The 53167-nt window shown below is 40.4% G+C and carries 49 protein-coding genes and 1 pseudogene; 31 read left to right on the forward strand and 19 right to left on the reverse strand.

Annotation, left to right across the window (positions count from 1 at the left end):
- Positions 1 to 297: 297 nt before the first annotated feature.
- The 3 genes from CWB60_RS02115 to trhP all read right to left on the reverse strand — a co-directional run bounded on the left by CWB60_RS02115 (position 298) and on the right by trhP (position 3409).
- Positions 298 to 1623: a methyl-accepting chemotaxis protein gene (locus tag CWB60_RS02115; RefSeq protein WP_055255596.1), complete on the reverse strand. Its 1326-nt coding sequence runs from the start codon at positions 1621 to 1623 to the stop codon at positions 298 to 300.
- Between the two features lie 131 nt (positions 1624 to 1754).
- A complete protein-coding gene (locus tag CWB60_RS02120; RefSeq protein WP_055255597.1) occupies positions 1755 to 2009 on the reverse strand; it encodes a YfhL family 4Fe-4S dicluster ferredoxin in 255 nt (84 codons plus the stop codon).
- Positions 2010 to 2017: 8 nt separating this feature from the next.
- Complete coding sequence (gene trhP / locus CWB60_RS02125; protein ID WP_138576642.1) at positions 2018 to 3409, reverse strand: prephenate-dependent tRNA uridine(34) hydroxylase TrhP; 1392 nt, start codon at positions 3407 to 3409, stop codon at positions 2018 to 2020.
- Between the two features lie 217 nt (positions 3410 to 3626).
- Here trhP and ndk point away from each other — a divergent pair, with 217 nt between their 5' ends.
- The 9 genes from ndk to der all read left to right on the forward strand — a co-directional run bounded on the left by ndk (position 3627) and on the right by der (position 14435).
- Complete coding sequence (gene ndk / locus CWB60_RS02130; RefSeq protein WP_004586996.1) at positions 3627 to 4058, forward strand: nucleoside-diphosphate kinase; 432 nt, start codon at positions 3627 to 3629, stop codon at positions 4056 to 4058.
- A gap of 184 nt (positions 4059 to 4242) precedes the next feature.
- Positions 4243 to 5373 carry a dual-specificity RNA methyltransferase RlmN gene (gene rlmN, locus CWB60_RS02135; RefSeq protein WP_004586995.1) on the forward strand — a complete coding sequence of 377 codons (1131 nt, stop codon included), beginning with the start codon at positions 4243 to 4245 and terminating at the stop codon, positions 5371 to 5373.
- A 126-nt stretch (positions 5374 to 5499) separates the two neighbouring features.
- Complete coding sequence (gene pilW / locus CWB60_RS02140) at positions 5500 to 7371, forward strand: type IV pilus biogenesis/stability protein PilW (RefSeq protein ID WP_138576644.1); 1872 nt, start codon at positions 5500 to 5502, stop codon at positions 7369 to 7371.
- Positions 7368 to 8264, forward strand: coding sequence for a RodZ domain-containing protein (locus tag CWB60_RS02145; RefSeq protein ID WP_138576646.1), 897 nt, complete (start codon positions 7368 to 7370; stop codon positions 8262 to 8264). The genes pilW and CWB60_RS02145 overlap by 4 nt, the downstream gene beginning before the upstream one ends.
- 5 nt (positions 8265 to 8269) lie before the next feature.
- Entirely contained in the window at positions 8270 to 9388 is a 1119-nt protein-coding gene (ispG, locus tag CWB60_RS02150; RefSeq protein WP_138576648.1) for a flavodoxin-dependent (E)-4-hydroxy-3-methylbut-2-enyl-diphosphate synthase, read from the forward strand.
- Between the two features lie 396 nt (positions 9389 to 9784).
- Positions 9785 to 11065: a histidine--tRNA ligase gene (gene hisS, locus CWB60_RS02155; RefSeq protein WP_004586991.1), complete on the forward strand. Its 1281-nt coding sequence runs from the start codon at positions 9785 to 9787 to the stop codon at positions 11063 to 11065.
- A 19-nt stretch (positions 11066 to 11084) separates the two neighbouring features.
- Positions 11085 to 11705, forward strand: coding sequence for a YfgM family protein (locus tag CWB60_RS02160; protein ID WP_004586990.1), 621 nt, complete (start codon positions 11085 to 11087; stop codon positions 11703 to 11705).
- Positions 11706 to 11715: 10 nt separating this feature from the next.
- Positions 11716 to 12894 carry an outer membrane protein assembly factor BamB gene (gene bamB, locus CWB60_RS02165; protein ID WP_004586989.1) on the forward strand — a complete coding sequence of 393 codons (1179 nt, stop codon included), beginning with the start codon at positions 11716 to 11718 and terminating at the stop codon, positions 12892 to 12894.
- 74 nt (positions 12895 to 12968) lie between these two features.
- Positions 12969 to 14435: a ribosome biogenesis GTPase Der gene (der, locus tag CWB60_RS02170; protein WP_004586988.1), complete on the forward strand. Its 1467-nt coding sequence runs from the start codon at positions 12969 to 12971 to the stop codon at positions 14433 to 14435.
- Positions 14436 to 14542: 107 nt separating this feature from the next.
- Here der and CWB60_RS02175 read toward each other — a convergent pair whose 3' ends face one another.
- Together CWB60_RS02175 and CWB60_RS02180 are read right to left on the reverse strand one after the other, a co-directional pair.
- On the reverse strand, positions 14543 to 15043 hold the full coding sequence (locus CWB60_RS02175) for a TFIIB-type zinc ribbon-containing protein (protein WP_138576650.1): 501 nt from the start codon (positions 15041 to 15043) through the stop codon (positions 14543 to 14545).
- Between the two features lie 33 nt (positions 15044 to 15076).
- A complete protein-coding gene (locus CWB60_RS02180; protein ID WP_138576652.1) occupies positions 15077 to 15664 on the reverse strand; it encodes a DUF4202 domain-containing protein in 588 nt (195 codons plus the stop codon).
- A gap of 217 nt (positions 15665 to 15881) precedes the next feature.
- Between CWB60_RS02180 and CWB60_RS02185 the strand changes: the two genes are divergently transcribed.
- The 4 genes from CWB60_RS02185 to CWB60_RS02200 all read left to right on the forward strand — a co-directional run bounded on the left by CWB60_RS02185 (position 15882) and on the right by CWB60_RS02200 (position 20284).
- Positions 15882 to 17609: a DUF885 domain-containing protein gene (locus tag CWB60_RS02185; protein WP_138576654.1), complete on the forward strand. Its 1728-nt coding sequence runs from the start codon at positions 15882 to 15884 to the stop codon at positions 17607 to 17609.
- A gap of 50 nt (positions 17610 to 17659) precedes the next feature.
- The gene (locus CWB60_RS02190; RefSeq protein ID WP_138576656.1) at positions 17660 to 18367 is read left to right on the forward strand and encodes a winged helix-turn-helix domain-containing protein; all 708 of its coding nucleotides are present in this window, start codon (positions 17660 to 17662) and stop codon (positions 18365 to 18367) included.
- Positions 18368 to 18522: 155 nt separating this feature from the next.
- Complete coding sequence (locus tag CWB60_RS02195; RefSeq protein WP_054981643.1) at positions 18523 to 18861, forward strand: hypothetical protein; 339 nt, start codon at positions 18523 to 18525, stop codon at positions 18859 to 18861.
- Between the two features lie 115 nt (positions 18862 to 18976).
- Positions 18977 to 20284, forward strand: coding sequence for a DASH family cryptochrome (locus tag CWB60_RS02200; protein WP_138576658.1), 1308 nt, complete (start codon positions 18977 to 18979; stop codon positions 20282 to 20284).
- Between the two features lie 26 nt (positions 20285 to 20310).
- Here the strand turns inward: CWB60_RS02200 and CWB60_RS02205 are convergent, their stop codons facing one another.
- A complete protein-coding gene (locus CWB60_RS02205) occupies positions 20311 to 21387 on the reverse strand; it encodes a YeiH family protein (protein ID WP_138576660.1) in 1077 nt (358 codons plus the stop codon).
- Between the two features lie 137 nt (positions 21388 to 21524).
- Between CWB60_RS02205 and CWB60_RS02210 the strand changes: the two genes are divergently transcribed.
- Positions 21525 to 22403: a LysR family transcriptional regulator gene (locus CWB60_RS02210; protein WP_138576662.1), complete on the forward strand. Its 879-nt coding sequence runs from the start codon at positions 21525 to 21527 to the stop codon at positions 22401 to 22403.
- Between the two features lie 64 nt (positions 22404 to 22467).
- On the opposite strand, the gene CWB60_RS02215 is transcribed toward CWB60_RS02210, so the two are convergent.
- The 7 genes from CWB60_RS02215 to CWB60_RS02245 all read right to left on the reverse strand — a co-directional run bounded on the left by CWB60_RS02215 (position 22468) and on the right by CWB60_RS02245 (position 29350).
- Complete coding sequence (locus CWB60_RS02215; RefSeq protein ID WP_104643810.1) at positions 22468 to 22854, reverse strand: hypothetical protein; 387 nt, start codon at positions 22852 to 22854, stop codon at positions 22468 to 22470.
- A gap of 213 nt (positions 22855 to 23067) precedes the next feature.
- A complete protein-coding gene (locus CWB60_RS02220) occupies positions 23068 to 23526 on the reverse strand; it encodes a thioredoxin family protein (RefSeq protein ID WP_058550506.1) in 459 nt (152 codons plus the stop codon).
- Between the two features lie 71 nt (positions 23527 to 23597).
- Positions 23598 to 25562, reverse strand: a complete 1965-nt coding sequence (locus CWB60_RS02225; protein WP_138576664.1) for a hypothetical protein — start codon at positions 25560 to 25562, stop codon at positions 23598 to 23600.
- 156 nt (positions 25563 to 25718) lie between these two features.
- The gene (locus CWB60_RS02230) at positions 25719 to 27353 is read right to left on the reverse strand and encodes a DUF6892 domain-containing protein (protein WP_138576666.1); all 1635 of its coding nucleotides are present in this window, start codon (positions 27351 to 27353) and stop codon (positions 25719 to 25721) included.
- A gap of 64 nt (positions 27354 to 27417) precedes the next feature.
- Positions 27418 to 27891: a hypothetical protein gene (locus CWB60_RS02235; protein WP_104643806.1), complete on the reverse strand. Its 474-nt coding sequence runs from the start codon at positions 27889 to 27891 to the stop codon at positions 27418 to 27420.
- Positions 27892 to 27960: 69 nt separating this feature from the next.
- Positions 27961 to 28347, reverse strand: a complete 387-nt coding sequence (locus tag CWB60_RS02240) for a hypothetical protein (RefSeq protein ID WP_138576668.1) — start codon at positions 28345 to 28347, stop codon at positions 27961 to 27963.
- Positions 28348 to 28450: 103 nt separating this feature from the next.
- Complete coding sequence (locus tag CWB60_RS02245) at positions 28451 to 29350, reverse strand: LysR family transcriptional regulator (RefSeq protein ID WP_104643804.1); 900 nt, start codon at positions 29348 to 29350, stop codon at positions 28451 to 28453.
- 166 nt (positions 29351 to 29516) lie between these two features.
- On the opposite strand from CWB60_RS02245, the gene CWB60_RS02250 reads away from it, so the two are divergent.
- The 8 genes and pseudogenes from CWB60_RS02250 to CWB60_RS02275 all read left to right on the forward strand — a co-directional run bounded on the left by CWB60_RS02250 (position 29517) and on the right by CWB60_RS02275 (position 36820).
- Entirely contained in the window at positions 29517 to 30194 is a 678-nt protein-coding gene (locus CWB60_RS02250; RefSeq protein WP_104643803.1) for a glutathione S-transferase family protein, read from the forward strand.
- 43 nt (positions 30195 to 30237) lie between these two features.
- A complete protein-coding gene (locus CWB60_RS02255; protein ID WP_138576670.1) occupies positions 30238 to 31365 on the forward strand; it encodes a zinc-binding dehydrogenase in 1128 nt (375 codons plus the stop codon).
- A 222-nt stretch (positions 31366 to 31587) separates the two neighbouring features.
- Positions 31588 to 32550: a lamin tail domain-containing protein gene (locus tag CWB60_RS20855; protein WP_249318302.1), complete on the forward strand. Its 963-nt coding sequence runs from the start codon at positions 31588 to 31590 to the stop codon at positions 32548 to 32550.
- An 18-nt stretch (positions 32551 to 32568) separates the two neighbouring features.
- Positions 32569 to 32850: pseudogene (locus CWB60_RS21055) on the forward strand (lamin tail domain-containing protein); the annotation flags it as partial.
- Between the two features lie 183 nt (positions 32851 to 33033).
- Positions 33034 to 34146, forward strand: coding sequence for a CotH kinase family protein (locus CWB60_RS20860; RefSeq protein ID WP_349304166.1), 1113 nt, complete (start codon positions 33034 to 33036; stop codon positions 34144 to 34146).
- Between the two features lie 77 nt (positions 34147 to 34223).
- Positions 34224 to 35138 (forward strand): polyphosphate polymerase domain-containing protein, encoded by a 915-nt coding sequence (locus CWB60_RS02265; protein ID WP_138576672.1) that lies wholly within the window; start codon positions 34224 to 34226, stop codon positions 35136 to 35138.
- A 1-nt stretch (position 35139) separates the two neighbouring features.
- Positions 35140 to 35727, forward strand: coding sequence for a DUF4956 domain-containing protein (locus tag CWB60_RS02270; RefSeq protein ID WP_039037236.1), 588 nt, complete (start codon positions 35140 to 35142; stop codon positions 35725 to 35727).
- 1 nt (position 35728) lies between these two features.
- Positions 35729 to 36820, forward strand: a complete 1092-nt coding sequence (locus CWB60_RS02275) for an OprO/OprP family phosphate-selective porin (protein ID WP_138576674.1) — start codon at positions 35729 to 35731, stop codon at positions 36818 to 36820.
- Positions 36821 to 36925: 105 nt separating this feature from the next.
- Here CWB60_RS02275 and CWB60_RS02280 read toward each other — a convergent pair whose 3' ends face one another.
- Positions 36926 to 37411, reverse strand: a complete 486-nt coding sequence (locus CWB60_RS02280) for a hypothetical protein (RefSeq protein ID WP_138576676.1) — start codon at positions 37409 to 37411, stop codon at positions 36926 to 36928.
- 200 nt (positions 37412 to 37611) lie between these two features.
- Between CWB60_RS02280 and CWB60_RS02285 the strand changes: the two genes are divergently transcribed.
- Together CWB60_RS02285 and CWB60_RS02290 are read left to right on the forward strand one after the other, a co-directional pair.
- Positions 37612 to 38283, forward strand: coding sequence for an alpha/beta fold hydrolase (locus CWB60_RS02285; RefSeq protein WP_138576678.1), 672 nt, complete (start codon positions 37612 to 37614; stop codon positions 38281 to 38283).
- Positions 38283 to 38573, forward strand: coding sequence for a hypothetical protein (locus CWB60_RS02290; RefSeq protein WP_138576680.1), 291 nt, complete (start codon positions 38283 to 38285; stop codon positions 38571 to 38573). The genes CWB60_RS02285 and CWB60_RS02290 overlap by 1 nt, the downstream gene beginning before the upstream one ends.
- A gap of 528 nt (positions 38574 to 39101) precedes the next feature.
- Here CWB60_RS02290 and CWB60_RS02295 read toward each other — a convergent pair.
- Together CWB60_RS02295 and CWB60_RS02300 are read right to left on the reverse strand one after the other, a co-directional pair.
- Positions 39102 to 39374: a hypothetical protein gene (locus CWB60_RS02295; RefSeq protein WP_138576682.1), complete on the reverse strand. Its 273-nt coding sequence runs from the start codon at positions 39372 to 39374 to the stop codon at positions 39102 to 39104.
- A gap of 196 nt (positions 39375 to 39570) precedes the next feature.
- Positions 39571 to 40398 (reverse strand): metal-binding protein, encoded by an 828-nt coding sequence (locus CWB60_RS02300; protein WP_138576684.1) that lies wholly within the window; start codon positions 40396 to 40398, stop codon positions 39571 to 39573.
- A gap of 236 nt (positions 40399 to 40634) precedes the next feature.
- Here CWB60_RS02300 and CWB60_RS02305 point away from each other — a divergent pair, with 236 nt between their 5' ends.
- Positions 40635 to 41120, forward strand: a complete 486-nt coding sequence (locus tag CWB60_RS02305; RefSeq protein WP_024032946.1) for a hypothetical protein — start codon at positions 40635 to 40637, stop codon at positions 41118 to 41120.
- 27 nt (positions 41121 to 41147) lie between these two features.
- On the opposite strand, the gene CWB60_RS02310 is transcribed toward CWB60_RS02305, so the two are convergent.
- Positions 41148 to 42353 (reverse strand): anhydro-N-acetylmuramic acid kinase, encoded by a 1206-nt coding sequence (locus CWB60_RS02310; RefSeq protein WP_138576686.1) that lies wholly within the window; start codon positions 42351 to 42353, stop codon positions 41148 to 41150.
- 147 nt (positions 42354 to 42500) lie between these two features.
- Here CWB60_RS02310 and CWB60_RS02315 point away from each other — a divergent pair, with 147 nt between their 5' ends.
- The 3 genes from CWB60_RS02315 to CWB60_RS02325 all read left to right on the forward strand — a co-directional run bounded on the left by CWB60_RS02315 (position 42501) and on the right by CWB60_RS02325 (position 44861).
- The gene (locus CWB60_RS02315) at positions 42501 to 42989 is read left to right on the forward strand and encodes a GNAT family N-acetyltransferase (RefSeq protein WP_138576688.1); all 489 of its coding nucleotides are present in this window, start codon (positions 42501 to 42503) and stop codon (positions 42987 to 42989) included.
- A gap of 177 nt (positions 42990 to 43166) precedes the next feature.
- Positions 43167 to 44195, forward strand: a complete 1029-nt coding sequence (gene curA / locus CWB60_RS02320) for an NADPH-dependent curcumin/dihydrocurcumin reductase (RefSeq protein WP_004586964.1) — start codon at positions 43167 to 43169, stop codon at positions 44193 to 44195.
- A 48-nt stretch (positions 44196 to 44243) separates the two neighbouring features.
- Positions 44244 to 44861, forward strand: coding sequence for a glutathione S-transferase family protein (locus CWB60_RS02325; RefSeq protein WP_138576690.1), 618 nt, complete (start codon positions 44244 to 44246; stop codon positions 44859 to 44861).
- A 71-nt stretch (positions 44862 to 44932) separates the two neighbouring features.
- Here the strand turns inward: CWB60_RS02325 and CWB60_RS02330 are convergent, their stop codons facing one another.
- Positions 44933 to 45241 (reverse strand): YkgJ family cysteine cluster protein, encoded by a 309-nt coding sequence (locus tag CWB60_RS02330; protein ID WP_171036109.1) that lies wholly within the window; start codon positions 45239 to 45241, stop codon positions 44933 to 44935.
- Positions 45242 to 45301: 60 nt separating this feature from the next.
- Entirely contained in the window at positions 45302 to 47230 is a 1929-nt protein-coding gene (locus tag CWB60_RS02335; RefSeq protein WP_138576692.1) for a RecQ family ATP-dependent DNA helicase, read from the reverse strand.
- Between the two features lie 503 nt (positions 47231 to 47733).
- Between CWB60_RS02335 and CWB60_RS02340 the strand changes: the two genes are divergently transcribed.
- The 3 genes from CWB60_RS02340 to CWB60_RS02350 all read left to right on the forward strand — a co-directional run bounded on the left by CWB60_RS02340 (position 47734) and on the right by CWB60_RS02350 (position 52875).
- Complete coding sequence (locus CWB60_RS02340) at positions 47734 to 49038, forward strand: NAD(P)/FAD-dependent oxidoreductase (protein ID WP_138576694.1); 1305 nt, start codon at positions 47734 to 47736, stop codon at positions 49036 to 49038.
- 135 nt (positions 49039 to 49173) lie between these two features.
- A complete protein-coding gene (locus tag CWB60_RS02345) occupies positions 49174 to 51264 on the forward strand; it encodes a cupric reductase (RefSeq protein ID WP_138576696.1) in 2091 nt (696 codons plus the stop codon).
- Between the two features lie 111 nt (positions 51265 to 51375).
- Positions 51376 to 52875 carry a phospholipase effector Tle1 domain-containing protein gene (locus CWB60_RS02350; RefSeq protein WP_138576698.1) on the forward strand — a complete coding sequence of 500 codons (1500 nt, stop codon included), beginning with the start codon at positions 51376 to 51378 and terminating at the stop codon, positions 52873 to 52875.
- Positions 52876 to 53167: the final 292 nt, after the last annotated feature.

Raw genomic sequence — 53167 nt, forward strand, 5'->3', positions numbered from 1 at the left:
CTATTTAAACTTATTAGGGTTTATGCGCCCGTTTTTAAGCTATTTAATGCTACCTAAAGTGAAAATAACCCCTTGTTATAAAATATTACCCGCCGCTTTACTTAAGCTGAACTCCGATTAAGAGACTTACTAACAGATTAAATTCCAGTGATAGTTAAATTTATTTTCTCTAGCCAGAGATAGATTTATTATCCACAGTTCAAATTACTTAATATGTGCCGGTACGCATTCTTGTTAAAGCAAAAAACCGCTTTCGCGGTTTTATTTTATGCTTGTTGTTTTAAGGTATTTACTCAATCAGTTATTAGAGTTTAATTGGCTGGTAAATTGCCCTACCGCGTTTACCACTTTTTGGGCTCCATCTTGAATTTCTGCCATAACCTCACCCGACTCTTTAGAAAGCGCTAAACCTTGCTCTGCTTTTTCTTTGCCTTGCTCAATAACCGCTACCGTACTTTGGGTTTGTGACTGATTACGCTGTACCACTTCCACAATTTCTTCTGTTGCTTTTGATGTTCTTGACGCTAAATGCCTTACTTCATCAGCAACCACAGCAAACCCGCGCCCTTGCTCTCCTGCACGCGCAGCCTCTATTGCAGCATTGAGTGCAAGTAAGTTGGTTTGCTCGGCAATACTACTTATGCTTTGCACTATGCTGGCTATTTGTTGAGATTGTTGATCCAGCGCCGAAATTTCGTTAGCTGCTTGCTCCATATTTACAGCCAGCTCGTTCATAACAGATACGGTTTCTTGTAATACGCAGCTGCCACGCTCTGCGGTTTTATCTGTTTCTGTAGAGGTGCCATAGGCTATTTCGGCTGCTTGCGAAATAGCAATTTCACGGTTTACTTGCTCAGTAATTACGGTGGCAAATTTCATTACTTTATAAAGCTGATCCGCATCATTTGATATAGGGTTGTAGGTGGCTTCTAACCAAATTACATTGCCATATTTATCTATACGTTTAAACCTGTCGGCAATAAATTGGCCTTGCCTAAGCTTGCTCCAAAACTGTTGGTATTCAGCCGAATTAGCTTCTTCGGTTTGACAGAATACCCGGTGATGCTGGCCAATTATTTCTGATTCATTGTACCCCATGGCTGACAAAAACTGATCGTTTGCCGTTAACACATGCCCCTGTAAATCAAACTCAATCACAGCCATAGAGCGATAAATCGCTTTTATTGTGTCGCTTTGTTCACGAGAGGTTGTAATGGTTTTAGTAAGTACGGTGCCAAACACCGAAAAATACAATAACTGATTTTGCTCACCCACCACTGGGTGCACAATTAATCTTAGCCACTCTGCATTGCCATCTTGGCGAACAAATTCAATAGCCCCACTCCAGTGGCCTTCTTTTTGGAATGCTTTTTCAAGCTCTTCGTATTCAGGTGATAACCGCGACTGTTCAGCAATAAAATCGCCTAGCTGATTATTTGTTAAATTATCTTCGTTATAACCTAATGCGTTTAAAAAGTTATCGTTAGCATGCGAAATTCGCCCATCATAAAGTACATTAAGTACCAGCATTTCTTTGTAAAGCCCATCCCACACTTGCTCTAAAGGGTACAACTGAGCTTTTAAAGCGGCTATTTCGTTTTGCTTACCTTTTGAAAAAAACATTAATTTCCCTACCAAAAACACTAAATCAAGTTACTTCCAGTATAGGAGGTATTAATGATAACGCGATAATTAATAAGTAGTTTAAGCTAATTTTTTGCTAAATTTGTAAGCATATGTTCCTTTTTATGTGTTCAGCCTTCACTTTCAACTAGGTTTACATACTTTTGTGCTAGCTGCTCAAGTGACTCCCTATTTAAAGGATCGCTTTTAATGCAATTAATGGGGCACACTATGACACACGTTGGTTTATCGTAATGCCCTACACATTCGGTGCACTTATCAGGGTCTATTTGATAAGTTTTTGACCCCATGAAAATCGCGCTGTTGGGACACTCGTCTACACATACATCGCAGTTAATGCATTTATTATTTATAAATAGTGCCATGCTAGCGCTTACTCACTTGCTATTTTTTTATAGGGGTTGCGGGTATCTTGGTGCTCATCTAAATTTCGCATTAATATTGCATGCTCTAAATTAATGCGTGTATCTAATCGAATTTTAACGTGATGCCCAGAGCCTTTTGCATCACTAATACTTTCGCCCTTTTTGTTTTGCATGTATTCAAGTTCAAAAATAATGTTCCCTTGTGGTGTCATCAGTTCAAGTGAGTGGCCTGTGCAAAATTTATTTTTTACCTCTATTTCAACTAAACCATCAGCATGGCGCCCTATTACTTCCCCAACAAATTGCTGCTTAGTTGATACAGAGTGACCGTATTCATAGTTTTGATAATCTTGGTGGGCATGGCGCTTTAAAAAGCCTTCGGTGTAGCCTCTATGCGCTAAGTTCTCAAGTGTTTTAAATAAGTGAGTATCGAATGGTTTACCCGATGCCGCATCATCTATGGCTTTACGGTATACTTGCGCGGTGCGCGCTACGTAATAAAACGATTTTGTCCGCCCTTCTATTTTTAAACTATGTACACCCATTTTTGTTAACTGCTCTACGTATTGCACAGCGCGTAAATCTTTTGAGTTCATAATGTAGGTGCCGTGTTCGTCCTCAAAGGCTGGCATATACTCCCCTGGGCGCCCTTGCTCCTCAAGCATGTAAATATTATTTGTTGGCGCACCTTCACCAAGAGTAGGAATAACTTGGTTCGGATCAATTTTATGCAGCATGTCGCCCGTTTCGTTTTCAACGCCTGGTTTTACATCGTAATTCCAGCGGCAGGCATTCGTGCAGGTGCCTTGGTTTGGGTCGCGCTTGTTAATATAACCCGAGAGCAAACAGCGCCCTGAATACGCCATACATAACGCCCCATGCACAAACACCTCAAGCTCAGTATTTGGGCAAAGCGTGCGTATTTCCTTAATTTCTTCAAGCGAGAGCTCGCGCGATAAAATAACTCGCTCAATACCTTGTTTTGCCCAAAACTGAACACTTGCATAATTAACTGCATTTGCTTGCACCGATAGGTGAATAGGCATGGCTGGCCACTTTTCACGTACCAGCATAATGAGCCCAGGATCTGACATAATCAGCGCATCGGGTCCCATAGCAATCACAGGTTCTATATCACGTAAATACGATTTAACCTTTGCGTTATGCGGAGCAATGTTAGAGACCACATAAAACTTTTTATTTTGCGCATGGGCTTCATTAATCCCTATTTGTAATGTCTCTAAATCAAACTCATTATTACGTACCCGCAAACTGTAGCGAGGCTGGCCGGCGTAAACAGCATCAGCTCCATATGCAAAGGCGTAGCGCATGTTTTTTGAACTCCCCGCAGGGCATAACAGTTCGGGAATAAAAGAAGTTACAGAAGAAACAGCTGGCATATGCGCTCCGTACAGCTAACCGAGTACACACCGGTTGCATGATTAATTAATTTACAAGCGCGGCATTATAAATGCGCTAAACATTGTGCTTTTGATCAAGATCATAAAACTGCAACCAAACTGGTTTTTAATAAAATTAGGTTTTTTCAATTAAAACGCGTATAATTCGCGCCCGTAAATATTCACACTTTTATTTAAAAATTATTGGAGCATAAAGATGGCTTTAGAGCGTACTTTCTCAATCGTAAAACCTGATGCAGTAGCAAAAAACCACATCGGCGCAATCTACAACCGTTTCGAAACTGCGGGTCTTAAAATCGTTGCAGCTAAAATGGTTCACCTTTCAAAAGAGAAAGCTGAAGGTTTCTACGCAGAGCACAGCGAGCGTCCTTTCTTCGGTGCTTTAGTATCTTTCATGACATCTGGTCCAGTAATGGTTACCGTTCTTGAAGGCGAAAACGCTGTTCTTAAAAACCGTGAAATCATGGGTGCTACTAACCCTGCTGAAGCACTAGCTGGTACTTTACGTGCAGACTACGCTGATAGCATCGACGAAAACGCTGTTCACGGTTCTGACGCTGTTGAATCTGCTGCTCGCGAAATCGCGTACTTCTTCGCTGACGAAGAGCTTTGCCCACGTACTCGTTAATTCGAGTTTTACAGTTAACGCTGTAATGCAAAGTAAGAAAAGGGCTTTCGAGCCCTTTTTTAGTCATTACGTAAAGTATCCTTAAGTGCATTTTTGATATTTTACTTAATGATTAAAGTGGGTGAATTGTGTACAATTCGCCCTTGTAAATTTTATCTCCACCGTCACCGATTGAGGTTGTTTCATGACCGAGCAAAAAAAGATTAACTTATTAGATTTAAACCGAGATGCAATGCGTGAGCTATTTGTATCATTCGGTGAAAAGCCATTTCGTGGCGACCAGGTGATGAAATGGATTTATCATTTTGGCGTTGATAACTTTGACGACATGAGCAACGTTAATAAAAAGCTTAAAGAAAAGCTTAAAAACGAATGCGAAATTGTTGCGCCAGAAATCTCTGTTCGCCAGCAAGCAAGCGACGGCACAATTAAGTACGCATTAGTCCTTGATGGCGGCCAAGAAGTTGAAGCTGTATGGATCCCAGAAAAAGACCGCGCCACTTTGTGTGTATCTTCGCAAGTGGGTTGTGCCCTTGAGTGTACGTTTTGTTCAACTGCGCAACAAGGCTTTAACCGTAACCTTAAAGTGTCTGAAATTATTGGCCAAGTTTGGCGTGTAGCTAAAGACATAGGCCTTGATGGCAACAGCGAAAAACGCCCAGTTACCAACGTTGTAATGATGGGTATGGGCGAGCCCCTGCTTAATATTAAAAACGTAGTGCCGGCAATGGAACTTATGATGGACGATTGGGGCTTTGGCTTATCTAAGCGCCGCGTAACATTAAGTACCTCAGGGGTTGTACCTGCCCTTGATTTATTAAAAGAAAAAATAGATGTAGCACTTGCTATTTCACTTCACGCTCCCGATAACGCACTGCGTGACGTACTTGTACCAATTAATAAAAAGTACCCTATTGAAGAATTTTTAGCCGCGTGTCGTCGTTATATCGATGGCTCTAAAGCAAATAAAGACGTGACCATTGAATACGTTATGCTAAATGGCGTTAACGACAGCACCGACCAAGCACATGAGCTGGTTAAAACGCTTAAAGGTACACCTTCTAAAGTTAACCTTATTCCGTTTAACCCGTTCCCGGGTAACGAATACACGCGCTCAAGCAACAGCCGTATTGACCGTTTTTCTAAGGTTTTACAAGCTGCGGGGATTACATGTATTGTGCGCCGTACTCGTGGTGACGATATTGACGCCGCCTGTGGGCAATTAGCCGGCGATGTTGTTGACCGTACTAAACGTATGGCGAAAAAGAAAATGCGCGACGATAACGCAATTAGCGTAAATATCCAGCAAGCATAAGCCTGTAACCACCCTGCGTATATTTCCTATGCAGGGTGGTTAAGTTGTTTATTTTTAAATAAATGATGCAACACTAAGGGTTTTAGGTAAGATAGGCGCTATGGATAGAAAAACAGAGACAAGGTAATGCGATCTTTACTTGCTTTAACACTTTCAACACTTGCCCTTACAGGGTGCGTAAGTGAAAGTAGTTATAACGGCAGTGACAAACCCGTCGTCGAAAACAAAATCAATAATGCAGGCGCAGCACGCACTCGTATCGCCCTCGCTTTACAATACTTAGAAACTGGCAACAATTCGCAAGCAAAGTATAACCTAGAGCGAGCTATAGAATTTGCCCCAAATCTACCTGAAGTACATTACTCTCTTGCTTATTATTACCAACAAGTAGGCGAAAAAGAGCGTGCCGATAAAGCCTATCAAAAAGCATTAGCAATTAAGCCTGACGATCCGAACACGCTTAATAACTACGGTGTGTTTTTATGTAGTATTGAAGAGTATGACCGCGCGACCGATCAGTTTTTAAAAGCAATTGATATTCCAAGCTATATTCGCGTTGCCGAAAGCTACGAAAACCTTGCATTATGTGCCATAGAATTTAACGACTTTGAAAATGCAGAGAGTTACTTTAAACAAGCACTTAATCACAGCTCGCAACGTACATCGACCCTAATAAGCTTAGCCGCCCTTTTTTATGCTAAAAGCGATTTACATAAAGCCAGCGAAGTATTAAAGCGCCATGACGACACCGGCCGAGTGTCTGCACGTGCTTTATTGCTTGGTTATTTAATTAAGCAGCGCATGGGCAGAATAGAAGAAGCAGAAAAAATTGCCGCCACCATAATGCAAACTTACCCAACAAGTAAGCAAGCCTATGCTATTCGCGATAATCGTACTAAACAAACTGAGTTTGAAATACTGCGCGAAAAATACCGTAAAGCGCAGCTCGAAGAGCTTCAAGAGCAGTATGGCGAAGAGCAAATCAGTGTTGAGCAACCAAAAATTAAAATTATCCGAAAAAAGCGCCCAACTACCGATAATTCGACCAGCTTAATTTCTCCAGGGGTTGAGCCTTCAAGCCCAGTATTAAATGAGACGGCAAAAGCACAGGCAACCATTGCCGCAGCAAACAAACAAAAAACCGTTGCTGAGCAAAGTGGTGACGCTGCCACTCTCACGCCTGCGGCTCAACCAACGCAGGCTAAAGTAGCGACAACAACTAAAGCAGTAGTGCCAGCTGTGGCAGCCGCTCCAACCGTAACAAATACTGCCCAAGTAGCAACGACAACTACAACATCTGTGCCTGCAGAGTCTAAAACAGATACCGCAGCGGTGCTTTTGGCTTTAACAACGGATCACCAAGCGCAACAAACGTCTACACCCACAGCTGAGCCGCCAAAAGCAGTCGCTAAACAAACACCCAAAGATGATGACGAAGTAAAAATAATTTCATTTGGTGCGCCAAAACAAGCTAACTTTAACACCCCACAAAATACACGCCCTGCTGAAAATGGCCCACAGAATACGGGCTTAAATAATTCGGTAGTATTTTATGAGGCTAAAAAAGACAGTGCGGTATTTAGTAATAACCCATACAGCGACAGTAACGACATTACACTAAAAAACTACCAACCAAGTGTAAAACAAGAGCCTCCCATGCTTAATCCAAAAGTCCCCCCTTTAAAGGTGCCTTTTCATATTATTGAGTTTGGTGAAAACCTATTTAGCATTTCAGTGCGATACAATGTTAAACTACAAAAACTCCTGCAGTGGAATGGTCTAAAGGAGTCGGATCGTGTTATCAACGGAAGTAAAATTTATTTAAACGATCCTAATATTTATTACGAGATTAAAGCTGGCGATACCCTTTACGACATAGCTACCCAGCGGCATGTATTAATTGATGAATTAATGCGATGGAATAAATTAAGTCCAGATATAGAACTTACACCTGGGCACAGACTATTACTAGTGGATCCAAATTCGTACCTATTATGACAGAAGAAACTACGCAACAAAGCGATGAACCAAGTGTTGGGCAACTATTAAAAGCGCATAGAGAGCAGGCTAATGTAAGCTTAGAGTCACTTACTGGCCCACTTAAGCTTTCTATTTCTCAGCTGCAACGCTTAGAAAGCGATCAGTACCAAACGTTAGGCCCAATTACCTTTGTAAAAGGCTACATTAAAAACTATTGCCGTGAACTACACGTCGATAGCGCCCCTATATTAGCTAAATTGCCAGCACCGCCCGAGCCTACAAAGCCGGCTAACATGCAAAGCTTTTCGCGCCGCACAGAAAAAGAAGCCCACGACAGCCGCCTAATGCTGGTGAGCTACATTATTTTAGCCATTGTTATTGGCTCATCTGCCTTATGGTTTTGGCAAAATGCTACGCCTATCGATGAGCAAACAAGCACAATCAATATTGAAAATTCAATTTTAGATAACCAGCAAAATAACAACGCGCAAAATAACGAAAGCGATAACACCTCGCAAATGCAAGCAACGCAGGCAGTTGAGCGCACACCGGCTGTAATGCCTATAAGTGCTGAACAAGTCCCTATAAGTGAAGCCGTTAATGCCACGGCGCCTATTGCCGCTAGCACCCAAACAGCCACTAACGAGCCCGACACGCAAAGTAACACCAGTACAATTAACATGGTGTTTAACGATGAGAGCTGGGTAGAAATACACGATGGCGAAGGTGAACGCATTGCATTTGGCGTAAAAAAAGCAGGCTATAAAATGGCTGTAAGCGGTACCCCGCCTTTTTCAGTTGTGCTGGGTAAGCACGACGTAGTTAGTGTTTCTCTAAACGGCGAACCAGTTGATATTTCTGGTTATCCTAAAAATCGTTTAGCCAAATTTAAATTACCATTAGCAGAGTAGTCGCTATGTTTTCAGAATCTCCAATTAAACGCAGAAAATCAACCCGCATCAATGTAGGCAACGTGCCTATTGGTGACGGTGCCCCTATTGCCGTGCAGTCGATGACCAATACCGACACCATGGATATAGATGCCACGGTAGCGCAAATCCAAGCAATACAAGATGCCGGCGCCGACATAGTGCGTGTATCTGTACCAACAATGGATGCCGCAGAAGCGTTTAAAAGTATAAAAGAGCAAGTTAGTATACCGCTTGTAGCCGATATTCACTTTGATTACCGCATAGCGTTAAAAGTGGCAAAATACGGCGTAGATTGCCTACGTATAAACCCAGGAAATATAGGCAGTGAAGAGCGTATTAGAGCCGTTGTAGACTCAGCGCGCGAGCATAATATTCCTATTCGTATTGGTGTAAATGGCGGCTCATTAGAGCGCGACCTACAAGAAAAATACGGCGAGCCAACTCCCGAGGCATTACTTGAATCAGCAATGCGCCATGTAGATATATTACGCCGCCTTGATTTTGACCAATTTAAAATATCGGTAAAAGCATCAGACGTATTTTTAGCTGTAGGCGCTTATCGCTTACTTGCTAAAGAAATAGATCAACCCCTGCATTTAGGGATCACCGAAGCCGGCGGTATGCGCTCAGGCTCGGTTAAATCGGCTGTAGGTTTAGGCATGTTACTTGCCGAAGGTATTGGCGATACGCTACGTGTATCACTTGCTGCCGACCCAGTTCAAGAAATCAAAGTAGGTTTTGATATTTTAAAATCGCTGCGTATACGCTCTCGCGGTATTAACTTTATTGCCTGCCCTAGCTGCTCACGTCAAGAGTTTGATGTAGTGGGCACCATGAACCAGCTTGAAGAGCGCCTAGAAGATGTTGTTGAGCCAATGTCTGTTTCGGTAATTGGTTGTGTCGTTAACGGCCCAGGCGAAGCCCTTGTTAGTGATATTGGCCTTGCCGGTGCAAACCGCCGCTCAGGTTTATACATTAATGGCGAGCGTCAAAAAGCGCGTATTGATAACAACAACATTGTTGACCAGCTTGAAGGCTACGTGCGCGACTTTATTGCTCAAAAAGAGCAGCAAACACCTATCGACATTAAAATAGTCGAATAAATACCGTATAAAGCGCCAAACCACGTTGTTTGGCGTTTACCTTTATAGCTAGAGGATACCCAAACGACCCCAAGATACAGAATTCAGCGTTTCACAGGCTCTTAATATCAAGGCGTTACTTTGCAAGAATGGCAATCCCTTTTAAAAAGTAACAACGATGAGAGTAAATGTCTGTGAACCGCCCAACGGGTTGGTTTAAAAGCGATTTATACTGCGTTATTGATTTTAACAATAGAACCACTATTACTTTCAATCAATGCCTTGCCTAAATCGCTTTTAATTCAAACGACGCTCGCATCATGGGGTCATTTGGGTATATAATGACGGGTCAATTTTTAGCATTCTTGTTGTGTAAGCATTTTTTTATTACACATAAACAGTAATTAGGATTTATCAGTGGCAAAACAAATTCAGGCAGTTCGCGGTATGAACGATTGTCTGCCGGGCGACACGCAAGTTTGGCAGAAAGTAGAAAACATTTTACGCGAGACAGTAGCATCGTTCGGTTATCAAGAAATTCGTTTTCCTATTGTAGAATCAACCGACTTATTTAAACGCTCTATTGGTGAAGTAACCGATATAGTAGAAAAAGAAATGTATACCTTTGCCGATCGTAACGGCGACATGCTAACCCTTCGCCCAGAGGGCACCGCAGTGTGTGTACGTGCAGGTAACCAAAATGGCTTGCTTTATAACCAAGAGCAGCGCCTGTGGTACATGGGCCCGATGTTTCGTCATGAGCGCCCTCAAAAAGGCCGCTACCGTCAGTTTCACCAATTTGGTTTAGAAACATTTGGTATTGCCACAGCCGACATAGACGCAGAAGTTATTTTACTTACCGCGCAATTATGGAAAGCATTTGGCATTAACGAACACGTACGTTTAGAGCTTAACTCGTTAGGCTCTAACGAAGCACGTGCTGATTACCGCGATGCACTCGTTGCCTACCTTGAACAGCATACCGACGTGCTTGATGAAGATTCAAAGCGCCGTATGTACTCAAACCCATTACGTGTACTTGATAGCAAAAACCCAGACGTGCAAGCAATCTTAGTGGATGCGCCTAAATTGTCTGAGCATTTAGATGCTGAATCAAAAGAACATTTTGCAAATTTATGTGAACGTTTAGACGCAGCTGGCGTCATATACACGGTTAATGAAAAGTTAGTACGTGGTTTAGACTACTACAACCGCACAGTATTTGAATGGGTAACAGATAGCCTAGGTGCACAAGGCACAGTGTGTGCTGGCGGACGCTACGATGGCTTAGTTGAGCAACTTGGCGGCAAAGCAACGCCCGCAGTTGGTTTTGCTATGGGTCTAGAGCGCTTAGTACTGTTACTCCAAGCACTTGAGTGTGTAGGTGACATTCGCCGCAATGCTGATGTATATTTAGCGGCAATGGGCGACAAAGCCAGCGTACAAGCCCCTGCCATTGCAGCGCAACTGCGTAGCGACGTACCCGGTTTACGCGTTATGGTGCATGCCGGCGGCGGTAACTTTAAAAAACAACTAAAACGAGCTGATAAAAGCGATGCACTAGTGGCTGTTATTATTGGCGAAGATGAATTAGAAAAAGGCGTTGTGACCATCAAATATTTACGTGAGCGTAAAGAGCAAGTCACACTAGAATTAGAACAAGCTAAAGCGCTATTAGCTGAGCTTATCAATAGCTAAGCTAACTTAAGAGGTAATAATGGACATTTATTCAACAGAAGAACAACAAGCAGAAGCCATTAAGCGCTTTTTTCGCGAAAACGGTATTTCACTTGCGCTAGGTGTAATTGTAGGTTTAGGCGGCTTATACGGTTGGAAAGCATACAACCAAAACCAAATTACAACTGCTGAGCAAGCGTCTGACGAATATACAACACTTGTACAAAGTGACGATGTACTTGGCGCAGCCGATACATTCATTAAAAACAACCAAGACACAAGCTATGCAACTTTAGCCGCTTTTGTTGCGGCAAAAGACGCTGTTGATGCAAAAAAATTAGACCTTGCTAGCGAAAAACTTAGCTGGATTGTTACAAACGCCCAAAGCGAAGAGCTTAAAGCCATTGCTATTACGCGTTTAGCACGTATTCAACTTGCGCAAAGTAAATTTGACGAAGCCCTAAGTACATTAAACTCACCCCTACCAGAGGCATATAACGCCAATGTAGCTGAGCTAAAAGGCGATATTTACATTGCACAAGGTAATAAAGACCAAGCTCGCACTGCGTATCAAGCAGCTGCCGATGCAGGCGGGTTAACAACAAACCCTTTATTACAAATTAAATTAGACGACCTAGCAGTAACTAGCCCAGCGGCATAAGGTTTTAGGTATGAAAAAAATAACAACAGCAACTCTCGCACTGTGCATGGCAACGCTAATGGGTTGTTCATCAAGTGATGACGAAGACGAGTTAGTACTTCCTGAAATTGTTAATCAATTTGAAACAGACGTAGTGTGGCAAGAGTCGGTTGGCAGTGGTGTAGAACATTATTTTTCTCGCTTATCGCCTGCTGTATACAAAGACACTATTTATGTAGCTAGCCGCGAAGGCCAAATTGAAGCGCTTTCGCTTACTAATGGCGACACGTTATGGGAAACCGACGTACGTGAAGATTTATCGTTTTGGCCATGGTCAGATAACGGCACAGCAAAATTATCAGGCGGTATATTACAAGCTTATGGTAAAATTTACGTAGGCTCTGAGCACGGGTTTATTATTGCCCTTGACCGCGAAACGGGTGAAGAAGTATGGCGTAAAAATGTGCCAGGCGAAGCGTTATCAAAACCAGCTGCTGGCGATGGCCTAATTTTTGTTAATTTAGGCTCGGGTAAACTATTAGCACTGCACCCAGATACAGGCGAAGAACGCTGGAACTTCGAACAAGAAGTACCACCGCTTACATTGCGTGGCCAAAGCTCGCCAACAGTTGCAAACGGTGGTGTGTTAGTAGGCTTAGAAACAGGTAAATTAAGTGTACTCATTTCAGAGAGCGGTTATTCAGCATGGAGTGCAGAAATTGCCGTTGCTAAAGGCGCATCAGAATTTGAGCGTTTGGTTGATGTAGACACACAACCTATTATTAGCGGCCCTTACGCTTATGCTATTGCATACAACGGTAACCTAGCAGCGGTAGATATTCGCTCAGGCAATGTTGTATGGAAACGTGAATACAGCAGCTACCGCGAAATAGCGATGGATGCACAAACTATTTACCTAGTAGATAGCGAAGGCGTAATTTACGCATTAGATAAAAATTCAGGTATTGAACGTTGGAGCCAACCCGCTCTACGAGGTTGGTACCTAACAGGCCCTGCAGTTGCAGGTAGCCACTTAGCTTTAGGTGACCAAGAAGGTAACCTACATTGGCTAAACAAAGACACTGGCGAGTTAGTATCTCGTGAAGAATTTGACAGCTCAGGCTTTTTTGTTGAGCCGGTTGTAGCCGACGACAAGCTAATTTTATACACCCGTGATGGTGAAGTTAGTGTGGTAAACACCCCTAACTAACTAGCTAACACTTAAAGGTTTTTTGTAAGGCTTCGCACTGCGAAGCCTTTTGTTGTTTTTTAAAGAGGTAGTTTATGCTTCCCGTGATCGCTCTAGTTGGGCGACCCAATGTGGGCAAATCCACATTATTTAACCGTTTAACACGTACTCGTGATGCACTCGTAGCCGATTTTCCAGGTTTAACACGAGATAGAAAATATGGCCAAGCTAATTATGATGGCTATGAATTTATCGTGGTAGACACGGGTGGTATTGATGGCTCTGAAGAAGGCATCGAAACCGAAATGGCCGACCAGTCGTTACTTGCCATTGAAGAAGCCGATATTGTGTTGTTTTTGGTTGATGCCCGCGTAGGCATGACCGTTGCTGACCAAGCCATTGCTAATCACTTGCGCAAGCAAGAGAAAAAAAGCTTTGTGGTTGCCAACAAAACAGATGGCATTGACGCCGACTCAAACTGTGCAGAATTTTATCAATTATCATTAGGTAATATTCACCATATTGCAGCAGCACATGGGCGTGGTATTACACAGCTTTTAGAGCACACTTTACAGCCTGTAATTGCAGAGCTTGCAGCACTAGATGAAGACGTTGCTGATGACGATGAAGAGTTAATCGACCTTTATCAAGAAGCTGAAGGCGACGATACAGACCACCAAGCGTTTGCCGATAAACCAGTAAAACTGGCTATTATTGGTCGCCCTAACGTAGGTAAGTCTACACTTACAAACCGTATACTCGGTGAAGAACGTGTAATTGTATACGATATGCCGGGCACCACTCGCGACTCTATTTATATTCCGATGACTCGTAACGACAAAGAATATATTTTAATAGATACGGCAGGTGTTCGTAAGCGTAAAAAAGTAAGCGACGTAGTTGAAAAGTTCTCAGTAATTAAAACGCTTCAAGCTATTGAAGATGCAAACGTTGTATTACTGGTTGTTGATGCTCGCGATGGTATTTCTGATCAAGACTTAAGCTTATTAGGTTTTGCGCTTAACTCAGGTCGTTCATTGGTTATTGCCGTGAACAAATGGGATGGGCTTGATGATTACGTTAAAGATCGCATTAAAACAGAGCTTGATCGCCGTTTAGGTTTTATTGATTTTGCGCGCTTACACTTTATATCTGCACTTCATGGTACAGGTGTTGGCCACTTATTTGAATCGGTAGATGAAGCGTACGAGTCAGCAACTAAACGTATTAGCACCGCAATGCTACGCCGTATTATGGACATGGCACAGGCCGATCATCAGCCGCCACTTGTTCGTGGTCGTCGTGTTAAGCTTAAATATGCGCATGCCGGTGGTTATAACCCGCCACGTATTGTAATTCACGGTAACCAAGTTCACGATTTACCAGATAGCTACAAACGCTACCTGATGAACTACTACCGTAAAGCACTTAAAATTATGGGCACCCCGATCAAAATTGAATTTAGAGAAGGTGATAACCCATTTGCAGGGCGTACTAACAAAGTAACGCTTTCGCAAAAACGTAAAATACGTGCCTTTGCCAAAGAAAACCGTAATAAATAAATTCGTTAGAGTTAATTTACTACAAAAAAACGGCGTACTTTTTAGTACGCCGTTTTTTATGCTTTATACCAATTAGCTTAATTAAGTGATTTATTTTAGGCTTGGTATTAAAGATTAAGTAATGCCAATTGCACCAGCCGTTCAACGGTGGTGTCTTGGCTATTTTTAGGCGCTTTGGGGTAATTCTTAGATTTTGGTGGCTTAATAGATACAAACCCATGATTGGTGGCCATTTCGTGAGCTAACAGCTTACGCTCTTTGGGTGTTAAATGGTTTTCGTGTATTTTTGCAAGCTCGCCGCTATCAAGCCATATGCCAGCGCAACCTGGGCACTCGTCTATCTCAACCACTTTGAGCGGTGAAAAAAACCGGCGCATCATTACTATGCTTGGGCACTTTGGGCAATTTACTCGCGATGAGACTTCGCCCTCGCCTTCGGTATAATTACTCAAATACTTAAGTAGAACCTGACCATGCTTTAACTCAGGCGAGCTAAACTTAAAAATTTGACTGTTATCAAAAAATACGCCGCCTTGCACTGACGTAAAAACAGTGATCCCGCCAACAAGTAAAGGTTCAAGTGGCGTATTGCTACGAGGACAATACATTTAAAATTCCTTTTTATTTTAAATTTTTATTATTTACTCAAGTGCTTTATGAATAAGCCCAACAAGCGGCGCTGGTAATGTAATATTACCTGCAAGTACAAACTCATGCGCATCGTCTGACATTTTTTGCCATGTACGGCGAATAATACCTATCCATTTTTGCTCATCGTAATCTGGCTTACTATTAGCAAACCCGAGCATGTAATGCTCAATAAATACCAGGCTTGCTACATCTTCTACTAATTGGCTATCTGGGTTACGTTTGATCTTTTTTTTAGCAACTGCATCGTACACTCTGTTTTGCTCAGCATCGCTGTACCCAGCTTGCTGCATAAGCGCAACAACACTACTTGCATGAAATATATAAAGCGCACTGCGCCATTGATGATAGCCCTGCTTATTCATTGCAAAGTCGCTACGCGGCGACTTCCAACGTTGTATATGCTGCCCACGCACTGCAATTTTCATGAGTTCATCGGCATCAGGCTTAAAGCGAGTTAGCATTTCGCTCATACGCTGTGAGTATAAATACTCTTTTGGAACACTCTCCCCATTAAATTGCTCACTGTTTGGGTCTTGGTTGTTTGCTTCATCAATTAAGGCGATTACTTTATTAAACATGACGGTCATTTTTTATAATAAGTTTTAATCATTCTAAACGCTGATAAAACAATAAACTAGTGCGCCACTCAGTTACGCAGTGAAATTTGTTCAATCAAAAAGTAAAGCCTAGAGGTACAAGTTATAAAAGTAAGCGCATTGATTAAGTTAACTTGGTACTATATTGAGCACAAATTAAAATAAAAAAGCGCGACTAACTCGCCAATAACGGATAACTATGTTTAAAAAACGTATTTTAGCTATTTGCTTAGCAGCCACCTCGCTACCAAGCCTTGCCGACAGTAACAGCGATTTAAAAACCATTATTGATAACCATTGGCAAAATGCCAAAGCTGAAAAAATATTTTTTCGGACCGATCCAGACGGTTGGAAACCAAACGGCACATTACCAAATTGGAGCGAGCAAGCCATTGCTAAGCGCCAAGCGTATAACAACAATGTACTAAAAAGCTTAGCCAACATTGATCCAAAAACGCTCAACAAGGATCAGCTAATGAACTACCGCTTATTTAAATATGAGCGAGAAACCGAGCAGCAAAGCTACCTTTATCAAGATAAGTATTTTCCGGTAAATTTTTTAAGTGGCTGGCATACCTACTTTGCAGAAGCACCCGCTAATATGGCTTTTTTAACAGCTGATGATTACAACGCATTTTTAATCAGCCTTGCCGACTACCCGCGCTTTAATCAGCAAAATATTGATTTAATGAAAGAAGGAATAAAAACAGGATTTACCCATTACTGTAAAACCTTTGAAAATTACAGCCAAAGCATTAGCGCGCACATAGTTAAAAACCCCGAAAACAGCGCCCTTTACGAGCCCTTTACGCGTATACCTAATACATTTAATACAGCGCAAAAATCAAACTTAAAACAAAAAGCCCAAGCCGTAATTAAAGATAAAGTAATTCCTGCGTATCAGCATTTTTACGACTTTTTTGAAAATGACTATATGCCACATTGTAGAGCGCAGCCGGGCATAGCAAGCGTTAAAGGCGGGCTTGACTACTACAAGTACACGGTTAATTACTACACCACAACAAACGCCACACCTAAACAAATACATGAGTTAGGCCTTAAAGAAGTCGCGCGTATTAAGGCGCAAATGCAAAATATTATTGATGAAGTAGGCTTTGATGGCACCTATAGTGAGTTTTTAGAATTTTTAGCAACCGATGAGCAATTTTACGCAAAAGACGCGCAAGACTTGCTAGAAAAAACAGCCTTTATAACGCAAAAAATGTATGGCAAATTGCCCACTTACTTTGGCCACTTACCGCGTAACACCTTTACTATTAAGGGCTCAGCAAGTCGTGGGGCGTTTTATATGCCACCGCCAGATAACCGCTCACCAGGCACTTATTTTTTAGCCTCAACACCTAAACTGCAGCCTTTATATAATTTAGAAGCTCTCAGCCTGCATGAAGCAATCCCCGGGCACCATTTACAAAACGCCATTGCTATGGAGCTAAATGTACCCGAATTTAGACGCACACTTAGCCACTCTGCATTTGGCGAAGGTTGGGCACTATACACAGAACGCTTAGGCAAAGAAGCTGGTTTTTATCAAAGCCCGTACAGCGATTTTGGCCGTTTAGGCTACGAAATGTGGCGTGCAGTGAGGCTTATTGTTGATACCGGTATTCATGCCTTTGGTTGGAGCCGCCAAAAAGCAATTGATTACTTAGCCAGTCACACTGCTTTACCACAAAGTGCGGTGGAAGATCAGATAGATCGCTATATTTCATGGCCAGGCCAAGCGCTCTCTTACAAAATGGGCGAAATAAAAATACGTGAACTACGTGCAAAAGCCGAAAAAGAACTCGGCGCTCAATTTGATATACGCAGCTTTCACGACACTGTTATTGGCCAAGGCTCATTGCCTATGGCAGTGCTTGAAGACGTTATAAACGATTGGATAGCAAAACAAAAATTGGCTATTTAACATTAATGAGGACGGTATTATTTTCCGCCTCTTTCTAAACGGACTTTTTAATGAAACACCTACTTATTTTTATATCATTCATTTTATTTAGCAGCCAAGCTAATGCGTTTTGTTTAGAAGCATCAAACTACATAGAGGGCGTAAAATATGGCGTTTGTGGGGAGCAAACAGATTCAATTTCCCTTACGCCTTATTTTATTATATGGATGCTTTTAAATGTGTTATTTGGGCAAATGCTTAATAAACCAAATGTACACGTGGGGTTTAAGTATTTACTTTTCCTTTGTGCATTTCCACTCAGCCCGCTAGTGCTTTTAATGAATTTAACTGGAATGATGGTATCTCGCGTTTATAAAAAATATTCAAACCCAGCAGCAAATAAAACCCAAGCTAACCATGTTTGCGCAGAACCTGTTATTGAAAAGCCGAGTGTTAATCAGCTAACAATTGGCGAGTACACTTTTGACAGTCTGCAGCAGTCCTTAATTAAAGAAGATAACCTCTACACATTAGAGCCTAAATGCATGCAGGTACTTAGCTATTTAATAGAACAACAGCCAAGAATAGTTAGCCTTGAAGAGTTACACAACAATGTATGGGAGAATCAAATAGTAACCGATACCGCAGTTAGACGAGTTATTAGCAAACTACGTGTAGCCCTTAACGATAACGACACAAAAAACCCCAAATATATAAAGTCTGTAATGAAGCGAGGTTATCAGCTTATAGCTAAAGTAAAAACACAACCTATTGAATAGTAATGACTTATAAAAGTTATAACCAAGGTAATACCATGGTTATAACTTTATAATAACTAGTTAATGGCTTTGTTATCGTTATTTTTTGCCAATCGTTTTAATTTGTCTAGGCGCTATAGAGCGACCCATAAAATTAAATAGTTAAGGAAGAAAATATGAAACACTTATTACCTCTATTACTAGTATTAATCATAACAGTAATTACATTAAGCCTTATTAACAGCAACGAGTGTATAGAAATAGGTAACGCATCTATTGCCAGTATTTCATTTGGCACGTGTGATTTATCTAACCCTCAATCAAACATATCACCACTTTTAGCTTTATTTTGGTTAGCCATGAGCGTTTGCTTTGCAATTACATTACCTAAATCAACTGTTGCTAATAAGTACAAAATTGCCTTATTTATATTTGGTTTACCACTCACTGTTTTTGTTTATTTAATTGCCTATATATCTGAAAATATACGCCAAGCCACTCAATCTCTTAAGTAAACCTAGATGAGCAAGTCACACTTGCTCATCCTTTCTTAATTAAATACAAGTGAAAATCAATCCCTACCCGCTTTTGCTTCGTAAACTTAATGATTACAAAAACCAGAGCATAAGTATGAGCAAACGCATTTTATATTGGCTACAAAACGATTTACGCCTAACCGATAACCCAATTTTTAGTGACCTTATGTTGCAGCAATGCGCGCTTGATATTGTATTTGTTATTAACCCGCACTGGTTTAAAAATAATAACTACCAACAAAAACCTTACGGCATACATAAGCAGCAGTTTTTAATGCAAAGCTTGTACGAACTACAACAAGCACTTATTGAGCGCGAGCAAACCCTGCATGTGCTTGAGGGCGAACCCGTATCGCTTTTAAAAACGCGTATAAATGAGCAAAATATTGATGAAGTGGTATACAGTGAGCAATTTGGCCTGTACGAGCAACGACAAATAAACTTACTCAAAGCGCATTGCCCAAATACACAATTTACAGTAACGCAGCAAGACACGCTCTTTAAGCAAAATGACCTCCCGTTTGATTTAAACGAATTACCTAAACACTTTACCCCGTTTCGTAAAAAGGTAGAGGCCGCCAATAGCCCCATTACACCAACAACTTTGCCAAACGGTTTGCTGCCTAAGCCAATAACTTTATGCGCAAAAAAACCTATAGAACGTATAACAAATAAAGCCGTAATGCATGGCGGACTTAACAGTGCGCAAGCTCATTTAAAGCAATACTTTGCAGGCGCAATGCCAAGTACTTATAAAACGACTCGCAACGAGCTTGATGGCTTTAACAACACCACCAAATTTAGTACTTGGCTTGCCTTTGGTTGTTTAAGTGCAAAACAAGTATATAAAGCCGTAGAAAATTACGAGCAATGCAATACGGCAAACGAGTCTACTTACTGGATTAAATTTGAATTGCTATGGCGAGAGTATTTTAAATGGCACGCACTTAAAGCAGGTAACAACCTGTTTAGCTTTAAAGGGCAAAAGCAAACTAAACCGCTTACTACTTTTACACCTACACGCTTTGCTGCTTGGTGTAACGGCACAACGCCTTACCCGCTTGTAAATGCCATTATGGAAGAACTAAACACTACGGGTTATATATCAAATAGAGCAAGGCAAATTGCAGCGAGCTGCTTAGTAAACGAGCTTGCCCTTGATTGGCGATACGGCGCAGCCTATTTTGAGCAACAATTGATTGATTACGATGTAGCAGCAAATTGGGGCAACTGGCAGTACATAGCCGGTGTGGGGGTTGACCCACGTGGCGGCCGCCACTTTAATATACAAAAGCAAACGGCGCAGTTTGATCCAAATGGTAATTACACCAATAAATGGCACGGGCACAGTAATAAAACACAGCAGCTCGATCACTTAAACGAAGTAGATTGGCCTATTTAAGCCAATCTCCCTCCACCAGGTTATATTTAAAACAGCTGCGCAATGCCTACATTAATGGCAAAACCAGCTATGGTTAAAAACAAAAATAAACAGCCTGCTAATAACAGAGGCTTTATACCCGCTTGGCGAATAGCGCCAACGTGGGTACGCAGCCCAAGTGCGACCATGGCAATGGTAAGTAGTATATTGTCAAACCATATAATAGCGCTTGTAGTACCTTGCGGAATAACCGATAACGAATGCACGCCACTTGCCACTATAAATAACACTGCAAACCAAGGGATTGTAATACCCGCTTTTTGCTCGCCGCCATGTGCGTTTATGTTTGCATGCTTTTTACTTTGCCAAAACGATAAGCCTACTAAAAATGGCGCAAGCATCATTACGCGTAGCATTTTTTCTATCACGGCGGTGTCGGCCGCATTGGCACTTACCGCAGTCCCTGCTGCTACCACTTGCGCAACTTCATGAATGGTTGAACCAACAAAAATACCGTACGCATGCTCACTCAAACCCATATATTCAAACATAATTGGGTAGGCAAACATACTTAACGTGCCAAACACCACAACCGTTGCCACCGCTACAGATACTTTATGCGCTTGTGCTTTTATAACTGGCTCAGTTGCCATTACCGCTGCGGCGCCACAAATAGAGCTACCCGCACCTATTAGTATAGTTGTTTGTTCATCAAGCTTAAAAACGCGCCTACCTAGCTGTAATGCTAATATAAACGTACCAAGCAGCATTACCACATCGGTTAATAGGCCATGCCAGCCTACACCCGCTACTTGTGCAAAAGTAATCCTAAACCCAAATAAAATAACGCCCGCTTTAAGTAATATACTTTTAGCGTAATCAACGCCTACATCTGTACGCGTAGCAATGTGCGCATACACGCTGTTGCCCACAATAATGCCAAGCACAATACCAATTGTTAAGGAGCTAAATTGCGCACTTTGCATTATAGGTAACTTACTTAATGCAACAGATGCCCCCGCTAACACAACCACCAGCAGCATACCTAACCACCAGCGCGTATCGCCGTATTGCTTAGTATTAATACCCAAAGGCTGAAAACTATTTTTAATAGCGCTAAGCATAATATTCCCTCACTTAAACCAAGTTGATGTGTTGACTTAATTGTAAGAAAGCTCAAAATATAACTCCAATATATTAAAATCATGATTTGATAACTTAAAGTTATACAATTTAGAGTTATGCAATTTAAGGTTATACAATGAACTTACATGCGCTTAGGGTGTTTTATACAGTGGCTAAATTGGGTAGCTTTTCAGGCGCAGCCGAAGCGCTTTTTATAAGCCAGCCCGCTGTTTCTAAAGCGCTAAAAGAGCTAGAGCATCAGTTAAACATACAACTTATTGAACGTGCATCTAAGGGTAAAAAGCTCACCTTAAGCGAAGGTGGACAAGCACTTTTTGATCACGCCCGCAGTATTTTTGCTATCGAAAAAGCCGCCATTGAAGATATTAAGTCGCGCACAGGGCTTAAGCGCGGTACATTAGTTATAGGCACCAGCACCACCATTGCCAGTTATTGGCTACCGCCTTATTTAGCCAAATTTTGTGCGCAGTACCCGCATATAAAAGTAGAAGTACAAGTGGCTAATACCGCGCAAATTGAGCACGCATTGCTAGAATGCACTATCGATTTAGCTCTGGTTGAAGGCACACCTACCGAGCCACATATAATAAGTAAGCACTGGCAAAATGATTTAATGAGTGTGGTTATACCGAGCAACTTTAAGCCCACTAAAGACTTAAAAGCATGGTTAAACGAGCAGTTTTGGTTATTACGCGAGCCAGGCTCTGGCACGTTAGAAATGTCGGTAAAGTTATTAGCAGAGCATGGCGTACAAGCAGAGCAAAGTATGCAATTAGGCAGTAACGAAGCCATTGCAAGGGCTGTTGCTCAAGGTATGGGGGTCGCTTTATTGCCAAACGTAGTCACAGAAGATTTAGTGCAGTTAGGCAAATTAACACGCCTGAGCCAAAAAAATAACGAGCAACTCTCTCGGCCTCTTTATCAACTGCATTATAAAGACAGACCGTCTTCGCATGCTGCGCAAGCATTCGAAAAAAGTTTATTTAGTGAATAGTGATTATGTGAGCTGTAAGTCATGTAAGGGAAAGGTTGTGTGACATGAATGGCTTGTTGTGGTGTTACCTTAATTTATTATATATAAGCCAACTAGTTAAACCCATTGAAAGTACCAATAAATGAAGAACCAATGTTTCACGATTAAATTCACTAAAAAGACTAAGTAAAAAAACAGGAAGTATGCTTAAGATTAAAACTACCGGTAATTTAAATAAATTTAACTTTTGGAGTAATAAGCTAATAGGTAATCCGTAAATGAGCATTAAAGGATAAAAATAAAATAAACTTCCCACCCCTATTGATACACCAAAACCAACACCTGAAATTAATGAACTAACAGAAGTATAGTTTTCGATACCCGCATAAAAATAACAAAAACCAAGGACTGGTAATGCAATTAATGGACTAAGAATCGCAGCAATCAAATTTTTACGTAGATCTTTAGACATATTAAGAAATACCACAACGAGCTTGTAGATTAATTCGTTTTTTATTTGTTTTAATTGATATGCAAACCATAGCTGAATTCCTATTTCTGCTCAGCCAAATGGATCAAACCCGTCTTCACGCACTGTAATTTTAAGAGAACACTCATAGCAGTTCACCAGCTACCCATAAATCTATTAGCTAAATCAGTAAGCCCAAATATGATCAAGCTAAACTTACAAACCCTTAGTTAAATCTTGTGCCAATGACCCCGTTGGCTTTTCAATTACGCGTACTAACTCTTTACCATTTTGCTTAACAATAAACGTTGGGGTGTATTGCAAGTCGTGAGCCTTTGCAATGCCTGCATCGTCTTGCTTGTTGTAACCCACGGCCACATAGTCAATGCTTGCAAGTTGTACTTTCGATGCATCAAGTAACTTAATGAGTTTTGGCACTTCGCGCTCACTGTCGTGGCACCAGGTGCCAAATAATACAATAAGCTCTTTGCCTTCTAGTTTTTGCATTAGGGCTATATCTTGTGCTGTTGGGGTATATGCCTTGTATTGTTCGTTAAATTTGTCGTAGTCGCTTAACAGTGATTGCGTACTTATCTCGCCCGAAAATGGCGCTGTAGCAGCGCAGCTTACAAGCGGCATGCTTAAAGCACACAATAAAATTAATTGTTTAAACATGAGGTTACTCTTAATTTAGGTATTAAACGACTATACCCAATATTGAGTGAAGAGTGAACAGCTCTAAAGCGTTACTTTTTATCCATAAAAAAATTAACTTGCGATAAGTTAGTTAAATATTCTCGCCTTACTGCTTTATTCTCGGCTAACTTATCTAAGTCACCAATTAAGGTAACAAGCTTGGTGTGTGAGTGACGGTTTGTTTCTATAAAATCATCTTGCTTGTCATCACTCTCATCGCGCTCTTTTTTATGCATTGAGTAGCTGTTTTCGTTTTCTTCGAGCCAAATATCGTCAATTAAGCGAATGTCGCTTTTACTAACTGTTTGCTCTTGCATCGCCATTTGCAGTTCATATTGGTTAGTTTGCGGGTTAAACGCATACATTTTTGTATCAACATCCACTTCGTGAGACTGATCAAGCCCCACTAGCTCTTTATTTTTAACCGCAGTCCCTACGTTATAACTCTCTTCTTTGTTGTAGTAATCAGGGCGACTGTATTGATAATCAAAATGGCTACTTACATTTTTACTTTGCGTTACACCGCTAAGATCCCCTAATTGGGTTTGATCAGTCGCTTGGCTTAGCTCAATGGTACTTTTAGGCTGATAATCGCCGTTATCCAGCGCATATGAAAAAGTGGCATCAAAATCAGCGAGCTTAGAAATACCCGCTCCTAATGTATTTGGCGCTTTATTACCGAGCCCTTGGTAACGGGCATCGTTTGTAATCATGTTATCAACTAAATCGGCAACCATGGCGCGCCCGTCATTAAATTGCTGATCTGCAAGCGACTCTAAATTGCTATAACGCTCAGCCGCTGACGACATACTCGCAAAAGCGCCTTTAAATAATGCAAAGCCCTGCAGCATTGCTTCGTCACCTTTTCGCCCAAATGCCGACTCTTTATCGTCTTTGGTACTGTTTACTCGGCTATCTTCTAAGCTTTGATCGAGCGACGCTAAATACTGCTGCATTTGCTGCGTGTCTTTAGCGCCAATCGTTGACATATCAAGTGCAAAATCAATGTCGTTTTGCCCACTTGCGGCTTTAAACACAAGTGCTTGCTGGTTTGATGCTTCATCAATGGAGTAACTTAAATCAAGCGTGTTCTCTTTCGAATCAAGATCTTTATTTTGCGTTGTTGAAAACGACACATCAAAGCCTGTTAGCTGCTCACTATTAAACCCTGCTAAAAAATCTAAACTCATGTCTGTTTCGTTTGGCACTATAAGAGGATTAAATGAGTTTTCACTCACTTTAAAAAATTCATCTGCCATTTCGCCAACACCACTGAGCACCTGCGTAAGTGCTTTATGCTCAGCCTCAGATAAATCGCCATTTACTTCGTAACTTATGCCAAAGCCATCTATCGCTTCACCTGTGTTTTCATCGTACCCTTGCGATGAGTTAAAGATAATGTTTATAACATCACCCTCTTTAGTTTTTACCGAGAGCTCAAACAGGTTGTTATCGCCATCCTCGTATTTTGCACGGTTAAGGCTTTCCATGTAAGGATTAAGTGAGCGCTCTACACGTTGCTGGCTTGAGGCTAAAAACGTTTTTTGCTCATGCCCAAGCTGCCCTAAACTCGATAAAATATCGCTGGTATTAGCATAAGCACCCTGAATATTCTTAACCGACGTATTTAATCGCTCAATTAATTGGGTACTGTTTTCGTTTTTTAATAACCCCTCATGCTGAGAGCTTATTACGGTGCGCAGGGCGAGTTCTTCATTGGAGGGTTTATAGTTATTAAGGCTTGGTGTACTCGATATTGTAAATAGTGAGGTTAATTGCTGCTGTAAAACATCCTCAACTTTTTGATTACTGGCTAGGGCTTCGTCAGTAGTTTCGTTATTTAACTGGCTAAGCAGCTCGTCGGTTATTTTAGGCACGTTAGTGTGTAAAGCATTAATAGCTTGAAGGTCACCGTTACTTTTTGGCGCCGCCAAAGAGGTTTGACTCGTATTATTAACTGATTGACCAAGTAAAGCGCTTAAATTGGCGTGGTTGCCAAGAGTGCTGTTGACCATGATTATCCTTAATCGCTAAACTCTATTAAGTATTTTATCGGTCATTTAGCTAAAAGCTTTAGCTACAGTAATAAAATTAAAAGCAGAAAAAATTAATACTTGAATTTAGATATAATCATCTGCTTTTAATCTAAAATTTTGAAGGCGTAATCTAAATTACTCCTCCTCTTCCAACTCAATATTTCGCTCAGCTAAGGCATTTAATAATTTTTTACTCGGCTCGCTATTTTCTAAACCAATTATTTTAGTAAGATTAGGTAATAGAGCTAAATCATCAATTGCCTTATTTGTTACTTTGGGTACTTCATCTCCCATACCGGGATCCCAAAATGGATGCATGTGCTCTAAAAATACAGCTCCACCATTTAAACCACTGTCTTGATAAAGCTGCGTTACTTTTTCGAGTAAAGTCATCGGTATTTCTACGTTTTTAAAGTACTTTTTAACTTCAGCAATGCACTCATATCCATCTTCTTCTCGATCAATTTCGCGTTTTATATACTCTTTGGCAAATAAATCTAAATCAAACTTTGGTAAGAGGATCTCTTGTCGATACATCAGCTCTTCAATAACGAGTAACTTAAAATTAAAATCACGAAATAAAACGGTGGGTTTATTATTAATATTAAACAATTTAGGTGTGTTTTTTAAAGCATCAGCTTCTAAAAGTAACGATTTTAAGTGTGTCACTTTAGCTTTATCGGTAGTGGCTTTAAGTAATATGCCTAAGCTTTTTCGAGTAGGGGCTGAAACGGTAATTCTACGCAGAGCCGTTTTAATATTTTTGTTGTATTTTTCTTGGCTAACTGAATCTATATTATCTAATTTTTGTTGATAATCGTTAATTATACTTTGTTTTGCGCCCTTTGCTTTAATGTGATTTAGGTGTTCTTGAATATGTGCTTGTTGTGTTTTTTTACCTTCAATCCCAAGCGGGCATAGTATTAAATTTTCAATTAAATAATCCATCTCAATATCAGAAAAATCAAAGTCATTAATCAGGCTTTTAAAAATCAGAGGTGCGTTTTTATAAAACACATCTGCAGGCTTTGCAAGCATACTTAGTAGTTCTGAATGCATCCAGCCGTAACTGCTATTTCTAGCATGCCTAACAATGCTCGAATGTAATAGCTGAGTAAACTCGTTTATAACATCTGGGTGAAACTCTTCAAAAATACCCATTATCAAATTACTATCTTCATCTGAAAATGCTCGATAAAAAGAAGGAAGCAATAGCGCTATATCAACTTTATTGAGTTCATACCGCTTGATAAAATCTGGAGTGTAACTGCCTACTGAAAGATAAAAATATAGCTCTATTAAACCTGAAACAACTAAGTTAATTTTTGTATTTTGCTGATGTACCCGTTGGTGTTCAATAAGTTCTTTTATTTTAGTTAGTATAGTTTGGTGATATTTTAATAACACCAAAGCATTTGGCGAATAATCTGAGCTACTTACAATCTCAATAAACGTAGCAAGGTACTCAACCTCAAGTGTGTCAGATAAATCTATGGTTGAAAGCCAATTCATCATTGCGCTGTATATTTCATCTTCAATGCTAAAATCAGCCCTCATTAAACTACGACATTCTGGCCAATCAATGAGCCCTCGATCATATTGCCTTTTAATGGTTGCTTGCTGTTCTTCTATTAATTTTTTCCATTGCGCATGAATGTTTCTTACTGTTGCTTTATTTTTTTTATTAGGTACACCTTTTTGAACAACACCAAAATTAGGGTCACGAATTAAATCTATATTTTTTTGTATCTGAGAATGTATAGTCAACATATTTACTCGGTAGTCCTTACTCGAAAGATATTTTTGTGGGGTTATAGGGTATTCTTTTTATTTATTAGCAAACTGCAGACAACTTAATCGACGAACCATCACCATAATCATCATGAACCATAACTAATACTGGAATAGGATAATCCCAGCCTCCAGCCTTCCACCAGCTCTCAGCCAGCCATTGTTTTGTTAGATTAGCAATTAAGTAACCCGCGTTGAACTCTTCATTGATATAATATTTCTCATCAAAATGAGGTATAGCATAATCACCCGAAAGTAACTCCACTGATTTACCAGAAAATATTGAAGCATCAGTGCTATTTATCTTTTTTTGTTTTCCTTCGTAATATATCCAAGCTGAAGGAGTCTCCATACAATCATCACCTAGAAATATTTGAATCTCAGCACCTAAAACAGATTCGGGAATTGAAACTGTAAACAAATTCTTGAGCTCGCGAATAAAACAAGGTGATATTTTTTCTAATGAAACTAAAAATTTAGCTTTAAACTGCTCTGAACTTAAACCAAATGGCACCATACGTACTTCTCCCAATAACTAAACATTAAGCCAGCTGATACCGCTTAACATACTGATTAAACTTGTCTTTTATAATTTTATTTCAATGTTTTTTTGTAGATCAGGGGTTGACTCTAAGAATAACTTCCACGCGCCAAGAGCTCCTTTAAGCTGCTGCGTAGGTATATTTTGAAAATAGCTATCGTCTAGTAAAGAATATACTCGTGCATTGTGTAGCGTGAATTCAGTTCCCCATCTTTCGCGGTTCCAGTCAAGAAAGCTACATTCACTTGCTAAAACAGAGTTTATTCTCTTTATTCCTTCATCAATCCAAAAAATAGTTTCACTGTAACGTAACCCACCATCATCTAATAAAAGACTTAACAATACACTCTTACCATTACTGTTTACATTTTCACAAGAGCATATTGGTACAATGCGACCAAACTGAATTCGCCAAGAAAAATTTATTTTCATAGCCCACCCTAAATACATTTGAAATTAAACTATTTAGGAATTTTTAACTCCACTTCTATGATATTAAAAGCAATTACTGGAGAACAAAAAATACAAAATTTATCTAGCTTTTTATTCTTTGTACTAAAAAGTCGACCGCCGCTTTCACCTTTGGTACTAAATAGCGCTGTTTTTGATATAACAAATAAACCGCCATAGTCGCATTTTGGCTTATCGCTAATTCATGCTCAAACTTAAGCTCTTGCAACTGGCCAGACTCAAGGTATGAGTCGAGCGCCCACCGAGTAGACATTAAAATACCCTCACCATTACATGCTTTTTTAGCCAGCCACGATCCGTTATTTGAAATAGCGACCGCAGGCCCAGAAACGTCGTGCCATTGATCATCCACTTTACATAACCAAGGCGTTGGCCCCGCTGGCGTTTTAAAATAAAGGCCACTGTGATCCTTTAATTCCATAACATTATTAGGCACGCCGTATTTTTGTAAATAGCAGGGTGACGCGACAGGAATAAAGCCATTATCCATTAGTTTTATTGCTAGCACGCGTTCATTTGGCGCATAACCACCACGAATGGCTATATCAACGTCGTCACGCCCAAGTGTAGACAGCTCATCACTTAAGCTAACATCTAATATAATTTCGGGGTATAGCGCGCTAAATTCATCAAGCAGAGGCAGTAATATTTTATCACCAAAACTCACCATTGAGCTTATACATAATCGCCCCATTGGTGTTGTTTGATAACTGCGCACTGTTTCGTGGCTTTGCTCTAGCTGATTTATTATTTGCTGAACATCGTTATAGTAAATTTGCCCAACTTCGGTCAATTTAACTATACGGGTCGAACGCTTTAAAAGCGTCGCCCCTAGGCTTTTTTCTAAATCAGCAACCCGCCGTGACAACGACGAGGGCGGCACATCAAATGCTTTTGCGGCTTTGGTAAAACTGCCTGTTTCAACCACCTTAATAAAATACCGTATTGCTTTTAGTTGATCCAAGTTGCCTCTCCATTAAATAAAATGCTTTATTGTCTTAAAGACAAAAGTGATTCGCATTTTCCCTTATATATAAGCAAATTAAAACAAGTAATAATAACCTTAACTTATCTACACGCTTTAATTTATTTAACGCCAATAGTTAAAGCTTAAAACCAAAGGCTACATTATGATTACTTTGCACGGCTTCGCAGCTAGTAACTATTACAACTTGGTTAAGCATGTACTTTTACACAAAGAGCTGCCATTTAATGAGCACCTTATATACAACAACGACGAGCAGTTTTTAGCTATAAACCCTATGGGAAAAGTACCGGCTATAACCACCGCTGATAGGCTAAATATTGCAGAGTCGAGCGTTATTTGCGACTACCTTGAAGAAACCTACCCAAGCAACACGCTATACCCTGAAGATTCAGCCGAGCGTGCTTTTGTTCGCCAAATTATGAAAATAAGTGAGCTTTACTTTGAATTGCCAAGCAGACGCTTAATCCCGTATGTATTTACAGGCTCCCCTGCACCTGAACACGTAAAAGACGACATTCGCAAGCTATTAACGCGCGGTGTAAACGCTCTTTGTGAATTAACGCATTTTTCGCCGTGGATAGCTGGCGAACAATTTAGCATGGCAGATATTTACGTTTACTACGTAAATACAGTGGTTAACGCATTCACGCCAAAAGAGCTTAATTGGGATGTACTGGCCGAAATCCCAGGTTTGAAAGAGTGGCAAGCAAAGATGAGTCAATCGACTATTGCTCAGCAAATAGAGGCAGATCGCCAAGCAAATATGCCTGAGTTTATGCAAAAGGTAACAGCACAAATACTGGCAGCTCAAAGCAAGTAATTAAGCTATACGCTACCCATTCTCAATTTATAGGAACACTCTTATGACAGATAAAAATATCCAACTAACTTCAACTATCAGCGAAGACAATAAACTTACACTTGCCTTAAAAAACATCGAGATGCCAAAGCCAAATGCCGATGAAGTAGTTATTCGTATTGAAGCTGCACCATTAAATCCATCAGACTTAGGCGTTTTATTCAGCGCAGCTGATTTGTCTACTGCAAAACAATCGGGTACTGCTGAAGACCCAGTAATTACTGCTGATGTTCCAGCTCAATTTATGCCATCACTTAAAACACGTGTTGGTAAAGCAACACAAGTAGGTAATGAAGGTGCAGGCACCGTAGTGGCTGCAGGCTCATCGCCAGCCGCACAAGCATTAATGGGCAAAACAGTGGCTGTTATTGGTGGCGGTACGTACCGTCAATTTATATGTGCCAATGTACAAAGTTGCCTAGAGTTAAAAGAAGGGACTACCGCTAAAGAAGGTGCATCATCTTTTGTTAACCCACTTACCGCACTCGCCATGGTAGAAACCATGCGCGCTGAAGGCCATAAAGCCATTATTCACGCCGCAGCGGCTTCTAACCTTGGCCAAATGCTAAACCGTATTTGTATTGCCGATGGCGTTGATTTAATTAACATTGTACGCAAACCACAACAAGAAAAGTTACTGCGCGATATGGGTGCTAAATACGTTGTAAACTCAAGCAGCGACACTTTTCTTGCTGACCTAACAGCTGCAATAATTGAAACCGGTGCAACTATCGCATTTGACCCTATTGGTGGCGGCCAACTAACAAGTGACATACTGAACTGTATGGAAGCGGCAGCTGCGCGCGATATGAAAGAGCACAGCCTATATGGCTCAGACACGTTTAAACAAGCATATATTTATGGTGCGTTAGATCGCGGGCCTATTACACTTAATCGTAACTTTGGCTTTGCTTGGGCTGTAAACGGGTTCTTGTTATTTAATGCTTTAGGTAAATTAGGCACAGATACAGTAATGAAAATGCGCAAACGCGTTGCTAATGAAATCACCACTACATTTGCGAGCAACTACACGCACGAAGTGTCATTAGCTGAGGTATTACATTTACAATCAATCGCGGCTTACTCTAAACAAGCTACCGGCGAGAAGTACTTAATTAAACCTCAAGCTTAATTAAATATTCTTCGTTAAAATTAAAAAGCAGATGCTAATTAAGTATCTGCTTTTTTTACGTTTAAATACACGCCCCCTATTATTGTGAGCCTTGCAGTTAACGCGTCCTTAAAGCTCGTCACAAAACCATCATAAAAATGTAATTTACTGAATTTTTACACATTGTTTGCACCTTTTATTCTTATAGTTTATCCACTTTAATAAAATAATAAGCGTGCATACATGAATATAAAACCTTTTATATTTTATTCAGTTATTGCCTCTACTACATTATTGTATGGCTGTGGCGGTACTGAGCAAACAACCGATAGCAGCACAGAGCAAAGTACTGACTCATCATCAACAATCACGTCAACTGGTTTAGTTATTAACGAAATTGTCGCAAGCCCAAGCGATACCACCTACGATTGGATTGAGCTATACGCCACTGAAGATATAGCCGACTTATCGGTATTTTCACTTGTTGATGATAACGCCGACAGAGAGCCTCAAGCTCTGCCCGCAGTATCGCTTTCCCAAGGTGAGTTTATTGTTATTCAAGCCATTGATGAAACCGATACACCGCCCGATAACGGTTATTACGTCACCTTTAAACTAGGGAGCGACGATGCGGTTACGTTATACGAGGACGGCACTGCTATCTCTGTACTTGATTGGGAAGAAGGCGAAGCCGCTGAAGGTTTTAGTTACGGCTTATACACCGATGGCACCGGCACCGCGCAAACACTAACGCCCACAGAAGGCGCAGCTAACCAAACAGCAGATACCTCAACACTTGTTACAACGCTAATTGCTGAAGATGCCCCACTGCGTATAAACGAAGTATTAGCAAAAGACAGCAGCGGCGGCGAGGACTGGATAGAGCTTTATGTAACAAGCAGTAGCGATGTTTATTTAGCAGACTACACCCTAAGTGATGACAATAACGAACAGTTTGCTCTACCTGATATTACGTTATCGCCGGGTGAGTTTTACCGTATTTACGCAAGCACCGATGATTTAGGCGATCTGCCAAGCGTTGCGTTTAAATTAGGCTCAAGCGATACCGTAAGCCTTTACAGTAACAATGTAATTATAGAGCAGTTATCGTGGAATAAAGGCCAAGCGCTGAGTGGTTACAGCTATGGTCGCTACCCTGATGGCAGCGATGCAACTGCGGTACTCACTCCAACAGAGCTTAGCTAAAACAGCCAAGCAACCCACGGGCCACTCGTTATTAACGAAATAGTGGCAAGCGCCGCAGACGATGGCAACGACTGGTTTGAGCTATACAACAACAGCGCAAATACAATTAACTTAGCCAACTACCAAGTTATTGATGAAAGCGACGACATAGACCCCGTTACCCTGCCCGACATAGATTTATACGCGGGTGAATACATAACTATTTATGCCACCGACGAAGACCCAGGCACTTACTACGTCCCGTTTAAACTAGGCAAAGAAGACGAGCTAAGCTTAATACTCAACGATGAAGTAATTGACTACATTGACTGGGATGAAAGTGATGTAGCCACAGGCTTTAGTTACGGCCTAAGTAGCAATACAGGCTTTACTCATGCGTTTTTAACACCTACCCCAAGTAGTGAAAATACAGTTGCAACCGCCTTTACACCCACAGCGGTTAATACGCTTTCTATTACAATTACTGACGAAAACTGGCAAGACATTCTAGATAACCCACTTGATGAGGAATATCACGAAACCGCTATTACCTTTAATGGTGTAACACTTGATAGCGTTGCTATTCGCACTAAAGGCGGCTCAAGCTTAAGCAGTGTTGCCAACTCTAGCAGCGACCGTTACAGCTTTAAGGTTGATATTAACGAATATGTGTCGGGGCAAAAGTTTTTTGGACTAAAAAAATTCACACTACAAAACTCGTTTAACGACCCGTCGTACATGCGTGAAGTAATCGCCTACGAGCTAATGGATGAAATGGGCGTACCAACGCCTGAGCATGCTTACGTTAACTTTTATGTAAACGGCGAACTATTTGGTTTGTATTTAATGGTAGAAGCCGTAGATGGCGAATTTGTTGAAAAACACTTTACCAACAGTAATGGCGATTTATACAAGCCAGATGGCACAGGCAGCGATTTATTATGGCTAGGTGACGACATACAAAGCTACACCGATATAAACCTGCAAACCAACGAAGACACCACAGATAACGGCGCCTTTATTAACTTTGTAGAATCGCTCGATAAAGGCGAAACCAGCGCCATAGAAGTAGACACACTTTTACGTTATATGTCGGTTAGTACTTCACTGTCCAATTTAGATAGCTACCACGGCCCGCTTGCACATAACTATTATATTTACGATGACGATGGCGTATTTAGCATTTTGCCGTGGGATTTTAACGAGTCATTCGGCACATTTAACATGGATTGTAATAACGTAGATGTAAGAGAGCTCTACATTGATGAGCCAGTAAGCGGCGCATTAAGCGAGCGCCCGTTAATTGCTAATGTCTTTGCCGAGCAAAGCAACCTAGACACGTACCACAGTTACTTAACACAGCTTATTAATGGCTCACTTTCAAGTGACACATTTAACGCACGCGTAAATGAAATAGCCGATTTAATTCGTGAGCACGTACAAAACGACCCAACTAGCTTTTATGGCTCAACCTACTTTGAGCAAAACCTTACCTCTACAACGGGGCAGTTTTACGGCTTAACGTCTTTTATGCAGTACCGCGTAGCAAATATGGTCGCGCAGCTTGATGGCACATTGCCCTCAGCGGGTGATGGCAGCGGATTTTGCGCTAGATAAACAGCCCATCCTTTGTGCAGTGCCAGCACGCTGGCACTGCACTCTGTAACTTTGCAATTTAATAATCTGAGAAAATTATGACAATTCAAGCACGTTTTAAGGATGAACTTTTTGAAAAGGATACTTCAATCTTACCAGTAGCAATTACTGCAATAAACTCTAAAAATAAGCAGGCTCAACCTGAAAAGCCAAATGCTGATGGCTCATTATCAACATTAATTAACGAGTTACTCACCCCATTTGAAGGCTACGGGTTAAACGATCTTAATAACGCTAATTTAATGAACCGTGTAGACAGTAAGTTTATGCTACCACTGTCGTTTTTACCTGAGCTACTTACTCATATACAAGGCCAGTACCGTGTACTTGATATACAAGGTAAGCGTTTATTTTCTTACTATAATCAGTACTTTGATACGCCCGAACTTGATTTATATAAAGCCCACCATAACGGTAAGCTTAATCGCTACAAAGTGCGCCAAAGGCGCTACGTAGATACAGCCACCGAATACCTAGAAGTAAAACTAAAAAACAACCAAAGCCGTACGGTTAAAACACGCATCAAGCTCGAAAAAAACAACGAGCAAGCCCATTGTACTGCGTTTATGAAAGAGCAAATGAAAAACAGCTTTGCACATCTAAACGTAACCCAGCAAAGCGGCTATAACCGCATAGCACTAGCCAACGAAGAAAAAGCCGAGCGCTTAACGCTTGATTTTAACCTGTGGTACAACACCCCAAAAGGCGATAACAAAATAACACTACCGGGCTTTTTTATTGCCGAACTTAAGCAACGTAAAAAAACAAAACACTCGCCATTTTATAAGCTTATGAGCAAACACCACATATTCCCTGCCTCGTTTAGTAAATACTGCATTGGCTGTGCTTTGCTTTACCCCGAGCGCTTAAAAGTAAACCGCTTTAAACCTGTTTTAGCCCGCTTAAAACACCTTAACCGCACTAACCCACTATTACCTTTAGAGAATAATTAAAATGACCAAATTAGATCTTATTTTTCTTTCCCGCTTTTTAGTTAACATCCTATCGCTGGCTGTACTTTGCTATGGCTGTTACTTTCGCATAAGTAAAAATGCAGTGGTGGCAGGCTCGTTTATTTTATTTGGCGTAGGCGTTTTTATTATTACCTTTTTGCTGCACGGCGTTGATATGTCGATGGAATTTGCATTTGGCCTATTTGCCGTATTTACCATGCTAAGGTACCGCACTGAGTCTATTTCGATTAAAGAAATGACTTACTTATTTCTCGTTACTGCCATTGCTTTACTGACCTCTGTAGGGCAAATGAGCTTAATTGAGCTAAGCATTCTTAACGGCATAATTTGCTTAATTGCCTTTTTGATTGACTCTAGCGTATTTGTAAAACGCTACGAAGTACAAAGCGTTTGCTACGAGCGCATAGAAAACATAACCCCGCAAAACCAAGCCACACTCATCCATGATTTAAAACAGCGCACAGGGCTAAACGTAGTTGCTGTAGATATAGAACACATCGACTTTTTAAGAGACGTAGCGCAACTAAAAGTAAGTTACTTAGCCGAAAAACAAACAAAGGCAGCCTAACATGACCTCTAAACAAACGATTACTTATGCGGCACTTTCAGCACTTTGCTTTGTAAGTAACGCAAGCTTTGCCAAAATTAACGACGATATAGACCTAAGCGGCTATATCATGCTCGACTACAACAAGTTTGATACCTCATTATTAGAGGGGCAATTCGAAAGCAACGACTCAGAAAGTACCTCAGAAATACGCCGCGCACGCCTAAGTTTTAAATCAGACATCAGCAAAGACTGGAAAAGTAAATTTCAACTTGGCTTTGCCGATGGCGAAACCGAAATAAAAGACGCCTACTTAGAATACTCTGGCTGGAAATATGCCGATTTAACCATAGGCCAACAAAAAGAAGGCTTTGGCCTAGAAAAACTAACCAGCTCTCGTAATTTATTAATGCTCGAACGAAGCATGATAAGCGAAGCGTTTTCGCCAGGCCGTAGCTTAGGTATTAGCCTATCGGGAGACATAGCCTCAGTAAATTGGCAACTAGGTTATTACGAGCCCGATGAAGACGAAGCAACGTCTGCTATTACAGGGCGCGTAGCTTGGGTGCCATGGCAGCAAAACACCAACCTTTTACACCTAGGCGTCGCATTTAGTGAGAGGCAGTACGACGGTAACGAATTTAGAGTGAATGAACCTCTTGAAGTTTATACCGCCGACTCATTAATAGAAGGCGATAAAATTAATGCCGATAGCCTCTCGCAACAAGGCGTAGAGCTACTATGGCTTAAAGATAGATTTACCATGATGGCCGAGTGGCAACAAGCACAAGTAACCAGTATTGAAAATACAACCAATGATTACGAAGGCGGCTATTTGCAATTTGGTTATCAGCTATCGGGCGGATACCGTAAGTATAAAAACGCAAAACTAGGCGCAAGCTCAGAGCCAGGCTGGGAAATTACAGGCCGCTACAGCCTACTTAAGCTCAAGCAAGAAAACCAAGACGCAAAAACCTACGCCCTTGGTGTTAACTACACCGTAAACAAAAGCATAAAGTTTATGGCCGACTATATTAAAGCCGACTACTTTGAAGCAGGCGGTACTATCACATCGGGCAATGCTATCTCATTAAGGCTGCAGTATTCGTTTTAATACGTTTGGTGTTTAGTAGGTTAGCCCAAACCTGTGTTAAACGTTACGTTTAACACAGGGCTTTGTAGTTACTTAGTAAAGAGTATTTAAGTTAGTTTATAAATACTAATTACCAGCGCCTGCAAATTGTATTGGGTAATCCATATTGCCGCTGCGGTTAATACTGTTACACAGCTTTTTATTAAAACTGGCCAGTGATGGGTCGATGGTGTGCTCATTAACTACAATACCATCACTTCGCCTTTTAACCTCAATAGATCCGATTGTTTTAATCGCTGATAAATCATCGCCTACGTTTTTAAATATAAAATACTCTATGTGTTCAGCAATAGATTCCGCGTTTTCGATATCTCCCTTAACGGCAGGCACTTGGTAGTTAACACCATTACACGTTAAATCATAAACCCTTACTAATTCTAGCTCGTCAGCTCCTTGCATATCAGCAATAACTTTAATAGTTGGCTGCGTTGTTGTTTCAAGCAAGTATTGTGTTTCATTCATTTCACTTAAAGAAAATGTATCAACGCTTTTAGCTATAGAACAGCCCGATAATAAAGTAAAAACTAAAAACACGGTTCTATTAAAAAACATCTTTAAACACCTTATTTCTAACTAATTCAGCTAATATTTTATGACGACTGTCGTAACTATTTTTTTAATAAATCAAATAAAAGATCTGTTTTACAAATAATTGAACCAAAATAGGAACTTTGCTATTTTGTATTAAACCAACCTGAACTAAAGATCTACTTTTTACTCAGCCTCTTTTAATTTATACACGGAAGTAAGTAATGAACAAAGCAGAAATTACACAAAGTAATACGACACAAAAATTTGGGCCTCTTAAAGGAATATGTTGTACCCAGCCTGGTGATAAAATTAAAGGCACATACTTTTTCCCTGGAGCAGGAATGGATGGTCGTTACATACAGCCATTAGTTCAATCTCTCTATGAAGCTGGTATAAAAAGCGCGATGTATGTAGATCGTGATAAATGGTCCGGAGGAACAGCATTCGATGCTGGAATTGGCTCAGTATTAGGCCGAGACTATGATCCAAGGTTTCCAATGCTCTTAAGGCACTCAACTTCAAATGCTTCGCAATTTAACTTAATAGGCTACTCTTATGGCTCTATTATTGCGTCTCAATTGGCAGCAAAATACGCTATAAAAGGTACTGTTATTGATAATTTGGTTTTAATTGGGAGTCCTATCAGTATGGAGTTTTTACAGCGATTAAGAAACATAGTCCAAATAAAAAAATTAATTATAATTGATCTAAACGAATATGGAGATCCAATTTTTGCAGGTATGAGCGTTTTTGAACTTTTTTCTAATCTACCTACACTGGCAGGGCAAATGCCAAATTCTGAAGGTCACTTTTATTACGCAGAACCCACAAATATAGGTGATAAACGTCGAAATACATTAGCTAACGAGCTTTATGCTTTAGGTTTACGCTAATGAGTAGAAATCTAATAGCAAATACCCTTCTTTTAGCCGCTATTTTATTAATAGCGACTACAGAAATGTATTTAGTCATTACATTCAAAAGCTTTATTTTAGCCGGTAAAGGAATGGGGATTTACGGAGTGTTCTTATATTTCATTATGCTTATCATCAGCTCTGTTTTATGGTTTTTCTCGTACCGTGTCAGCAAAAATAAACTTCAAGCATTAATATTTTGGCTTTCAGCATTAATGCTTAGTCCTGTCATTATATTTCAGTCTGTATGGTGGTCTGCCCCACTTTAATAAATAAGAAATAAGCTAGACACTCTCTATGAGAACATTTGCAATATTAGGTTTTAAGTAATAAATGCTTTATCTACCACAGCGGATAAATTACAAACCTCGCTATATTCTTTCTCATTTGAGCTTGAAACAGGACTTTATATAAGGCGAGGCTTTGATAAGTGAATTTCCAATAGGAAGTTGGAATATTTCCCATTCAATGCTGGAATTGAGCTTATTTCTCAATTAACGCAGTAAGGGGTCACCCGTACGTTGCTAGCCTCTCAAGTACAGTAAAGGTTTAAGGATATAGTTAATTTGATAGGCTTACTCTGGCAAACTTAGCTGGTGCGACATCAGCAGACACTGGTAAGCCTTGATGTATGAAGTAAAAATTTGTCCCCTTCAACCCTATTACTTTATATACTCAAGCATTGTTAGCTTAACAATCACATTAGCATTGTTATCTGTTGTCTCTATTGTAATTTCTCTATTTTCACCATCCGAAAAACTTGAGCCCACCAGTTTATAACCATTACTATTTAAATATTATTTAAGGTCACTTTTGATTTGAGCTGAGTCTTTTATACTATGGAATATAAAAGAAATTACCATTGGCTTATTACCGTCACTAGAACTATAAATGTAGCGTTCCCCAATAGAATCTGCAGATGACAAGTTTTTAAATAAATTAGGCGCGAGCAAATAATAATCAAGCGAAGATTTAGAAAAATCTCTTCTTTCCGATAAAGATATTATCACATAGTAAGCACCTAGCAATACAATTAACAATACACTGAAAAATATTGATTTCTTTATCACTTATTTTACCTCCCTAAACAATACACCCCAAGTACAGTAAAGGTTTAAGGATATAGTTAATTTGATCGTTGTCTCTTACAAACATTCGCTAATGCTTCATTGAACGGGCGAATAGAAGTTTAATGTATGAAGTCAAGATTTGAACGCTTTAACCCACATCCGCTGTCAATATTAGCTGATAAAGATTTACTGAGGATTACTGCCCAATAGGGTAACTGACTATTGTTTGATAGTCAGCTAAAGCCATCATCTGGTTTCCCTTTAATCCATGAAATGGGAACTCAGCAAACTCGTATCCCCTTGAGTTTAAATCTAAGCATATTTTGCTATCAGTTAACATTAATTTCCGTGCATGAGCTGGATATATACCTTCATTTTTCTTTGTGACCATAAATGCTATTGGAAAAAAGCTTAATAAACTGACAGTGGAAATATTTCCATTGTTATAAAATCCAACACATTTGGCGCTTAAATGTTTATTGTAAGGGTAATACCAATAATATATGTCGTGAGTCTCATCAATAGCGTTATCTTCACCAAGAACAAAGTTTTTTAGTGGCTGAAAATAAGGCGAATCCTGTGGTCTATCTTTACATTCTTTAACCGAAGTTGCTGCTAGAACATGACCGATCATTGCCCTTGAAAATTTTTTAGCATCAATGTTTGTATTGATAAGTGTGTATGGACTGCCACTATGAAAGAAATAATCTTTTATTTGCAAAGTTAGAGATTTACAGACTCTAGCAACTTCATCATCGTTACCACCGAGATGTATATTATTACAGTTATGACAAATAGTCTTGAACTTACTACCGTTTGGTGAAGGTACGCCTTTAACTCTTGACGCTTCAACCTCCATTAATTCTGTGATGTGACGCTGCTCCACCTTTGTTATTGTTATCGCACCTTTTGGAGGTACGTGGTCCTGAGAAAGTCGGCCGTAAACACCGCAAATTAAGCAAAATCCAGCCTGGATTTTAGTATTCTCAAATCGTTTTGATATGCCCTTGCTATATTTTCCCATATATAACGTCCTTGCGTATTGAGTTGATAGTTTCTTGAGTTGGTTTAAACAAACTATGTAGAAGATCGCTAATACTAAGTTTTTAATTACCTCCTTAAAAGTTAAAGATACTAAGAACATTTTTAATCTAAAAACAGCGATTATCCGATTAAGTGCAATTTGTCATAAAACTGCAATCAAAATAGGTGATAATTTAAACTCGAACTGTATTTTTTATAATCTAGAAGTTGAAGTAAATGAGCACACCAATGACGCAACTCACATTTGCGTTACAATCGTTTGAAGATCCTCTCTCTGCGGCTATGGGCCACACAATGGAATACGAGCAGTTAACCTTGCAAGCCAGTGCTATGCATGAAATAACGCTGCAATGCGTATTGCCTGACGACGCCCACGAAAACGATATTATTTCGCTGAGCGCAACGTATCCCAGTGCCCGTGATGCACAATACTTTACTGAAAAAGTACTCACTAACGCCGACTTAGAGCGTGGTTATGTGTATTTAACATTAAGTAAAATTACCCAAAGCCACTGCTTAGTAATGCAATTGATGCTGCATGGCTTAAATGCCACTTTAAAAAATAGTTTACAGTTTGATATGCAAGTAAATGCGTTTGAGGCTGGTTATAAAAATCAGCAAGCCCTTAAAAGCCAAACTAAGCCACACGGCGTTAAAAAATACTTTCGGAATATGAGCTCAAGTTTATTTTCGTTTTTTTAATCTGTTGGTATACAAATTTATAAAAACTTAATCAGCAAAACTCACTTTACCCATAGTGACCCCTGCAATACCCTGCGCAGTATTATTTAGGTGCTGCTGCTCACCTGCTAGGCATTCGTTGGCTAAAATGGCAAATAGTACGGCCTCTTTGGCATCGGGGTTTATGCCTAAATCATCAGTATTTTTAAACGCTTTAATAGTCGGGCACAGCGCATTAAGGTGCGCTATTAATAATGGGTTATGAATACCGCCACCACTTGCGTACACCACACACTCTTTAGCACTTTGCGCGCATTCGTTTAACGCATTTGCAATTACCCTCGCGCTAAACATATTTAAAGTTGCCATAACATCTTCATGGCTTAAGTGCTGTGTATTTGTTTGCTGTTGAGCAGCATATAAATAGCCTAAATTAAATACTTCAGGCCCTGTTGTTTTAGGCAGCGCAAGCTCAAAAAAAGTGTTGCTACACAATGCATTTAATAAGAGTGAATTAACCTTGCCAGCTTTAGCTATTTTAGCGCCATCATCAAAGTGCATACCTTTAAAATTCTGCTGTACGTACGCATCCATAATGGTGTTACCTGGGCCTATGTCGCTACTAAATATGCTATTTGCATCACCGCTTTTAGGTAAAAACGTTAAATTAGCAATACCACCCATGTTTAATAAAATGCGGTTCTCATTGGGGTTTGCAAAAAATAAGTAATCGCCATATACCGCAAGCGGTGCACCTTCCCCTCCTGCGGCTATGTGTTTTTGCCTAAAGTCACCAATCGTTGTAATGCCGGTAGTAACGGCTATTTGGTCGCTGTCGCCAATTTGTAATGTGCCATTAGTAAAGCTTTTATGATTATGCTGCGACTGTGGGCAGTGGTAAATTGTTTGCCCATGACTGGCTATTACATCAATACTTGCTGGATTTACCTGCCAAGTATGTAAGCACTGATTAACCATATCGCCATGGAGTTTACCCACCCATGGATGCAGTAAGGTAACAAGTTCTAAATCACACTCTCGTTTAGCAAATACCTGCTTTATTTTGCTTTTATACTCGTTGTTATAGTCAACGGTGGTAAAGTTCAGCACTTCAATTTGCGTATTTATACCTGCGCCCGTTACCTTACACAGTGCTACATCGAGCCCATCTAAGGAGGTACCACTCATTAAACCTATAATTAAACGGCTTGGTTTTTGGGCACTATCATAAAGGGCGGCTATGTGTGGGTGCATAAAGGTATCTTAAACAGGTATCATATTTTGCTTATATTAGAGTACTTTAAATCAAAGTTATAGGCGTAAACGGTTAATCTTTGTGATTGTGCAATCTCTAATTGCTTGCTAAGTTGACTCGTATGCAACAGACACTTAATTAAAACAATGATCACCCTAAGAGACTTTAAACCAAAAGACGCGCCACACATTATTACTACCTTAAACGATGAACAGGTTACGTGCTTTTTATCCTCTAAAATTCCATTTCCGTATACTCAAGCCGACGCCGACTGGTGGATAAACCAAGGCTCTAAAAGTGGAATAGTTAAGGCTATTGTTGTAGATGAGCAATTTGCGGGGTGTATTGGTATCACCCCCGGAGAATTTGAATATAGCCGCAGTGGCGAAATAGGCTATTGGCTTAATAGCCACTTTTGGGGGCAAGGAGTAATGACTCATGCTATTTCGCAAATTTGCGATGACGCATTTAAAAGCTCAAACCTAAACCGTATTTTTGGCGCTGTATTTGCTGGCAATACTGGCTCTATAAAGGCACTCACTAAATGCGGTTTTAAGGCCGAGGCTGTGCTCAAACAGGCCATTTATAAAAATGGTGTATTTTACGATAGCCATATTTTTAGCAAGCTAAAATAAACCGTTTAGAATAAATACTCTGCAAAGCTTGAATTAGCAGCCTCGCGCCCAAAGCTCGTGTATTAAGGTACAAATTTTTATTTTCGTATAACTTAGCGCGCATTATTGTTTAGGCTCAACTTGGTTTTAAACGCGTAAACATTCGCTAAGTAAATTCACTCTTAAGAGGAGATTTTTATGTCTGCAACTAGTCGTCAACTTACTTTAGCATCACGCCCGCACGGTGCCCCTACCGATGAAAACTTCGAACTTAAAACAGTAGATTTACCAGCGCTTAAAGATGGCGAGGTGCTGCTGCGCACTATTTACCTATCACTTGACCCATACATGCGTGGCCGCATGAGCGATGCAAAGTCGTATGCCGATCCGGTGAATGTGGGCGATGTAATGGTAGGCGCTACCGTATGCCAAGTAGAAGAGTCTAAAAACGATAAATTCAGCGAAGGCGAATGGGTACTTGCTTACACCGGTTGGCAAGATTACGCCATTACTAACGGCGAAGGCCTTATGCAATTAGGTAAAGAGCCAGAAAACCCATCGTACGCACTCGGTATTATGGGTATGCCTGGCTTTACAGCCTACATGGGCTTACTTGATATTGGCGCACCTAAAGAAGGCGAAACCGTTGTAGTAGCTGCAGCAACAGGGCCGGTTGGCGCAACCGTTGGCCAAATAGCTAAAATTAAAGGCTGTAAAGTGGTAGGCGTTGCTGGTGGCAGCGAAAAATGTACACATGCCGTTGAAAAGCTGGGCTTTGATGCCTGTATTGATCACAAAGCCGATGACTTTGCAGAGCAGCTAGAAAAAGCCTGTGATAACGGCATAGATGTTTATTACGAAAATGTGGGCGGTAAAGTGTTTGATGCCGTATTACCTCTACTTAATACCGCAGCCCGTGTGCCTCTGTGTGGTTTAGTGTCGCAATATAATTCTACCAGCCTTCCAGATGGGCCTGATCGTATGGGAATGCTAATGGGGCAATTGCTTACTAAACGTATTAAAATGCAAGGCTTTATAATTTTTGACGACTACGGCCACCGCTACGACGAATTTGCACAAGACATGCAAAAATGGCTACAAGATGGCAAAGTACAATACCGCGAACACATGGTAGAAGGTATTGAAAACACTATTAGCGCATTTAACGATATGCTAAATGGTAAAAACTTTGGTAAAACCGTTGTTAAAATTAACGAGCCACTTTAAATTTTATAAAGCGTTACTGCACATGTAGTAACGCCAACAAGGACTGACATGATTAAACTACACCATTTAAATAAATCGCGCTCAAAACGTATTATTTGGCTTTTAGAAGAGCTGGATGTTGATTACGAAATTGTTGCCTACCAGCGCAACACAGAGACCTTTTTAGCGCCTGACGAACTTAAAAAAGTACACCAATTAGGTAAGTCACCAGTGATTGAAGACGATGGCTTAATTGTTACCGAATCTGGCGCTATTACCGACTATTTAATTACTAAATACGGTAACGGTAAATTTGCACCAAAAGCTGGCACTGCCGAATATGTTGAATATCAACAATGGCTACACTTTGCTGAAAGCTCTGCTATTTTGCCGCTACTGCTTAAAATGTTTGTTTTAAAAGATGGCGCTAAAACAGAGTTTTTAGAAAATTACGCCGATGCAGAAACCGTGAAAGTAATTAGCTACTTTAACGACCGACTCCAAGGTAAACGCTATTTAGTCGGCGACACGTTAACCGGTGCCGATATTATGATGTCGTTTATTGTAGAAATAGTTAAAAACTCAGGCCAACTTGTCCACTTTAAACACCTTGTAAAATACGATGAGCTATTACAAAGCCACGAGAAATTTCATACAGCTAATGAGCTAGAAGCTAAATACGATTAATTAGCTTAAGTACAAAACACAGATAAACCAAAGGGGCTTTTTGAGCCCCTTTTTTAGTGCATATGTTTTTATTAAATACCCGCTATTTCGCGCTCTGTAATACACTCGTTTGAGGCCATTTCAAACTCGCGGCACGTAAGTGGGCGATTTTCGTAAATGGTACACATTAGCGTGTTGCGGTCGAGTGCTTGGCACCAGCCGTCGTCTGCGCGTTTCATTACTTCGCTGCCCCATTTGTCGTAATCAATGTACTGAAAAGGCACGCCCGTGTCGGTCACTATGCGCACTTCTAATTGGCAGCAACATGCCTGGCAATTAGCGCAGGTTATGGGCTCAGGTGTAGAGGAAATAGTTTTACTTGGAATAACAGTATTAGGCATAGTGACTTACTTTTTTGAATAAGCCACTAGGATACAGGAACTCATACCAATTGCTATAAATTAGCGCGCTAGTAGTTTTGCTTTTATATCGCTGTAACGCATTTGCTCGCACAGCGCAAAACCACTCAGTTGGCGCACTTTATTACGTGTAAATAATGGCACGCTCATGCCCGCTAAAAAGCGGCACTGGGTTTCAATACCTACACTGTGAATACCTTTTGTTGCCATGTGCGCTAAAAACTCATCCACTTTTTGATAAACAACATCATCGGCAATGTGAGCAGGCTCTATTGAATACTCAAGCTTTACAGCATTACCACGGCATACACTACAATGCCCGCATTGCGCTGGCGCATTTTGATCGTCAAAATAGCGCGCCAAGTTATAGCTTAAGCAACTTTGTAGCTCAAAAAAGCGTACCAATGCAGCTATACGTTTAATCTCAGCTTGTTCTTTTTCGATAAAATAACTGTGTAATTGTTTTGCAAGTTCAGGGTTATTTATAACCTCACTATGCACTTTGTATACTTGGGTAATGCGTTTGGTTTCAAGGGTTATTAGGTTTTTTTCGGCTAGGTAGTCAAGCGCGGCCACAACCCGTTTACGGTCAACTTGGGCGGCTTGGGTAAGGGTGTCAAAATTAAGCGTGCCCCATATTTTTTTAAAATCGGTATGGCTAAATATTTGCGTTAAAAAGGCTTGGCGCTGCTCGTCAAACTGGCTAAGTAACTCGTTTTTATCAACCAAAAACTTGTATTTAAAATCGGCGTAGTAAGCATATTGCGGCGTTATTGCGCCTTGCATTTCTAGTTGTACCAGCAACGTTTTAAGCGCTAATTGGCGAATATTACTTTCGCTTGAAAGACTGTATTCTTGCATTTCCCATTGCTGCGGCTGCGATTTAATATCGTTAATTACGTATTCAATGCCGCTAAGCTCAGGGGTGTCGCCATACACAAAGTTTTCTACTGTGTTTAGGCCATCTAAATTAGCCAAGGTGTAGCAGTTTGATGGGTTGCCATCGCGCCCTGCGCGGCCAATTTCTTGGCTGTAGTTTTCAATCGATTTTGGTAAATCGTAATGAATAACAAAGCGAATATCTGATTTATCAACGCCCATACCAAAGGCTATTGTTGCCACAACAACGTTAATTTTACCAGCCATAAAATCATCTTGGATTTGCCAGCGTAGTGTATCTTCAAGCCCCGCATGATACGCAACCGCCTGAATACCTTGCGCACTTAGTGTATTAGCCACTTGCTCAGCACTTTGCTGAAGCGTTACATACACAATACCTGGGCCATTTTGCGCACGCACTATGTTTGTAAGCTCAGTGTTTTTATCAGCCGTTTTTACACTTAGCACGCTTAAATCGAGGTTAGCGCGGTAAAAGCCGGTTTGTACAATACACTCTGGGGCAATATTAAAACGCTCGCTCATGTCGCGTTTTACTTTTTTAGTGGCTGTGGCGGTGAGTAATAGTACCAGTGGAATATTTAGCTCTTCGCGGTATCGCGGTAGTTTAAGGTAGTCGGGTCTAAAGTTATGGCCCCATTCAGATATACAGTGCGCTTCGTCTACCACCAGCATAGACAGCGCAACTTGGCTTATAAACTCTCTAAAACGCTCGTTTTTAAAACGCTCAACCGACACCATTAATACTTTAATTTTACCATTTCGCACATCGTTCATTACGGTGCTGCTTTGCATTTGGTCTTGGCTCGAATCAAGGCTTGCCGCGTAAATACCTTTGCTATTTAAAAAGCTAATTTGATCTTTCATCAATGCAAGTAAGGGCGACACCACCAAGGTTAAGTTTGGTAAATGCATAGCCGTTAGCTGATAACACAACGACTTACCCGAGCCCGTAGGAAATATAGCCAATGACGACTGCCCATTTAAAAGCTGCTCAATGGTTTGCTGTTGCCCTGCTCTAAATTGGCTAAAACCAAAATGCTGCTCAAGTGATTTAATTAATGGCGTGGTCATAAATATCCTTTTTGGCTAGGGAATAGGCTTTAACAGCAAAAGTGCAACGTAAATGAAATATTTGCATATACCCCAAAGCATCTCAATATAAGAGTGTCTGTTGGCATTAAAAGCAATTTAGATAAAGCATAGATTGCAAGTATTAGCGGCTTTATTGCAATAATCAAAAATCTAGTAAAATTCACTTTAAATCAATAGGTTAAAATACTTAAAAGCATTTAGTGTCAGCGTTATACCCTATTAAAAGCAAGCTGCCTTTTATGTAAAGTAATGCCTTTATATTAGGGCCCTGAAAAGCGCTAAATTTTTCATACTGAGGCAATTTAGACCTTAGTATACAACAAATAAGCTTATCAATTGCTGACATATGTTTTATTTAGGCGCAAAATACGCAGCAGATGCTCAATGGTGCTAACAGCCAAGCTAATTTTGTATACCCAAGTGATTTTTTATAAGCGTTATAAGCAGATTATTTGGGTATATTATTTTTTAAGGGCATTGCTATGAATATAACTAAACCTAAAATCGTCGTTATTGGCGGTGGCGCAGGCGGACTAGAGCTGGCAACACAATTAGGGCATAAATTAGGGAAGAAAAAACAAGCCGAAATTCTTTTAATCGATAAAAACCGCACCCACATATGGAAGCCGTTACTACACGAAGTAGCGACAGGCTCTATTGACCCCGATTTAGATGGCGTTGTGTATTCAGCCCACGCTGCAAAACATCATTATAATTTTCAGCTTGGTACATTTTGCGATATAGACCAAAGCAATAAAACCATTACCCTTGCACCGCATCTTGATGAGCTAGGCCACACTATTTTGCCACAGCGCAGCGTACGCTACGACCACCTTGTTATTGCCATTGGCAGCGTAAGCAACGACTTTAATACCCCAGGCATAAAAGATCATTGCTACTTTTTAGACTCAAATCAGCAAGCTGAGCGTTTTCAGCATTCTCTACTCGACAGCTTTACTCGCCTTCACCAAGACGACAACCAACAACAATCATTAAATATTGCCATTGTGGGCGGCGGCGCAACCGGCGTTGAGCTCTCGGCAGAGCTTTACCATGTATCTGAATTATTAAAGCTTTACGGCCTTACAAATATGTCGTCTAAGCGTTTACATATTCATTTAATAGAAGCAGGGCCCCGTATTTTGCCCGCCCTACCCGAGCGCATTGCCGATAGCGCAAAACGCGAGTTATTAAAACTCGGCGTAAACGTACGAGAGCAAACACTGGTAAAAGAAGCCACCGAGCAAGGGTTTATAACAAAAGACGAAGAACACATAGACACCGATATAATGGTATGGGCTGCAGGTGTAAAAGCGCCAGATTTTATTAAAGATTTAGGTGTTTTTGAGCTTACTCGTAGCAACCAAATTCAAGTAAACGAGTTTTTACAAAGCACCGTAGATGAAAGCATTTTTGTTATTGGTGATTGCTGCGCCTTTACCCAAGAAGACGGAAAGCTTGTTCCACCGCGTGCGCAATCGGCGCATCAAATGGCGCTATGTGTAGAAAAAAACCTCATTGCCACGTTAAAACAACAGCCATTGTGCGGCTTTAAATATAGCGACCATGGCTCGCTCGTTAACTTATCGCGCTACAGTACGGTAGGAAATTTAATGGGCAACCTAACTAGCAATACCTTTTTTATAGAAGGTAAAATTGCTCGCTTTATGTATATATCACTGTATCGCATGCACCAGCGCGCCATACACGGCAGCGCAAAAACCTTTGCATTATGGATAAGCGAAAAAGTACTGCGCGTAGTGCGCCCTAAAATGAAACTGCACTAGAACATAAACAGCAGCTAAATAGTCAAAAAGCTTTAATAGGTAATGTAAATTATCTTTTAAAGCTTTTTTGCTTTATGCGTATCTAAAATAGTACCATGCAGTTAGATGTAATTGTAATTCAAGGGATTGACGCTAATGAAAAAAGTACTTTTTGGGATTGTAATAATCACTGCTTTAGCTGTTTATTTTTTTCAAACTCAACCGCACTCTGTAGCTGTAGAGCAAGCAGAACAAGTGAAACCAACCACCTCTCAGACCAGCGTAGTTAATAAAAAGCAGCCAAATGAGGACTCACAGCTACAGGTAGTTAATAAACTAAAAAAACAGATTAGCCTGTGTAGAGATCAGTCACAACAACAAAGCAATAAAGTACAAACATTGAATCAATCGCTTGTTTCATTTTTTGTAAGTGAGCTTAAAAAAGGGACATCGGTATCCACGCTTTTAAAGTATACAGATTTATCAAAAATCAATCAGCGTACATACATTGCCCTTTTAAAAGATGCCATTATTGCAGAGCAAAAGCAGCAACTTAACATTACTAGCTCTTTAAACGAGTTAGCTAATTGGCAAGGTATTGAGGCTATTAAGGGCTTCACCAATGATAAAGTAAAAGAAATGATTCAACAGCTTGGAGATAATAAGCATAACCCTCCAGGACTTACTCTGAGTGTACCCCTTGATGAAAATGTACAAAAAGAAACGCTTTACGCTTTATTAAGCAACACCGATACATTTACCACTTACTCTAAAACGTTTCTTAAACTTGAAGGCAGTGAGGTAATTTCTCCGGCTACATTGTTTGTGCTTAATGCAAATAAATTTACGCCAAAAGAGTTTGAGCAGGCTATTTCATCTAACCAATTTACAGTGAATGAAGTGGCTACCGCTATAAAAAACGATATTCCTAATGAGTATATTATTGCGCTTTTACAGCAAGTTCCCGTGCTAGAAGCCATGCCGTTATACGAAAAAAACACTGTTTTATATAACTTAGCCGATATTGCGGTCAGTAAATTTAATTTACCTCTTGTAAAAGCACTGCAAACAAAAGGCGTTACGCCAACCAACGAGCCAGGCCTATTTACAGGTTTAGACGTGGCTATTGTAAACCTGCCTAAAAGCGGTAACTTAACCCTAGCCCCATTAGATACTAAGCACACCCAGCTTTTAGATTATCTTAAAAAGCGTGGTTACAAAGCACATAGCGGCAATGCGAATGAAGGCCTAAATAGCAAAGGGGTATTTTTTGTAAATGACTTTATTTACCAGCAAGGGGCCTATATTAATAAGCAGGACAACCCAGCGCAATACGCTTACTTTAGCCTTATTGGTAAAATTAACAATAACGCGTTACCCCGAATAACTGAGCCTGATAATTCTGATGTTGCCCTTTTTTTAGTAGATTTAAAGCATCAAAAAGCGCAGCTAAACAATAAAAGGCAAAACTGTGAGCTGTTACAACAACAGCTAAAAGATACAGAGCAGCTGCACACAGTAATGCAAGCTTATGACAAAGTTCAACAGGTTAAAAATAAGCACGGATCTAACTTTGTACGTGTTTTGCACGATATAGACCCTGTTTTAGTCAATTATTGGTGGAGTAGTCTGAGTAACCAGCTTTCAAACGATAGAAGCCAAAGCACATTTAACGAATATTTATCTAAGAAAGAATATCAAAAAGCTTATGAATACAGCCTCAGTACGGTATTAACTCAAGCCGAAACCGATACGCTTTTTTCTTTATTACTCTTAAACCCTGATGATTTAATCACTACTTGGCAAAACCGCATAAACCCTAAGCCACCGCGTGAGTTAACACGATTAAGCCGCTTTTCGCTAAATCATTGGCAAGCACTCGCACAGGCGGGTTTTGATTTTTCGATTACCGATATACATGGGCGCGACGTTTATACACAAGCTGCATCGTCTTCTGTTGAGGCAGTACAATTTTTAATTGATAATAAAATACCGGCTGATCCAAGTAAGCTTGGCGTAGATATACTCGACTTAGCACTAGAGCAAAGTTACACCAAAGGGGAGTTAAGCCCAATGATTCCTTTAGCTTTGCAGCTTGTGGAAAAATTTGAGCCAAACCACTTAGCCCGCGTAGCACGATTAAAAATGTTTTACCCTGCGATTTATCAGCAGTTAATTCAGCTAAACCCAGCGCTTAAGCCTGCCCAGGGCACAGAGCTAAATCATTATATATTTGATAATCACTAAATAACCCGCTAAGCACGCTAACGCCACTTAGCGTGCTATTTGAAAAATTAATGTCTTTAATATTTAACATTGCCTGTGTAGAGTATTTAAAACAATTAAAGGATTAGGGCTATGACGGGTAAAACGCTAATTTTTAATTTTGATGGTACTGGTGGCGAACCTCGCGATGCAGAGCAATTTAGCTCAGACCATTTTAAAGAAGACAGTAGTATTTCTAATATTCTTAAGCTGCATTTATTATTAGGCGGCAAACTCGATGACTCCCCCACCACCCCATTTACAAACCAGCTTAGTTTTTATTATCAAGGTATTGGCACTAAAGGTAGCCGCTTAAAACGTATTTTAAACCAAACTTTAGCGCCACGTGGTGACGATGTTGCCAGTATTTTAAATCAAGCCATGAGTGATTTTAAAGCGCATTACCAACTAGGCGACACTCTTTTACTTACCGGCTTTAGCCGAGGCGGCGCACTCGCTAGGCGTTTTGCAAAAATCCTAGAGCCTTTAATTAGCGATAATGTTTACGTATGTGTATTTGATACCGTGGCCTCAATAGGTTTATCAAAAGTCAGTAAAGCAACGCGCGGTGCCGAGCATGTAATATTTGAAAACCACACCATTGCTAATAATATTTCGCAGGCACTGCACTGTGTAGCACTTGATGAAAAACGCCGTGCGTTTGAACCCACCCTAATGAACCATCAAAATAATATTACCGAGCTTTGGTTTGCAGGGGCGCATTCAGATATTGGCGGCGGTTATTACCGCGATGGCCTAGCTGATATTTGCCTGCGCTATGCGCTTGAATGGTTAATTGAGCAACCACTTAATATTAGTTTATTAACCAGCCACGATATTGACTACGAAACCTTATTGCCTGGCAGTAAATTAGTTGACCAAGACGATGTAACCGTAACGCCCGATCCTCTGGCTTTAAGCCATCAGCAAAATTACTTTTGGTTTAATCCCTTTTTTAAATTGGTGGATAGGGAGTGCTATGTACTTATTGATAACGAAGCCAGCAACCTAGAACCACATATACATCAAAGCGTAGCTACACGAATTAATAAACTAACTAGTTATCGCCCAGAATCGCTTAAAAACCTGCATTACAAAATTAGGTATAACGATAACAGCACATTAAGCTTTACTGGTTTAAGCCAACACATTGCCCTTGAAAACCAAAACATGAGTGTATTACAAGTTTCGCAAAGCCAAGATGTAATAGTGTTTGCCAGCGAGGCACATAACAATACCGGGCTTATGTTAGTTGAAGGCGCAACTTATAAGTTTGAACCCTACCCTAATCAATTTTGGTATGACGACGGCATAAAATGCACTGCAAGCGGCTGGCACCGCGATAATGTGCAATTAGGGGTTAAAGAAATCCCCATGGCATTGCTTGAACCATTTAGACGACTTCCAAGAGCGCAGTGGTTCTCTTTGGTTGGCGCAATTAACAATAACGACGAATATTTATTTGAAATAGCCAATGGCGCTACAGTAACCATTACTAAATCAGGTGAATTTAGTCCCTTTGCCAATGACTTAAGCCGATTTTACGGCGCCAATGCAGGGAAAATAAAAGTAAAAGTAACCCGTATAAGTTAAATGGGCTGTAGACGCGCAGCTTGATGGCGTTTAAAAACAATGCGTTAACCGAGGTATAAAGTGATTATGTCACCACCGAGAAGTGAAGGAGAAGAGCAGGAGAAATTGCTCACCAATCACCGTGTTTTCTCTGTGTAGCGCGAAGCGCCTCTGTGCCCTCTGTGGTGCAATTAATGAGTAGCAGCGGCTTTATGCCGCGAAAAAATTCAATACAAAACGCGAGGTAAGCTCCTGCTACGTGGTTAGTTCATAGTTTTTAGGCGCACATTGCTTTTGTTTAAAAGTGATTATG

The sequence above is a fragment of the Pseudoalteromonas sp. S327 genome, from assembly GCF_005886415.1.
Classification (GTDB): domain Bacteria; phylum Pseudomonadota; class Gammaproteobacteria; order Enterobacterales; family Alteromonadaceae; genus Pseudoalteromonas; species Pseudoalteromonas atlantica.

Excerpts from the sequence above, each read along its gene's own strand:
- CWB60_RS02265 (WP_138576672.1), top strand. The coding sequence starts at position 34,224 with ATGACAATTCAAGCACGTTTTAAGGATGAACTTTTTGAAAAGGATACT.
- CWB60_RS02310 (WP_138576686.1), bottom strand. The coding sequence starts at position 42,353 with ATGCACCCACACATAGCCGCCCTTTATGATAGTGCCCAAAAACCAAGC.
- CWB60_RS02330 (WP_171036109.1), bottom strand. The coding sequence starts at position 45,241 with ATGCCTAATACTGTTATTCCAAGTAAAACTATTTCCTCTACACCTGAG.
- CWB60_RS02120 (WP_055255597.1), bottom strand. The coding sequence starts at position 2,009 with ATGGCACTATTTATAAATAATAAATGCATTAACTGCGATGTATGTGTA.
- CWB60_RS20855 (WP_249318302.1), top strand. The coding sequence starts at position 31,588 with ATGAATATAAAACCTTTTATATTTTATTCAGTTATTGCCTCTACTACA.
- CWB60_RS02160 (WP_004586990.1), top strand. The coding sequence starts at position 11,085 with ATGGACATTTATTCAACAGAAGAACAACAAGCAGAAGCCATTAAGCGC.
- ispG (WP_138576648.1), top strand. The coding sequence starts at position 8,270 with ATGTTTTCAGAATCTCCAATTAAACGCAGAAAATCAACCCGCATCAAT.
- ndk (WP_004586996.1), top strand. The coding sequence starts at position 3,627 with ATGGCTTTAGAGCGTACTTTCTCAATCGTAAAACCTGATGCAGTAGCA.
- CWB60_RS02290 (WP_138576680.1), top strand. The coding sequence starts at position 38,283 with ATGAGTAGAAATCTAATAGCAAATACCCTTCTTTTAGCCGCTATTTTA.
- CWB60_RS02300 (WP_138576684.1), bottom strand. The coding sequence starts at position 40,398 with ATGGGAAAATATAGCAAGGGCATATCAAAACGATTTGAGAATACTAAA.
- curA (WP_004586964.1), top strand. The coding sequence starts at position 43,167 with ATGTCTGCAACTAGTCGTCAACTTACTTTAGCATCACGCCCGCACGGT.
- pilW (WP_138576644.1), top strand. The coding sequence starts at position 5,500 with ATGCGATCTTTACTTGCTTTAACACTTTCAACACTTGCCCTTACAGGG.
- CWB60_RS02115 (WP_055255596.1), bottom strand. The coding sequence starts at position 1,623 with ATGTTTTTTTCAAAAGGTAAGCAAAACGAAATAGCCGCTTTAAAAGCT.
- CWB60_RS02230 (WP_138576666.1), bottom strand. The coding sequence starts at position 27,353 with ATGTTGACTATACATTCTCAGATACAAAAAAATATAGATTTAATTCGT.
- CWB60_RS02335 (WP_138576692.1), bottom strand. The coding sequence starts at position 47,230 with ATGACCACGCCATTAATTAAATCACTTGAGCAGCATTTTGGTTTTAGC.
- bamB (WP_004586989.1), top strand. The coding sequence starts at position 11,716 with ATGAAAAAAATAACAACAGCAACTCTCGCACTGTGCATGGCAACGCTA.
- CWB60_RS02315 (WP_138576688.1), top strand. The coding sequence starts at position 42,501 with ATGATCACCCTAAGAGACTTTAAACCAAAAGACGCGCCACACATTATT.
- der (WP_004586988.1), top strand. The coding sequence starts at position 12,969 with ATGCTTCCCGTGATCGCTCTAGTTGGGCGACCCAATGTGGGCAAATCC.
- CWB60_RS02215 (WP_104643810.1), bottom strand. The coding sequence starts at position 22,854 with ATGTCTAAAGATCTACGTAAAAATTTGATTGCTGCGATTCTTAGTCCA.
- CWB60_RS02145 (WP_138576646.1), top strand. The coding sequence starts at position 7,368 with ATGACAGAAGAAACTACGCAACAAAGCGATGAACCAAGTGTTGGGCAA.
- CWB60_RS02240 (WP_138576668.1), bottom strand. The coding sequence starts at position 28,347 with ATGAAAATAAATTTTTCTTGGCGAATTCAGTTTGGTCGCATTGTACCA.
- CWB60_RS02255 (WP_138576670.1), top strand. The coding sequence starts at position 30,238 with ATGACAGATAAAAATATCCAACTAACTTCAACTATCAGCGAAGACAAT.
- CWB60_RS02185 (WP_138576654.1), top strand. The coding sequence starts at position 15,882 with ATGTTTAAAAAACGTATTTTAGCTATTTGCTTAGCAGCCACCTCGCTA.
- rlmN (WP_004586995.1), top strand. The coding sequence starts at position 4,243 with ATGACCGAGCAAAAAAAGATTAACTTATTAGATTTAAACCGAGATGCA.
- CWB60_RS02345 (WP_138576696.1), top strand. The coding sequence starts at position 49,174 with ATGAAAAAAGTACTTTTTGGGATTGTAATAATCACTGCTTTAGCTGTT.
- CWB60_RS02280 (WP_138576676.1), bottom strand. The coding sequence starts at position 37,411 with ATGTTTTTTAATAGAACCGTGTTTTTAGTTTTTACTTTATTATCGGGC.
- CWB60_RS02350 (WP_138576698.1), top strand. The coding sequence starts at position 51,376 with ATGACGGGTAAAACGCTAATTTTTAATTTTGATGGTACTGGTGGCGAA.
- CWB60_RS02195 (WP_054981643.1), top strand. The coding sequence starts at position 18,523 with ATGAAACACTTATTACCTCTATTACTAGTATTAATCATAACAGTAATT.
- CWB60_RS02210 (WP_138576662.1), top strand. The coding sequence starts at position 21,525 with ATGAACTTACATGCGCTTAGGGTGTTTTATACAGTGGCTAAATTGGGT.
- CWB60_RS02190 (WP_138576656.1), top strand. The coding sequence starts at position 17,660 with ATGAAACACCTACTTATTTTTATATCATTCATTTTATTTAGCAGCCAA.
- CWB60_RS02220 (WP_058550506.1), bottom strand. The coding sequence starts at position 23,526 with ATGTTTAAACAATTAATTTTATTGTGTGCTTTAAGCATGCCGCTTGTA.
- CWB60_RS02225 (WP_138576664.1), bottom strand. The coding sequence starts at position 25,562 with ATGGTCAACAGCACTCTTGGCAACCACGCCAATTTAAGCGCTTTACTT.
- CWB60_RS02200 (WP_138576658.1), top strand. The coding sequence starts at position 18,977 with ATGAGCAAACGCATTTTATATTGGCTACAAAACGATTTACGCCTAACC.
- CWB60_RS02305 (WP_024032946.1), top strand. The coding sequence starts at position 40,635 with ATGAGCACACCAATGACGCAACTCACATTTGCGTTACAATCGTTTGAA.
- CWB60_RS02175 (WP_138576650.1), bottom strand. The coding sequence starts at position 15,043 with ATGTATTGTCCTCGTAGCAATACGCCACTTGAACCTTTACTTGTTGGC.
- CWB60_RS02325 (WP_138576690.1), top strand. The coding sequence starts at position 44,244 with ATGATTAAACTACACCATTTAAATAAATCGCGCTCAAAACGTATTATT.
- CWB60_RS02285 (WP_138576678.1), top strand. The coding sequence starts at position 37,612 with ATGAACAAAGCAGAAATTACACAAAGTAATACGACACAAAAATTTGGG.
- CWB60_RS02270 (WP_039037236.1), top strand. The coding sequence starts at position 35,140 with ATGACCAAATTAGATCTTATTTTTCTTTCCCGCTTTTTAGTTAACATC.
- CWB60_RS02275 (WP_138576674.1), top strand. The coding sequence starts at position 35,729 with ATGACCTCTAAACAAACGATTACTTATGCGGCACTTTCAGCACTTTGC.
- trhP (WP_138576642.1), bottom strand. The coding sequence starts at position 3,409 with ATGCCAGCTGTTTCTTCTGTAACTTCTTTTATTCCCGAACTGTTATGC.
- CWB60_RS02205 (WP_138576660.1), bottom strand. The coding sequence starts at position 21,387 with ATGCTTAGCGCTATTAAAAATAGTTTTCAGCCTTTGGGTATTAATACT.
- CWB60_RS02180 (WP_138576652.1), bottom strand. The coding sequence starts at position 15,664 with ATGTTTAATAAAGTAATCGCCTTAATTGATGAAGCAAACAACCAAGAC.
- CWB60_RS02235 (WP_104643806.1), bottom strand. The coding sequence starts at position 27,891 with ATGGTGCCATTTGGTTTAAGTTCAGAGCAGTTTAAAGCTAAATTTTTA.
- CWB60_RS02250 (WP_104643803.1), top strand. The coding sequence starts at position 29,517 with ATGATTACTTTGCACGGCTTCGCAGCTAGTAACTATTACAACTTGGTT.
- CWB60_RS02340 (WP_138576694.1), top strand. The coding sequence starts at position 47,734 with ATGAATATAACTAAACCTAAAATCGTCGTTATTGGCGGTGGCGCAGGC.